The 57671-nt window shown below is 37.2% G+C and carries 59 protein-coding genes and 2 riboswitches (2 of these 61 only partly in view); of the genes, 14 read left to right on the top strand and 45 right to left on the bottom strand.

Features of this window, described 5'->3' with window-relative positions:
- The 10 genes from NFR27_RS02475 to dapA form a co-directional block, all read left to right on the top strand.
- Positions 1 to 718, top strand: partial view of a polyprenyl synthetase family protein gene (locus tag NFR27_RS02475; protein ID WP_251440394.1) — the 3' portion only. It extends 161 nt beyond the left edge of the window; the window shows 718 of its 879 coding nt (coding positions 162-879); its start codon lies beyond the left edge, outside the window; the stop codon is at positions 716 to 718.
- Between the two features lie 2 nt (positions 719 to 720).
- Positions 721 to 1188, top strand: coding sequence for a divergent PAP2 family protein (locus NFR27_RS02470; RefSeq protein ID WP_251440396.1), 468 nt, complete (start codon positions 721 to 723; stop codon positions 1186 to 1188).
- A 15-nt stretch (positions 1189 to 1203) separates the two neighbouring features.
- A complete protein-coding gene (locus tag NFR27_RS02465; protein WP_251440398.1) occupies positions 1204 to 2007 on the top strand; it encodes a TlyA family RNA methyltransferase in 804 nt (267 codons plus the stop codon).
- 8 nt (positions 2008 to 2015) lie between these two features.
- Entirely contained in the window at positions 2016 to 2897 is an 882-nt protein-coding gene (locus NFR27_RS02460) for an NAD(+)/NADH kinase (RefSeq protein ID WP_251440401.1), read from the top strand.
- Positions 2894 to 3472: a tRNA 5-(aminomethyl)-2-thiouridylate-methyltransferase MnmM gene (gene mnmM / locus NFR27_RS02455; protein WP_251440404.1), complete on the top strand. Its 579-nt coding sequence runs from the start codon at positions 2894 to 2896 to the stop codon at positions 3470 to 3472. The genes NFR27_RS02460 and mnmM overlap by 4 nt, the downstream gene beginning before the upstream one ends.
- A gap of 3 nt (positions 3473 to 3475) precedes the next feature.
- Positions 3476 to 3931 (top strand): arginine repressor, encoded by a 456-nt coding sequence (gene argR, locus NFR27_RS02450; protein WP_115309655.1) that lies wholly within the window; start codon positions 3476 to 3478, stop codon positions 3929 to 3931.
- A gap of 12 nt (positions 3932 to 3943) precedes the next feature.
- Positions 3944 to 5620, top strand: a complete 1677-nt coding sequence (gene recN / locus NFR27_RS02445; RefSeq protein WP_251440407.1) for a DNA repair protein RecN — start codon at positions 3944 to 3946, stop codon at positions 5618 to 5620.
- 98 nt (positions 5621 to 5718) lie between these two features.
- Positions 5719 to 5885, top strand: a riboswitch (Lysine riboswitch).
- A gap of 112 nt (positions 5886 to 5997) precedes the next feature.
- Positions 5998 to 6795, top strand: a complete 798-nt coding sequence (dapB, locus tag NFR27_RS02440) for a 4-hydroxy-tetrahydrodipicolinate reductase (RefSeq protein ID WP_251440410.1) — start codon at positions 5998 to 6000, stop codon at positions 6793 to 6795.
- A gap of 21 nt (positions 6796 to 6816) precedes the next feature.
- Positions 6817 to 7848: an aspartate-semialdehyde dehydrogenase gene (locus NFR27_RS02435; RefSeq protein ID WP_251440412.1), complete on the top strand. Its 1032-nt coding sequence runs from the start codon at positions 6817 to 6819 to the stop codon at positions 7846 to 7848.
- 24 nt (positions 7849 to 7872) lie between these two features.
- The gene (dapA, locus tag NFR27_RS02430) at positions 7873 to 8754 is read left to right on the top strand and encodes a 4-hydroxy-tetrahydrodipicolinate synthase (RefSeq protein ID WP_251440414.1); all 882 of its coding nucleotides are present in this window, start codon (positions 7873 to 7875) and stop codon (positions 8752 to 8754) included.
- A gap of 198 nt (positions 8755 to 8952) precedes the next feature.
- On the opposite strand, the gene lexA is transcribed toward dapA, so the two are convergent.
- The gene (gene lexA / locus NFR27_RS02425; RefSeq protein ID WP_251440416.1) at positions 8953 to 9636 is read right to left on the bottom strand and encodes a transcriptional repressor LexA; all 684 of its coding nucleotides are present in this window, start codon (positions 9634 to 9636) and stop codon (positions 8953 to 8955) included.
- A gap of 251 nt (positions 9637 to 9887) precedes the next feature.
- Here lexA and NFR27_RS02420 point away from each other — a divergent pair, with 251 nt between their 5' ends.
- On the top strand, positions 9888 to 10202 hold the full coding sequence (locus NFR27_RS02420) for a LysM peptidoglycan-binding domain-containing protein (protein WP_251440418.1): 315 nt from the start codon (positions 9888 to 9890) through the stop codon (positions 10200 to 10202).
- 137 nt (positions 10203 to 10339) lie between these two features.
- Here NFR27_RS02420 and NFR27_RS02415 read toward each other — a convergent pair whose 3' ends face one another.
- Positions 10340 to 11338 carry a site-specific integrase gene (locus tag NFR27_RS02415; protein ID WP_251440420.1) on the bottom strand — a complete coding sequence of 333 codons (999 nt, stop codon included), beginning with the start codon at positions 11336 to 11338 and terminating at the stop codon, positions 10340 to 10342.
- A gap of 254 nt (positions 11339 to 11592) precedes the next feature.
- Positions 11593 to 14412: an FAD-binding and (Fe-S)-binding domain-containing protein gene (locus tag NFR27_RS02410; protein WP_251440424.1), complete on the bottom strand. Its 2820-nt coding sequence runs from the start codon at positions 14410 to 14412 to the stop codon at positions 11593 to 11595.
- A gap of 529 nt (positions 14413 to 14941) precedes the next feature.
- Here NFR27_RS02410 and NFR27_RS02405 point away from each other — a divergent pair.
- A complete protein-coding gene (locus NFR27_RS02405; protein ID WP_251440427.1) occupies positions 14942 to 15460 on the top strand; it encodes an S-adenosylmethionine decarboxylase family protein in 519 nt (172 codons plus the stop codon).
- 68 nt (positions 15461 to 15528) lie between these two features.
- On the opposite strand, the gene NFR27_RS02400 is transcribed toward NFR27_RS02405, so the two are convergent.
- Positions 15529 to 16206 carry an HAD hydrolase-like protein gene (locus tag NFR27_RS02400; protein ID WP_251440432.1) on the bottom strand — a complete coding sequence of 226 codons (678 nt, stop codon included), beginning with the start codon at positions 16204 to 16206 and terminating at the stop codon, positions 15529 to 15531.
- 182 nt (positions 16207 to 16388) lie between these two features.
- Between NFR27_RS02400 and NFR27_RS02395 the strand changes: the two genes are divergently transcribed.
- Positions 16389 to 16640 (top strand): (2Fe-2S)-binding protein, encoded by a 252-nt coding sequence (locus NFR27_RS02395; RefSeq protein ID WP_251440435.1) that lies wholly within the window; start codon positions 16389 to 16391, stop codon positions 16638 to 16640.
- 92 nt (positions 16641 to 16732) lie between these two features.
- Here the strand turns inward: NFR27_RS02395 and sufU are convergent, their stop codons facing one another.
- From sufU to NFR27_RS02215, 36 genes are all read right to left on the bottom strand, one after another.
- On the bottom strand, positions 16733 to 17173 hold the full coding sequence (gene sufU, locus NFR27_RS02390) for a Fe-S cluster assembly sulfur transfer protein SufU (protein ID WP_251440439.1): 441 nt from the start codon (positions 17171 to 17173) through the stop codon (positions 16733 to 16735).
- A gap of 73 nt (positions 17174 to 17246) precedes the next feature.
- Positions 17247 to 18476, bottom strand: a complete 1230-nt coding sequence (locus tag NFR27_RS02385; protein WP_251440442.1) for a SufS family cysteine desulfurase — start codon at positions 18474 to 18476, stop codon at positions 17247 to 17249.
- Between the two features lie 39 nt (positions 18477 to 18515).
- Positions 18516 to 19565: a SufD family Fe-S cluster assembly protein gene (locus NFR27_RS02380; protein ID WP_251440445.1), complete on the bottom strand. Its 1050-nt coding sequence runs from the start codon at positions 19563 to 19565 to the stop codon at positions 18516 to 18518.
- 9 nt (positions 19566 to 19574) lie between these two features.
- Complete coding sequence (sufB, locus tag NFR27_RS02375) at positions 19575 to 20984, bottom strand: Fe-S cluster assembly protein SufB (RefSeq protein ID WP_251440448.1); 1410 nt, start codon at positions 20982 to 20984, stop codon at positions 19575 to 19577.
- A 9-nt stretch (positions 20985 to 20993) separates the two neighbouring features.
- Entirely contained in the window at positions 20994 to 21737 is a 744-nt protein-coding gene (gene sufC, locus NFR27_RS02370; protein ID WP_251440452.1) for a Fe-S cluster assembly ATPase SufC, read from the bottom strand.
- A 365-nt stretch (positions 21738 to 22102) separates the two neighbouring features.
- On the bottom strand, positions 22103 to 23356 hold the full coding sequence (locus NFR27_RS02365) for a diaminopimelate decarboxylase family protein (protein WP_251440454.1): 1254 nt from the start codon (positions 23354 to 23356) through the stop codon (positions 22103 to 22105).
- A gap of 241 nt (positions 23357 to 23597) precedes the next feature.
- Positions 23598 to 25226 (bottom strand): chaperonin GroEL, encoded by a 1629-nt coding sequence (groL, locus tag NFR27_RS02360; protein WP_251453920.1) that lies wholly within the window; start codon positions 25224 to 25226, stop codon positions 23598 to 23600.
- A gap of 75 nt (positions 25227 to 25301) precedes the next feature.
- Positions 25302 to 25583: a co-chaperone GroES gene (gene groES / locus NFR27_RS02355; protein WP_115309637.1), complete on the bottom strand. Its 282-nt coding sequence runs from the start codon at positions 25581 to 25583 to the stop codon at positions 25302 to 25304.
- Between the two features lie 158 nt (positions 25584 to 25741).
- Positions 25742 to 26317 (bottom strand): ANTAR domain-containing response regulator, encoded by a 576-nt coding sequence (locus tag NFR27_RS02350; protein ID WP_251440459.1) that lies wholly within the window; start codon positions 26315 to 26317, stop codon positions 25742 to 25744.
- Positions 26318 to 26378: 61 nt separating this feature from the next.
- A complete protein-coding gene (locus NFR27_RS02345) occupies positions 26379 to 27878 on the bottom strand; it encodes a sensor histidine kinase (protein WP_251440461.1) in 1500 nt (499 codons plus the stop codon).
- A gap of 10 nt (positions 27879 to 27888) precedes the next feature.
- Positions 27889 to 28908, bottom strand: a complete 1020-nt coding sequence (tsaD, locus tag NFR27_RS02340; protein ID WP_251440464.1) for a tRNA (adenosine(37)-N6)-threonylcarbamoyltransferase complex transferase subunit TsaD — start codon at positions 28906 to 28908, stop codon at positions 27889 to 27891.
- The gene (gene rimI, locus NFR27_RS02335; RefSeq protein WP_251440467.1) at positions 28905 to 29360 is read right to left on the bottom strand and encodes a ribosomal protein S18-alanine N-acetyltransferase; all 456 of its coding nucleotides are present in this window, start codon (positions 29358 to 29360) and stop codon (positions 28905 to 28907) included. Before rimI ends, tsaD begins: the two co-directional genes overlap by 4 nt.
- Entirely contained in the window at positions 29353 to 30135 is a 783-nt protein-coding gene (tsaB, locus tag NFR27_RS02330; RefSeq protein WP_251440471.1) for a tRNA (adenosine(37)-N6)-threonylcarbamoyltransferase complex dimerization subunit type 1 TsaB, read from the bottom strand. Before tsaB ends, rimI begins: the two co-directional genes overlap by 8 nt.
- The gene (gene tsaE / locus NFR27_RS02325; RefSeq protein WP_251440474.1) at positions 30119 to 30625 is read right to left on the bottom strand and encodes a tRNA (adenosine(37)-N6)-threonylcarbamoyltransferase complex ATPase subunit type 1 TsaE; all 507 of its coding nucleotides are present in this window, start codon (positions 30623 to 30625) and stop codon (positions 30119 to 30121) included. The genes tsaB and tsaE overlap by 17 nt, the downstream gene beginning before the upstream one ends.
- Before the next feature lie 8 nt (positions 30626 to 30633).
- On the bottom strand, positions 30634 to 31638 hold the full coding sequence (gene thiL, locus NFR27_RS02320; protein WP_251440478.1) for a thiamine-phosphate kinase: 1005 nt from the start codon (positions 31636 to 31638) through the stop codon (positions 30634 to 30636).
- 210 nt (positions 31639 to 31848) lie between these two features.
- Positions 31849 to 32370 (bottom strand): GerMN domain-containing protein, encoded by a 522-nt coding sequence (locus NFR27_RS02315; protein ID WP_251440480.1) that lies wholly within the window; start codon positions 32368 to 32370, stop codon positions 31849 to 31851.
- Positions 32371 to 32420: 50 nt separating this feature from the next.
- On the bottom strand, positions 32421 to 33629 hold the full coding sequence (locus NFR27_RS02310; protein WP_479266832.1) for an N-acetylmuramoyl-L-alanine amidase family protein: 1209 nt from the start codon (positions 33627 to 33629) through the stop codon (positions 32421 to 32423).
- A 302-nt stretch (positions 33630 to 33931) separates the two neighbouring features.
- Positions 33932 to 34876 carry a ComEC/Rec2 family competence protein gene (locus NFR27_RS02305; protein WP_251440483.1) on the bottom strand — a complete coding sequence of 315 codons (945 nt, stop codon included), beginning with the start codon at positions 34874 to 34876 and terminating at the stop codon, positions 33932 to 33934.
- Between the two features lie 12 nt (positions 34877 to 34888).
- On the bottom strand, positions 34889 to 36433 hold the full coding sequence (locus NFR27_RS02300) for an NAD(P)H-hydrate dehydratase (RefSeq protein WP_251453917.1): 1545 nt from the start codon (positions 36431 to 36433) through the stop codon (positions 34889 to 34891).
- Between the two features lie 75 nt (positions 36434 to 36508).
- Positions 36509 to 36871, bottom strand: a complete 363-nt coding sequence (acpS, locus tag NFR27_RS02295; RefSeq protein ID WP_251440491.1) for a holo-ACP synthase — start codon at positions 36869 to 36871, stop codon at positions 36509 to 36511.
- A 60-nt stretch (positions 36872 to 36931) separates the two neighbouring features.
- Positions 36932 to 37579 carry a ribulose-phosphate 3-epimerase gene (rpe, locus tag NFR27_RS02290; RefSeq protein WP_251440495.1) on the bottom strand — a complete coding sequence of 216 codons (648 nt, stop codon included), beginning with the start codon at positions 37577 to 37579 and terminating at the stop codon, positions 36932 to 36934.
- A 4-nt stretch (positions 37580 to 37583) separates the two neighbouring features.
- On the bottom strand, positions 37584 to 38444 hold the full coding sequence (gene rsgA, locus NFR27_RS02285) for a ribosome small subunit-dependent GTPase A (protein ID WP_251440497.1): 861 nt from the start codon (positions 38442 to 38444) through the stop codon (positions 37584 to 37586).
- A gap of 7 nt (positions 38445 to 38451) precedes the next feature.
- Entirely contained in the window at positions 38452 to 40380 is a 1929-nt protein-coding gene (gene pknB, locus NFR27_RS02280; protein ID WP_251440499.1) for a Stk1 family PASTA domain-containing Ser/Thr kinase, read from the bottom strand.
- Positions 40381 to 40395: 15 nt separating this feature from the next.
- On the bottom strand, positions 40396 to 41097 hold the full coding sequence (locus NFR27_RS02275; RefSeq protein WP_251440501.1) for a Stp1/IreP family PP2C-type Ser/Thr phosphatase: 702 nt from the start codon (positions 41095 to 41097) through the stop codon (positions 40396 to 40398).
- A gap of 25 nt (positions 41098 to 41122) precedes the next feature.
- A complete protein-coding gene (gene rlmN, locus NFR27_RS02270) occupies positions 41123 to 42163 on the bottom strand; it encodes a dual-specificity RNA methyltransferase RlmN (protein ID WP_251453913.1) in 1041 nt (346 codons plus the stop codon).
- 33 nt (positions 42164 to 42196) lie between these two features.
- Positions 42197 to 43567: a 16S rRNA (cytosine(967)-C(5))-methyltransferase RsmB gene (gene rsmB, locus NFR27_RS02265; protein ID WP_251440505.1), complete on the bottom strand. Its 1371-nt coding sequence runs from the start codon at positions 43565 to 43567 to the stop codon at positions 42197 to 42199.
- Entirely contained in the window at positions 43560 to 44330 is a 771-nt protein-coding gene (locus NFR27_RS02260; RefSeq protein WP_251440507.1) for a DUF116 domain-containing protein, read from the bottom strand. Before NFR27_RS02260 ends, rsmB begins: the two co-directional genes overlap by 8 nt.
- Entirely contained in the window at positions 44323 to 45297 is a 975-nt protein-coding gene (gene fmt / locus NFR27_RS02255) for a methionyl-tRNA formyltransferase (protein WP_251440509.1), read from the bottom strand. Before fmt ends, NFR27_RS02260 begins: the two co-directional genes overlap by 8 nt.
- 9 nt (positions 45298 to 45306) lie before the next feature.
- Entirely contained in the window at positions 45307 to 45825 is a 519-nt protein-coding gene (gene def / locus NFR27_RS02250; protein WP_251440511.1) for a peptide deformylase, read from the bottom strand.
- A gap of 11 nt (positions 45826 to 45836) precedes the next feature.
- Positions 45837 to 48017 carry a replication restart helicase PriA gene (gene priA / locus NFR27_RS02245; protein ID WP_251440513.1) on the bottom strand — a complete coding sequence of 727 codons (2181 nt, stop codon included), beginning with the start codon at positions 48015 to 48017 and terminating at the stop codon, positions 45837 to 45839.
- A 156-nt stretch (positions 48018 to 48173) separates the two neighbouring features.
- Entirely contained in the window at positions 48174 to 49364 is a 1191-nt protein-coding gene (gene metK, locus NFR27_RS02240; protein ID WP_251440515.1) for a methionine adenosyltransferase, read from the bottom strand.
- Between the two features lie 54 nt (positions 49365 to 49418).
- Positions 49419 to 49519: riboswitch (SAM riboswitch) on the bottom strand.
- A gap of 59 nt (positions 49520 to 49578) precedes the next feature.
- Entirely contained in the window at positions 49579 to 50760 is a 1182-nt protein-coding gene (coaBC, locus tag NFR27_RS02235) for a bifunctional phosphopantothenoylcysteine decarboxylase/phosphopantothenate--cysteine ligase CoaBC (RefSeq protein WP_251440518.1), read from the bottom strand.
- A gap of 37 nt (positions 50761 to 50797) precedes the next feature.
- Entirely contained in the window at positions 50798 to 51010 is a 213-nt protein-coding gene (rpoZ, locus tag NFR27_RS02230) for a DNA-directed RNA polymerase subunit omega (protein ID WP_251440522.1), read from the bottom strand.
- A 13-nt stretch (positions 51011 to 51023) separates the two neighbouring features.
- Positions 51024 to 51641, bottom strand: coding sequence for a guanylate kinase (gene gmk, locus NFR27_RS02225; RefSeq protein ID WP_251440524.1), 618 nt, complete (start codon positions 51639 to 51641; stop codon positions 51024 to 51026).
- Positions 51642 to 51649: 8 nt separating this feature from the next.
- Positions 51650 to 51916 (bottom strand): extracellular matrix/biofilm regulator RemA, encoded by a 267-nt coding sequence (remA, locus tag NFR27_RS02220; RefSeq protein ID WP_115309612.1) that lies wholly within the window; start codon positions 51914 to 51916, stop codon positions 51650 to 51652.
- Between the two features lie 26 nt (positions 51917 to 51942).
- Positions 51943 to 52824, bottom strand: coding sequence for a YicC/YloC family endoribonuclease (locus tag NFR27_RS02215; protein WP_251440526.1), 882 nt, complete (start codon positions 52822 to 52824; stop codon positions 51943 to 51945).
- A gap of 166 nt (positions 52825 to 52990) precedes the next feature.
- Between NFR27_RS02215 and NFR27_RS02210 the strand changes: the two genes are divergently transcribed.
- Positions 52991 to 54742, top strand: coding sequence for an Rqc2 family fibronectin-binding protein (locus NFR27_RS02210; protein WP_251440528.1), 1752 nt, complete (start codon positions 52991 to 52993; stop codon positions 54740 to 54742).
- Positions 54743 to 54818: 76 nt separating this feature from the next.
- Here the strand turns inward: NFR27_RS02210 and NFR27_RS02205 are convergent, their stop codons facing one another.
- The 5 genes from NFR27_RS02205 to plsY form a co-directional block, all read right to left on the bottom strand.
- Positions 54819 to 55271, bottom strand: coding sequence for an ATPase (locus NFR27_RS02205; RefSeq protein WP_251440530.1), 453 nt, complete (start codon positions 55269 to 55271; stop codon positions 54819 to 54821).
- 20 nt (positions 55272 to 55291) lie between these two features.
- Positions 55292 to 55780, bottom strand: a complete 489-nt coding sequence (gene coaD / locus NFR27_RS02200) for a pantetheine-phosphate adenylyltransferase (RefSeq protein WP_251440791.1) — start codon at positions 55778 to 55780, stop codon at positions 55292 to 55294.
- Positions 55781 to 55784: 4 nt separating this feature from the next.
- Positions 55785 to 56339, bottom strand: coding sequence for a 16S rRNA (guanine(966)-N(2))-methyltransferase RsmD (gene rsmD / locus NFR27_RS02195; RefSeq protein ID WP_251440532.1), 555 nt, complete (start codon positions 56337 to 56339; stop codon positions 55785 to 55787).
- An 84-nt stretch (positions 56340 to 56423) separates the two neighbouring features.
- Complete coding sequence (locus NFR27_RS02190; RefSeq protein ID WP_251440534.1) at positions 56424 to 57425, bottom strand: NAD(P)H-dependent glycerol-3-phosphate dehydrogenase; 1002 nt, start codon at positions 57423 to 57425, stop codon at positions 56424 to 56426.
- Positions 57425 to 57671: the 3' end of a glycerol-3-phosphate 1-O-acyltransferase PlsY gene (plsY, locus tag NFR27_RS02185; protein WP_371875157.1), read on the bottom strand. Its footprint extends 347 nt past the window's final position; the window shows 247 of its 594 coding nt (coding positions 348-594); its start codon lies off the right edge, out of view; the stop codon is at positions 57425 to 57427. Before plsY ends, NFR27_RS02190 begins: the two co-directional genes overlap by 1 nt.

The following is a 57671-nucleotide window of genomic DNA, read 5'->3' as shown; positions in this document are numbered from 1 at the left end:
TATGGAGTCATTAGGTGTTTCGCCGGAACCTTATAAAGAAATCGTTTGTGCTATTGAATTAATTCATACATATTCGTTGGTACATGATGATTTACCAGCCATGGATAATGACGATTATCGTCGTGGAAGTTTAACGAATCATAAAGTATATGGTGATGGTCTTGCTATCCTAGCCGGTGATGGTTTATTGACGTATGCATTTCAATTAATGTGTCAAAATACGGTTGCCACACCTAGTCAACAATTGTCTTGTGTATTGGCGTTAGCCAAAGCAGCTGGTCCAGAAGGAATGGTTGGTGGGCAAGCGTTTGATTTAGAGTCAGAAGGTCGTCATATACCACTTGAAGAATTACAAGTATTACATCGTGGTAAAACAGGTGCTTTATTTTTAGCTGCCATAGAGATTGGGCTTATTTTAAGTAATGCGACCCCACAAGTGCAGGCTTCGTATCGTACATATGGTGATCACTTAGGTTTATTGTTCCAAATCACTGATGATATTCTTGATGTAACAGGAACTATTGAAGATTTGGGTAAAATGCCTGGAAGTGATGAAAAACAAGATAAATCCACCTATGTATCCGAATTAGGTGAGGCTGGTGCTAGAGCCAAAGTAGCGGAAACAGCAGCTGCGGCTAAAGCGGCCCTCTCAGAAATTGATGGTGATACTACTATATTAGAAGCCTTAGTAGATTATCTAGTGCATAGGACAAATTAATTATGCAATTCTTAAATGAACTCTTTAGTAACTATATAGCTATTAGTGCGTTTTGGGGTTGGTTTTTAGCCCAAGCTTTAAAGTTTGTCATTGTGCTATTACAAATTCGCCGTTTGCAATGGGAACGCCTTATTGGGTCTGGTGGGTTTCCGAGTTCTCATACATCTTTAGTGGTAGCTCTATCAACGGCAACGGCATATCAACATGGACCAACATCTGATTTGTTTGTTATTTGCTTAACCTTTTCTTTGATTGTTATGTACGATGCATCTGGTGTGCGCCGTGAAGCTGGTCGCCAAGCACAAATTCTCAATCAATTGATGGAACATTTCAAGAAACGAAACATTCCTGTTCATATTGAAGGAGGGCAAGTGCTTAAAGAACTATTAGGTCATACTCCATTTGAAGTGTTTGGCGGAGCCATTTTAGGTTATGCAGTAGCATCAATTATTTATTATAATTTTCTTTAATTGTAAGGGAGTTTTATGAGTACTAAAGAACGTTTAGACGTACTGCTAGTTAACCGTGGTTTATTTGAAAGCCGAGAAAAAGCAAAAACTGCAATTATGGCTGGTCAAATTTTCATGGGCACAGTATGCGTTGATAAAGCGGGCACTAAAATTCCCATAGATGCTGATTTATCAGTAAAGGGAAATACGTTGCCTTATGTTAGCCGTGGTGGGTTAAAATTAGAAAAAGCATTGCAACTCTATCCCATTGATTTAACAGACGCTGTCATGGTAGATATTGGCGCATCAACTGGCGGTTTTACAGATTGTGCTTTACAAAATGGAGCCGCTAAAGTGTTTGCTATTGATGTAGGGTATAATCAATTAGCTTGGTCACTGCGTCAAGATCCACGCGTTGTTAATATGGAAAAACAAAATATCCGTACTGTAACAGCTGAACAATTAGGGGAGCTTGTTGACTTTATCTCTATTGATGTGGCCTTTATATCCTTAGATAAAGTACTACCGGTAGCGGTTACCTTGCTTAAAGACAGCGGTTCTTTAGTTGCTTTGATTAAACCACAGTTTGAAGCAGGCCGTGAAAAAGTAGGTAAAGGTGGTATTGTTCGTGAAGCCAGTACTCATAGAGAGGTATTATTACGTATCTTACAAGTGGCTGAAGCTTGTGGCTTATATTTGCATGGTGCTACATATTCCCCTATTAAAGGGACAGAAGGAAATATAGAATTTTTAGGATTTTTTAAGAAGACAAAGGAAGGGGCTTTGCCAATAACTGATGAATTAGTAGAGTCAGTGGTTGCAGCCGCTCATGAAATGTAGGTGATGATATGCGAGTAGGTTTTATCCCTAATATGGGCAAAGAGAATATTATAGCTGTGCTACAAGAAGCAAAACGTATTTGCGATAATTGTGGTATAGAAGTTTGGCTTCCTGAAGATCTTAAAGAATTTGATTTGCCAAAATTGCTTAATGTTTCCGATGATCAAGTATTACCAAGACCTGAAATTTTTAAGCATTTAGATATTGCCTTTAGTTTTGGTGGTGATGGTACGCTCATTCATTTAGCTCGCCAAATTTATATGCATGATGTGCCAATTTGTGGCATTAATCTTGGTGAATTGGGATTTCTTAATCAAATAGAATTGGCAGATATGGAAGATAGGATTACAAAGATTGCTAAGGGTGATTATCGAGTAGAAAATCGAATTCATTTAGCTGCTGAAATTCGGACTGCCGAAGGGGCTAAGAAATTAACCCCTATCATTAATGAAATCGTTATTACTCATGAAAAACCAGGTCGCATGGCTCGCATTAATTTATCAATTAATGAGGGCTATACGCAAATGTATCCCGCTGATGGTTTGATTGTTGCCTGTTCGACTGGTTCAACGGGGTACAATCTATCCGCTGGAGGTCCTATAATGGCACCAGATAATCATTCGATTATTGTAACACCTATAGCACCACATCTACTACAGAGTGTCTCATTAGTGCTTAAAGAAAGTGCCCGCGTTGATTTAACCATGCCAAAGCGTCAAGAAAAATTACATATTTGTATTGATGGTACTTTTGATTATGAATTTACTAATGAAGATACGTTACATATAGAAGCGAGTGCTCTTTATAGCCGTTATGTACGTTTTTACGAGCAAAAATTCTTTGCTACCTTATTCCGTAAGTTATCGGCTCGGCGAGATGAATTATTATGATTAATTTTAATCATGCTGTACAATTTCAACGTACTTTGTGGCTTGATCAATTACGACAAGCACGCACTATTGTAGATGCAACGGTAGGCAATGGTCATGATTTACTTTATTTAGCTACTCATTGTGAGTCCGGAACTTCTTTATATGGTTTAGATAAACAGAAAAAAGCGATTGAAACTGCTACTGTTAGATTAGCAAGAGAATGTGAGCGAAAGGATATTGACTGTTACTTTATCGAAGGTTCTCATGAAATTCTATTAGGTACTACAGATTGGTTAACACAACCAATTGACTTACTTATTTTTAATCTAGGATATTTACCCGGTAGTTCTCATGAATTAATGACACAACCGGATACTACCATTGAAGCTATTTCTAAAGGGCTTACTTGTTTAGCACCAAAGGGGCTCATTACAGTGGTAGCCTACCCAGGTACAGCTATAGGCGAGGCCGAAGCAAAGGCGGTACATACATTTTTATCAACCTTGCCACAGCAAGCTTATGATGTGGCAACATGGATGCCAGTTAATCAAATTAACAAGCCTCCTATTTTATATATTATTAAAGGACGGTGACCTATGAAACGCTACAGATATAACAAGATTAAAGAAATCGTACAATCCCGCTCGATTGAAACGCAAGAAGAGTTAGCGGCTGCTTTAGCAGATGAAGGGATTGAAGTAACACAAGCTACCGTATCTCGTGATATAAAAGAATTGATGCTTATTAAAATTCCTACCGGTGATGGTCACTATCGCTATGCTTTATCACCTGAAGAAAATGTCTTGCTTATTGGCAATCGAATTAGTCGTCTATTCCAAGACTCTATTACTCGTGTAGATTACAGCTTAAATCAAGTGGTATTGCATACATTGCCAGGCTCGGCTCAATCAGTAGCATTTGCTATTGATCATGCTAAATGGGGCGAATTAATTGGAACTTTGGCAGGGGACGATACGATTTTACTTATTGCTCGTTCTGTTGAAGATGTGCAACCAATTTTAAAACGTATTTCGGATTTAATGAAAGACTAAGGCTATTAAACTATGCTTACACATATGGGGATTCGTAATTTTGCTTTAATAGAACAGATGAATTTACAATTTTCTGATGGAATTACTATCTTTACTGGTGAAACTGGGGCTGGTAAATCCATTTTAATGGACGCCTTCAGTATATTGCTAGGTGAACGAGCTAGTAGTGAGTTTATTCGCCATGGTAAAGACGCTTTTGTGATAGAAGGGGTTTTTGACGTAACTGGTGATTCGGCTTTATTAGAGTTATTAGGGAGTAAAAATATTTTAGTTGAAGAGAATCAACTTATTTTATCACGCTCCTTTAATCGTCAAGGTAAATCTACTATTTTAGCAAATGACCAAGCAATCCCCTTAAAAGCATTGCGTGAAATAGGACTTTATTTGGCGGATATTCATGGACAATATAGTAATCAGCTACTTTTGGATCCAGAGGTACATCACCGCTATTTAGACGAATATAGCCAAGAAGGTCAGATTGCTTTTGAAACCTATGTAGCAGCGTATAAAGTCTATAAAACAGCTAAACAGCAGTTGGATGGTATGGAAGCCATGGCTGCTGAACGAGCTCGTGAATTAGATATGTTGCGCTTTCAGATTGATGAAATTGAAGAAGCACAATTAAAAGTTGGTGAAGATGAAGCCTTAACTGCGGAATTGAAACGTCTGGATAGTTTTGAGCATTTAGATAAAGTACTGGGTGCTTGTTATAATGCTTTTTATAGTGATCGTCATGCTATTTTAGAAGCTGTTAATAGTATTAAAGCTGAAGTACAGGACTTAGTTCGCTATGATGACAGTTTAAAAGAATTATCAGAATTGGTAAATTCGGCTTACTTTCAATTAGAAGAAGCAGCGCAAGGTCTTGATCGTTATCGTGACACTATTTCTTATGACGAAGAGCGCTATGCCTATTGCCAAGAACGGGATTCTTTAATCTATGGACTAAAACGGAAATATGGCGATACGATAGAGGCTATTTTAGAATTTGAAACGCAAGCGCAAACGCGTTTAGAAGAATTAGAGGCACAGAGTTTTGCTAAAGAAGATTTAGAAAAAGCGGTTGCTATGGCAGAAGAGAAAGCTAATGCTGCATTAGTTAATTTAACAACTATACGTCAAGCTAATAGTGCTATTATAGCGGCTCAATTAAAAGAACAGTTAACTGATTTAGGGATGCCTAAGGCGGAGTTACAATTTGCCTTAGAACTTAGTGAAGAGTTAACACCGTTAGGTGCTAAGCATATAGAATTACTTTTTAGTGCCAATGCAGGTGAAGGCTTATTACCGCTTCATAAAGTAGCTTCTGGTGGTGAAATTTCTCGTATTGCATTAGCTTTTAAATCTGTATTTAATGTTAAAACCTTTAAAACCCTAGTGTTTGATGAAATCGATGTAGGGATTAGTGGTGATATAGCATTACAAGTGGCGGCAAAAATTCAACAATTAAGTAATAGTACACAAGTATTTTGTATTACACACTTACCGCAAACAGCGAGTATTGCTAAACATCACTATCATTTAGCTAAACATGAAGAAGAAGGGCGTACCGTATCAAGCTTAACTGAACTATCTGAAACAGAGCATGTTGAGCAAATTGCACGTATGATGTCAGGACAAAACTTTTCTCATACAGCCTTAGCAACAGCTAAAGAGATGATTGCTCATTTTAAAAATAAACAGGCCTAAGAAAGATTGTTATTAAGCATTTATAATGTATACATAATAAAATTTGACGATATTAAAAAATAAATGTATACTAATAGTAATCATTTTTTAATTGAATAGATGGAGATAGAGGCGCGAAGGTTAAGAGTATTCATATTGAGTGAGGCACATGTAGACGTATGAAGAAAGGAAGTTTCGCCGAAGCCTGTTTGAGCCAACAAACAGTGCTGGTTGTGCATCGAATAGGTGTATGACTGTCATCGTTAGATGGAGTGCTAGCTCATTGTTCCGACTATCCTAGTCTTGATACTTAGTAATCAAGTAAGATAGCTCGTTCAGGTAATCATACCAAGATCAGTGGCAGCTATGCGCTGGTCTTTTTTTTAGGAGGAATGCATATGATTACGGTAATGGTATGTGGCGCCACCGGTAAAATGGGGCGTGAAGTAGTAAAGGCTGTTCATAATGATCCAGAGCTTACCTTTATTGGTGGTATTGATCCAAAGCAAGCTGGAGAAGATGCTGGCAAGGCTGCTGGCTTAGAAGAATTGGGACTTCCATTATATAAGGATCTTACATCTGCCTTGGCTGATAAAAAAACAGATGTAGTAGTAGATTTTACAAATCCTGCTATTATTTTTGAAAATGCCAAAACTGTGTTAGCAGCAGGTGTTCATATTGTAATTGGTACTACTGGTCTTACGGCAGAGCAACGTGATGAATTAGCTGCTATTGGTAAAGCTAATAAGGCCAATTGTTTAGTGGCTCCTAATTTTTCACTAGGTGCTGTTATGATGATGAAAACAGCTGCCAATTTAGCGCCTTATTTTCCTAATGTAGAAATCATTGAATTACATCATAATCACAAATATGATGCACCCTCCGGTACGGCTGTATTAACAGCTAAATTAATTAATGAAGCCAAACAGGCCGCTGGTGCTCAAGGGGCAGAAGACTTAACTAAAGAAAGTCTACCTGGTGCACGAGGCGCTAAAGTAGATGAAGTAACGATTCACAGTGTTCGTTTACCAGGTTATGTGGCTCATCAAGAGGTTTTATTTGGGGGTTATGATGAAACCTTAACCATTCGCCATGACTCACTTAGTCGCTTATCCTTTATGCCTGGCGTTATCTTAGCTTGTAAAAAGATTATGGATAAACCAGGTCTTACATATGGCTTAGAACATTATTTATAATTTTTAGTGGGAGAGATACACATGAGAAAACCAAATGTTGCAATTTTAGGCGCTACAGGCGCTGTAGGTCAAGAGTTTATTAACCTATTTGAAGAACGTAATTTTCCATTTGCAGACTTAAAATTATTGGCATCCGCTCGTTCAGCTGGTACTGAATTAACTGTATGTGGTAAGTCATATATCGTTGAGGAAGCAACACCTGAATCTTTTGAAGGCATTGATATTGCTTTGTTTGCTGGTGGTTCTATCTCGAAGACTTTAGCACCAGAAGCGGTTAAACGAGGGGCTATTGTTATTGATAATTCCAGTACATTCCGCATGGATCCAGAAGTTCCATTAGTAGTGCCAGAAGTGAATCCAGAAGATATTGATACACATAAAGGTATTATTGCTAATCCAAATTGTTCTACAATTATTATGGCATTAGGTTTGAAACCGCTTCATGATTTATCACCAATTAAGCGAATTGTAGTCAGCACCTATCAAGCTGTTTCCGGTGCCGGTAAAGAGGGTATTGATGAATTAGATAATCAAGTAAAATCACATATGGCTGGCGAAGAAATGGTAGCTAATATTTTACCAAGTGGTTCATTACCAAAACATTATCCTATTGCTTTTAATGTAATTCCACAAATTGATGTATTTATGGATAATGACTACACTAAAGAAGAAATGAAAATGGTACTAGAAACGCAAAAGATTTTGCATGATGATACAATTCAAGTAGTACCAACAACGATTCGTATTCCAGTATATCGTTCGCATTCTGAATCTGTGCTAGTAGAAACAGAAGCACCTGTTAGTGTAGCTGATTTTAAAGCTGCTTGTGATAACTTCCCAGGCTTGATTGTAAAAGATAATCCACAAGAACAAGAGTATCCAATGCCATTATATACGTCTGGCAAAGATGATTGTGAAATAGGCCGTATTCGCAAAGATTTATATAATGACAAAGGTATGAATTTCTGGATTGTAGGGGATCAAATTCGTAAGGGTGCAGCACTTAATGCATTACAAATTGCGGAATACCTTGTAGAAAACCAATCTTTTTAAATGAAATTATTAGAGGAGGTTCTTATGAAAACCTTAGGTCGTGTTTTAACTGCTATGATTACACCATTCCACGCAGATGGTTCAGTAGATTTTGAGGGCGCTGTAGTACTTGCTAAGCATTTATTAGCAAATGGCTCTGATGGCCTTATTGTATGTGGTACTACTGGGGAAAGCCCAACTATCAGCAATGAGGATAAGTTAAAGCTCTTTAAGACTATTGCGCAAGAATGTGGTCATATTGGTGCAATCGTGGCCAATACAGGGTCTAATGATACTGCTAAAACAGTTGCTTTTACAAAGGAAGCTAGTAAAACTGGTGTTCATGCAGTAATGGGAGTCGTACCTTATTATAATAAACCAAATCAACAAGGGGTATTTTTACACTTCAAAGCTATGGCTGAAGCGACTGATTTACCAGTTATAGTTTATAATGTACCAGGGCGTACAGGTGGTAAAATTTTGCCAGCTACCTTAGCAAAACTTCGTGCTACTTGTGAAAATATAGCTGCTGTAAAAGAAGCAAGTGGTGATATTAATGTAGCTTCAGAAATTTATCATTTACTACCAGATGATTTTATGATTTATAGTGGTGATGATGGTTTGACCTTACCTATGTTAGCTGTAGGGGGCTGTGGTGTCATTTCAGTAGCGGGTCATGTGGTTGGTAATGAAATGAATGAAATGATTCAAGCTTATGAAGCTGGCGATGTAGCAAAAGCTAAAGCTATACATCGGGAATTATATCCTGTATTTAGTGCTATGTTTGTTACAACTAACCCAATTCCTGTTAAATATGCAGTCCGTCAAATGGGCTTGCCAGCAGGTCCATATCATTTACCAATGTGTGAACCATCAGCTGAAGAAGTTGCTGTAGTGGACGCCGCTATTAAACCATATATGAAGTAAGTATAGTAAATACAGTAAATATAGTAAGTATAGTAAATATAGTAAATATACTAAGTATAAAACGAACACCTGTTTAGTTGCTTGAAAATAGGGCAGCCAAACAGGTGTTCGTTTTTATGTTTCTTGTTATATAGTTTTATTTAAGCAAAAATAGTTAACATTTACTGGATAAGTTAGTCATATTTTGTAACTATATGGCTAAATATGATCGCGAATAAGTCCGATTACCTTACCTTCAATAACACAATTATCAGTATAAATTGGCTCAAAATCGCTATTTTCTGGTTGTAAACGAATACGATTACTTTCGCGATAGAACCGTTTAACAGTAGCTTCATCATCAATGCGAGCAACTACAATATCACCATTATTAGCAGTCGATTGATTGCGAACAATTAATAAATCCCCTTCGTATATACCAATATCACGCATAGACTCACCACGAACACGAAGTAAGAAACATTCAGAGTTACCAATGAGTGTCATAGGTAATGGAATTTGAGCTTCTTGATTTTGATAAGCTGTTACGGGTAAACCGGCTTGGACAGTCCCAATCAGTGGTACATTTTTCAATTTCATATCCATAAAATCAAAGGCATCAGAAGAGGTAACTTGACCATCTGTAGATGTGTTAACTTCAGGAATAACTTTTGGCTTCATACCAACGACCGTAATAGAACGGTTTTTATTTACATCCCGTTTAATATAGCCAAAACGTTCTAATGTATTTAAGTGGCTTTGAACAGTAGAGGTGGAGCTTAGGCCCATATGATTGCAAATTTCACGTACACTAGGGCAACGATATTCTGTCTGTAGGGATTCAGTAATAAAATCTAGAATCTTTTGTTGTTTGGAGTTAATATCGGTAGCTGGACGTCTCACTGTTAAAACCTCTCATTCTGTAGTAAAAAGTTGCAAATATATAAATAATCTCATCATTATTATAGAACGTAAGGTAAAGTTTTGTCAAATAATTGTTCGATTAAGTATTGACCGAACATTTATTCGTGTGGTATACTAATTTCATAAACGAACATACATACCGTTGAAATGTTCGTAAGTATTGCTCTTATTTTAGATAATAATACATGTATGTTAGGGGCCTGGGATTAGTTTATTAATGAGGTGATAGTATGAAACGTGATTTTTTAATCGTTTTCAGCATGTTTTTAACATTAACAATGGGTTATTTTATTAATACACCGACTATTGAATTAGATACACAAAATGTTCGTACTGTAACTGTTAAAGCTGGCGATACTGTTTGGGGTATTGCGACTGAACACAGCAATAGCAACATCGATGTGCGTGAAATGGTTCATGTCGTAAAATCACTGAATCAGTTGGATGAAAGAGCTAATTTAGAACCTGGTAGCCAAATTAAAGTGCCAACTATTAAAACACCAAATCATAAATTACCTGTTGATTATTTAGCACAGAATGAATAAAGTAATAGATCCACTATGAGTTATTTTACTCTAGGGTTTATATAGACAATTGAATACAATAAAACGGTGATACTTAGGCGGCTAGGTATCACCGTTTTTCTATTGTTACTATATAGTATTGATTCTATAGAAATATGTTAGCGTTTTCTACTACCAAATATAGTACTAATTGGGTTATCGACAAATTTATTGGCTTCATTAATATATCTTCGTACCATATTGACACTATGATGGCGAGTTTGGCGCATAATATTACGTTCTTCTACACCATAAGTAGCTGCTGTTGTAGCAAAACCATGACGTAGGCTATGGGCTCCATACATAGCCGGGTCTAAACCAATAAGGGAAATATATTTTTTTACTATATCAGCAATACTTTTATCACTTAATGCATTCTTACGAATGTCCATTTTTTTCGTAAAACCTCTAAAAATTGGACCACTTTTAATACCAGTATACCGGAGCCATGCCTTAACGGCCCTTACAGCGCAAAATTCAGCGTTTTCTATATAAGGGATAGCTACAACGGCTCCTTGACCTTCTTGGTCGGCTTTTGAAGAGCGTATAAACACTTCTAAGCCTTGTGGAGAGAAGGTAAGGTCCTCTACAGTTAAAGCACTAATTTCACTTCGTCTAAAAGCACCCATAAAGCCGATTAATAGAATAGCTTTATCTCGTAGTAGTTGAATCTCTGGTAAGCCAAGAGAATCCATTTCTTGAAAAATATCTTCTAAATCTTCTAGTAGAATAGGAGTTTTACCTTGTTGATAGGTTCCTTTAGCACGACGAATGCCACGCAAAGCCTGACTGACTAGCGAAGATTTACAAGGATTATCCGATATACCAGAAGCATTAAAGTTTTCAGAAATAGCACTAATGCGGCGAGATATGGTATTAGCTTTGGCATGATCAGCTAAGTCATTAATATAGTTAACAATGGTTTCAGGGGTAGCCGGAAAAAATGAAACGTGCCGAGATTCACACCAATATACAAAATCATCCCAATCTGACTCATACGCATCAACTGTATTTTCAGATTTAGATAAGAGAATGCTTTGTTTAGCTTTTTCAGAGAGTTTGCTGCTAGCCTTGAGGATTTCATTGTCTCGTAAGTAAAAATGCTTGTTAGCGCTCATAATAGGAAACTCCTTATAATACGATAAAATTCCAAGATAGTATAATAGTATATAATAGTTGTAAAATACGAATAAACCTTGATATTGCTTAATTCATTGTAAAATAACCTAAAAATTACTTCCGATAATATATCGTTATCGGAAGTAATTATATCATAAAGCTAAAAAGAGTTCAATAATAAGCTCTAAGCTATTACCTATATAAATAGCCCTCGACATGTATCGAAGGCTATTTTTTATGAATTGTTCAAATTTTATTTTCTTGTAGAACAACGGTCTAATAAGTAAGCAATACTTACAAATGGAATACCGCCATTTTCACCAAGACCAATTTCACAAGTGGAACTGGAACTTACACCTAAAGTGCAACCATATTTTTTAACTTCATCAGCTAAATCTTTAGTGGCACATTTATTAAGTTCTGGTGTAAAGAAACCTTTTTGACCAGCAAAACCATCACAAGCAAATGATTTAATATTGAATACTTTATCTGTACATGCACGAGCTAAATTTTCAATATAATCGCCTTTGTTTAATGTTTTAATTTTACATTGTTTGTGGACAATTACTGATTCATTGCATTTAGTTACATTTAGGTTTGGTAAAATTGTATACAAGAATTCAGAAATATCAAGGATTTTTAAGCCTTTAATGTGTTTAAATGCATGGTTAAAGCAAGCGGAATGGTCAATAACGACTGGATAAACGCCACCTTCACTAGCTTTCATTAAAGAAGCTGTTAAATCTGCTAACGCTTGTTTATCAATTTCTTCATAATTTTCAAAACTTAGGCCACAGCAAAGATTTTCAATATGTGGTGGATAAATTACATTATAACCGGCTTTATCACATAAACTTTCAAATACTTGTTGTAAGCTACGAGTATCATCATAGCCTTGATTTTGGCGGAATGCACGGTTAGCACAAGTACTGAAATATACTACATTCTTCTGGAATAATGGATTCCGTTTATTGCTCAATTTATAAGTATTAGCCTTAGGCATTGTTTTTGGTAAATAAGGTGTTAAGCCAGTTAATTGATGGGCATCTTCTGAAATCTTAGCTAATAAAGTTTTAGTAGCTACTTTTCCTGCTACCCCACCTAAGGTTACCCCTACTCTAGCCGCTTTTAAAGTCGTGCTAAAGTTATTATAAATAGCTTGCGCCAAACTACGTCCTTTAGGATCAATTTTACGCATAGAAATAGCAATCTGAGCTGTATCAATCCCTAATGGGCAAAGTTGTGAACACATAGAGCAAGCAGCACAAGTGTCTACACCATAATATTCATAGCCTTTTTTAAGCTCCGCTGCCATTTCAGTGTTGCCTTCTTTAAGCAAGCGTTGTTCTTCGCGAAGTAAAGAAATGCGTTGACGTGGTGTTAAGGTTAAATTACGACTTGGACAGTTCTTTTCACAGAAGCCACATTCCATACACATATTGTATAGTGGATCAATATCATTCATGGCTTTTAGATTTTTCTTATAAACGTCTGGGTTATCAGTAATAATAACATCTGGGTTTAGTAGACGTAGTGGGTCAAAGATTTCTTTAATGCGACGGTTAACAGCATATGCTTTTTTACCCCACTCTAATTCTACGAATGGTGCTACCATGCGACCTGTACCATGTTCAGCTTTAATAGAGCCTTCTACGCCAGCTACTCGTTCTGCCATTTCTTTAACAAGACCAGCAAAGTTGTCCATTTCTTTTTGTTCATTAAAGTTAGGTGTAATGATAAAGTGAACATTACCACTTAAAGCATGACCGAAGATAATACCACTATCTACAAAATCATATTTGTGGAATAATTCAGTAATCATTTCGATACCGTCAGTAAAGTCTTCAATTTTGAAGCATACGTCTTCTGTAATAACAGTTGTACCAGGACGACGAAGACCAGCTGCAATTGGTAATAAACCTTTACGAATCATCCACCAGGAGTTATATTCAGCTGCATCTTTGGAATATAAACTTGGGATTACAGTTGGAATATCTTTTAAATGTTCTTTGATATATTCTAAGTTTTGATCTAATGTAGCTTCGTCATTGCTTTCAGATTGGAATAAAATACAGCTAGTGCCTTCAGGTACACCGCGTACAAATGATGGCACTTCTGGCAATTGCTGTACACTTTTTAGACTTAAATAGTCCATCATTTCAGCAGCTACTACCTTTTCACGAGACATATTAGCTAAGGCAACTACTGCGCGAGATGCATCATTTAATTTTTCAAAGAATAAGAGACCACAGCCTTTGTATTTAGCGTCTTCTACGCAATTATATGTAACTTCACTAACAAAGCCTAATGTACCTTCACTACCGATAAATAAATGGTTTAAAATGTCTACTATATTTTCAAAATCAACTAATGAGTTAATACCATAGCCAGTTGTATTTTTGATTTTATATTTACGGTTAATTAAATCTACTAATTCTTGATCAGCCATGATTTGACTACGTAGGTTAAGAATATCTTCAATCATCTTACCATGAGTACGCATGAAGTCATTAACGCTTTGCGCATCACCGGTATCAAGAATAGTACCGTCGGCTAGCACGACGCGCATAGAACGAACTGTTTTATAGGAGTTTTGAGCAGTACCGCAACACATACCGCTGGAGTTATTATTAAAAATCCCCCCTACTAAGGCTGTAGTAATTGTAGCTGGATCCGGCCCAATTTTTTTACCATAAGGAAGTAAAGCTTCATTAGCATCAGCCCCAATTACGCCACAGGCTAAGCGAATTGCATTGCCGTTTTCTAATACATGAGCATATTTGAACCCGTCATTAGCTACGATTAATACATCTTCAGATGAGCATTGCCCTGATAAGGAACTACCTGCAGCGCGGAAAGTAACAGGTGTGCCACAGCGATTAGCTAACAAAACTAATTGTACTACTTCTGCTTCCGTATTTGGTTTTACTACTACTTTTGGCAAATAGCTATAACACGATGCATCTATGCCATAAGCATAACGTAATAAATAATCTGTAAAAACACGATCTGGTGAAATCTTTTTGGCTTCTGATACAAAGGTATCAAAATCACGTTTCAAATATAAGCTCATATGTTAGGACCTCCTACCTATTGTTATGCTACTAAGCACGACGCATAGTCTAATATAAACTTAGAATAGCATACTGAAGTTATCATGTAAATCAATGATATACCTATGCTCTAGAGTCATATATAAATAATTACCATTAAATCCCTAATAAACTCATAAAATAAAAAATATGTTCTTATAAATAATTACACGAATTGAATAATTTTTAAAAATATTGTTTCAATAATTCATGAAACTCATCATTTATCTAATTAATAAATCTTCTCACTAACTCATTATAAGTCCCATAAATATAGGAAATTTATAAATTATATTTCAAAAAGTTATTAAGAAAAATTTAAACTATATATTCAAATTATTCGTTTTATAATATGAAAAATATATTTGATATTTTACAATTTTTAAGGTTCACGGTATAATATAATGATATAAAAATACATAAAATGCATATGTTGTATGTTTTTCATAAATCACAAGCTGTTGAATCAGCTTGTCACTATATATTAATGCTTATAAGGAAGGTGTCACAGTGTCAAATTCAATTGGAACTCATTTACTTATTGATTTATATACTTGTTTAGAAGATGCGATTAACTCCCCTCTTATTATTCAGGAAAGTGTTACTAATGCCCTAGAAGCAGCCCAACAGCCGATTGATGAAATTAGCTGCCAAGTGTTAGATGATGAAATTGTTTTATTTGCTGTATCCCCTCATTGCCATATTGCAGTTCATGCGTATCCTGAAATGGGCTATGTAGCCGTTGATATTTACACCTTTAATATTTCTTTGCAGGCCACTTTGATTATGCGTGTTTTAAAACAATCCTTTGGTGCTGATCGAGTAAAAGCGACTAGCATTAATCGTGGTGATTTTGGCTCAGTTAAAGATATGAAACCACGGAAGAAATCGTCTGTTTCTGCCCTAGCCCGCGTGACTAGAACACGGATGCGCTTACAGCAAACAGGTACAAAATTAAAGTCTACAGGAGCTAAAGTATTCAAGGTTATTTCTTCTAAAAAAAATCGCCATGAGCAACCTTTAGATTAAACAATACAAAAGACTATCCCAAAGCAAATTGCTAACGGGATAGTCTTTTTTTATATAAATTCTAATTATTATAATAAGGTATCAACAGCAATATTTAAAATTACATCAGAAGGGGTATGACAAATATAATCAGCCCCAGCTGCTTCTAATTCCTCTTGTGTTCCATAACCATAGGTAACGGCAACTGCACGACAATTTAGCTTTTTAGCAGCTTCCATATCATATTTTCGGTCCCCTACCATGTACCAGCCTGTAATTTCTTTTTTTGTGCGATTTGAAGAAATTTCTTTCATGTCTGCTAAGGCTTCTTTTAGAATATCTTCTTTATGCACTATACCACGGGCATTATCAGCCCCTTTGATAATTTCAAAGTACTTAGTTAAACCAAAATGGTCTAGCACTTCTTTGGCCAACGGTTCTGGTTTGGCAGTAGCTACAGCAACATACGTATTAGTTTGACGTAAAGTTACTAACATGCGTTCTACATCTTCATATACTTTATTTTCAAATTTCCCAACTGTATTATACCGTTCTTTGAAGTATCCATAAGTCTCTTCCGCATCAGCATCGTTCATATGACAATGTTCTCGCAAGGAATCAACAATTGGTGGCCCAATGAATAACGTAAGAATTTCATCAGACGGTACCGGTACACCTTTTTTTTCTAATGCATAAATAACAGATTTTTTAATACCTTCGGCTGAATCTGTTAAAGTGCCATCCAAATCAAATAAAACACAAATCATATTTGAATCCTTTCTTAACTATACATAGAATTAAAAATCTGTGGTACAATAAATTTATATAGTAGCCCTTATTTATATCTTATACATTGGATTTGGTATACCCTATTCCTATTTTTAGATATTATAAGCCTAACTACTATTAAATTAATAGCTATACTAAGTAGTATAGGGAGGTAATACAGATGGAGTTTGAAGAACAAAAAGTACCCGATAGTATTTTAGACAAATATACTAAAGTCTGCACTTGTCGTAGCATTTCACGTAAAACCATTAAAGAAGCCATTAATGATGGTTGTGATACGATCCCTAAAATTAGAGAGCGTACTGGTGCTGGTACCGGATCTTGTGGTGGCAAAAATTGTGGTGTCCGTATTGTTAAACTATTACAGGACATGGGCAAATTGCCAAAACCAGGTGCACCGAAAGAAGACTAATTTATAGGTTTGGTAAAAAAGGAGTTAACTCATAGCAACAGCAGTTGTTATTGGTTAACTCCTTTTATTATACATGATTATATGTTAAGTAACTAGCTATGAGATTCTTCCTTTTTTAACGCTTCTTTTAAGGTATGCCAAGCTAATACAGCACATTTTACACGAGCTGGCATATTAGAAATATTTTGAAGAGCAATAGCATCTTCTAATTCTTCTAATTCAGCTTCATCAGTTACTTCTTTTTTGATCATGCCTAAGAAAATATCGACTAAACGAAAGGCTTCAGTCACAGATTTACCTTTAATAATGTCAATCATCATAGAAGCCGATGCTTGACTAATAGCACAACCAGAACCAGTGTAAGCGGCATCTTTTACTACGCCATCAGCTACATCTAATTGCAAGGTTAAATCATCACCACAACTTGGATTATGACCATGTTCTGATACTGTGAATACGTCTAAAAGACGTTTATTTCGTTTATCTTGATTATGTTCTAAAATTAACTCAGTATATAACTGATCCATTTCCATAAGTAGGAACTCCTTTATACTTGCTTATTTCCCCCTCGTCAATACTTAGGGATATGGTTTACTTTAGTCTTCTTTAGTCTTTAAGACCCATTGTAGGTCGTACTTGTTTTACTGCATCTAAGAAAATATCTAAATCTTCTTTACGGGTATAAATGTACATGCTTAAACGATTAGAAGCAGGTACTTTATAATAGGCACCTAATGGTTGAGCACAATGATGACCGGAACGAATACAAACACCATAGCTATCTAAAATAGTAGCTACATCATGAGGATGTACATCGTCAATCGTAAATGCAATTACACCATGTTTCTCTTTTGGATCTTCAGAGCCGAGCACATGAACATGTGGAATGGCTAATAGTTTTGGCAATACATAAGCTACTAATTCCTTTTCGTAGGCATTAATATTATCCATGCCATATTCTTCTAAATATTCAATAGCAGCCTTCAAAGTTACAGCCCCATGTGCATTTGGTGTGCCTGCTTCAAATTTATAAGGCACTTCATTATAGGTTGTACTTTGTTCTTGTACATACTCAATCATATCACCACCTAATAAGAATGGTGGCATAGATTCTAGTAGATGGCGTTTACCATACATAACACCAATACCTTGAGATGCACACATTTTGTGGCCTGAGAATACAAAGAAATCACAGTCAAGGGCTTGCACATCGATTTTTTTGTGAGGCGCTGACTGAGCACCATCAAGAATAGCAATAGCACCTACAGCGTGAGCTCGTTTAATTAGCTCATCTACAGGAAACTCCATGCCTAGTACATTACTTACATGGGCGAAGGATACGATTTTTGTATGGCTATCAATCTTATCCATCTCACCATCTTTCAAATGGCCCGTTTCATCTAAGTACATATATTCTAAAATAGCCCCAGTTGTTTCCGCTACACGTTGCCAAGTTACTAGATTAGCATGGTGTTCGGCAATGGTAATGACGATTTTATCACCTTTTTTTAGATTATGTAAGCCATAGCTAAAGGCGATTAAGTTTAAGCTTTCTGTCGTATTGCGTGTTAATACAATTTCTTCCCTAGCTTTGGCATTGATGAAACGTTGCACCGCATCGCGTGCTGTTTCATACGCCTCAGATGCTTCCACAGCCAACACATGGGCTCCTCGATGAGGATTACCATTATGATGTTTTAAATGGGTTTCAAGGGCATTAATAACCACTTCTGGTACTTGTGTAGTTGCTCCACTATCTAAATACACTAAACGGTGACCTTTATGCTCTCTTTGTAATATAGGAAAATCTTTATATGCTTCTGCAATCGACTTCATAATACACCTTCTCTATTCTATCTTATTACTACGGCCCAATTAAATCTTAGCTCGTACCGCAGCTAATACTACTTCTTCTAACTCAGCATCTTCGAGTCGATCAATAACTGGACGTAACATAGATTCTACAATGATATGTTTAGCTTCTTCTTCACTGAAACCACGGCTCATTAAGTAGAATAATTTAGTCTTATCCAATTGGCCGGCACTAGCCGCATGATTCCCCACTACATTATCTTCTTTACAAAGAAGTAATGGCAAAGATACAGATTTTACTGTTGGATCAAGTAATACACAAGTATCTTCTTCAGCCCCTTCAGCAGCTACGCTACCACGAATGAAATCTAAAGTACCGCGGAAGGATTTTTTAGAATTATCGGCTAAAGCGCCTAATACGTGAATATCACTTACTGACTTAGGTGCTACATGAGACATCAACATAGAAATGTCAAAGCGCTGTTCATTGTCACCTAAATAGGCTAAATCATGTTCAATATGAGCTTCTTTACCTACTAAATCTTGTGTATAATGCAAGAAGTTTTCGCCCCCACCTAATTCTACATTGAGAAAGGCAACATGGCTGTTGTCAGCTAATTTTGTATAACGGTGTTCAATTTGTTGTACCCCTTCATTCAATAGCTGAACTTTTTTGAATACTACATTTGCATTTTCTGCAGTATTTACTTCTGTTAAAAGGTTTAAACCACCTTCAGTGGCGTTGCCTTTAACTACATATAATACTTCTAAAGAAGCACCCTCAGCTACATCAATAGCTAAGCGAGTTTTATCACCTACACTAGCATTGTCCGCATCAATGGTGATGACTACTTTTTCAGAAGCCCCAGCAGGCACGGTAATAGCTAGACCTTTAGTATAGTCATTAGTAACAGCTGCTAATGAGGTTGTTTCAGCCCCTTCAAAATCAGCTTTTAATAATGCATTATTACTTAACTCCGTTACTACACCCGGATTAGCATCTACTGTTACAATCGCAGGTTTACTACCAGTAGCAACTACCCCTTCCGTATGATTTACCTTTAACCACCGGAAAGTAGGTCTAGGGAGTTCATTAAATAGTACGTTACTCATCAGTACCTCCTAACCGATAGAGCCTTCAAGCTCTAAGGAAATCAAATTATTCATTTCAACAGCGTATTCCAATGGTAATTCTTTAGAAATTGGTTCTACGAAACCACGAACTAACATAGCACGAGCTTCTTCTTCACTAATACCACGAGTCATTAAGTAGAAGATAGCTTCGTCTGAAATACGACCGATTTTTGCTTCGTGACCTAAGTCAACATTATCATTTTCAATAGAAATGGATGGAATTGTATCGGACTGAGAGATTTCATCTAGCATCAAGGATTCACAAGACACTGTAGCTTTCGCATGTTCTGCTTTTTTACCAATATTTAACACGCCGCGATAAATAGCAGCGCCACCACTCTTAGAAATGGATTTAGAATTAATATTGGATGTAGTATGTGGAGCCACATGAACTACTTTAGCACCTGTATCTAAGAACTGTCCTTCACCAGCAAAGGTTACACCAGTAAATTCACAGTGAGCGCCTTCACCTGCTAAGATACTCATTGGATATAAACAAGATACTTTGGAACCAAAGGAACCACTTACCCATTCAATAGTACCATTTTTACCGACAGTTGAACGTTTGGTGTTCAAGTTATACATATTCTTAGACCAGTTTTCAATTGTGGAATAACGAAGGGTTGCATTATCTTTAACAAATAATTCTACACAACCAGCATGTAAGTTAGCTACATTATACTTAGGTGCAGAACAACCTTCGATGAAATGAGCTTTAGCCCCTTCTTCGATAATAATTAAGGTATGTTCAAACTGACCAGCCCCTGGCGCATTTAAGCGGAAATAGGACTGTAATGGAATGTCAACTTGTACACCTTTTGGCACATATACGAAGGACCCACCAGACCAAACCGCACCATGTAAGGCTGCAAATTTGTGGTCCGTTGGCGGAACTAAGGTCATGAAATATTGACGTACAAGATCTTCATGCTCATGAAGGGCTGTTTCAATATCAGTATACACAACACCTTGCTTTACCAAATCTTCTTGAATACTATGATATACTACTTCAGAGTCATACTGCGCACCAACACCAGCTAGTGATGTTTTCTCAGCTTCAGGAATCCCTAAGCGATCAAACGTGCTTTTAATATCTTCTGGTACTTCATTCCAGTCACCTTTCATGTCAACTTTTGGTTTAACATAGGTAACAATATTAGCCATATCAAGACCGCTAATATCAGGAATCCAAGTTGGAATATCTAATTCATTATAAATTTTTAAAGATTTTAAACGGAAGTCAAGCATCCATTCCGGTTCATTTTTATTTGACCAAATTTCGCGGATAATATCTTCCGTAAGGCCTGCATTCGATTTAAAAGAATATTCAAATTCATTCTTTATATCGTAGACGCCACGGTCCATATCCTCCACATAGGTTTTTTTTCTAGTTTCCATGAGTGCCTCCTAAACTAACGCTTTGTAAGCATCGTAGCCTTTGCTTTCAATGTCTGCTACTAAGGATGCGTCCCCAGTTTTTACGATTTTACCATTAATTAAAACATGTACAAAATCTGGTTTTAATTTTTGTAAGATGGAGTTATGATGCGTAATAATAAGTACGGCATTTTCTTTAGTATGGAAGCGATCAACCCCATCTGATACAATACGTACTGCATCAACGTCAAGACCAGAGTCTGTTTCATCAAGCATAGCTAATTTTGGATTCAAGATGGACATTTGTAGAATTTCATTCTTTTTGCGTTCACCGCCACTAAAGCCTTCGTTAACATAACGTTGTGCATAAGATGCATCAAAGGATAATTCATCCATTTTTTCTTTTAATTCTTTTTTGAAGGCTAACGCACGAACATTTTCACCGGTTACAGTAGCTTTAGATGTTCTAATAAAGTTTTCTACAGTAATACCAGGAATAGCAATTGGATTTTGGAAGGACATAAAAATACCAGCCTTAGCACGATCATTTACGGCTTCGTCTGTAATATCTTCACCATCAAATGTAATAGAACCTTCGGTTACTTCATATACAGGATTCCCCATAATAGCATTTGCTAATGTGGATTTACCAGCACCATTAGTACCCATTACAACATGGATTTCACCTTTATTAATAGTTAAATCAATACCTTTTAGGATTTCTTTGCCCTCAACGGACACGTGTAGATTCTCTACGCGAAGTAATTCTGACACAGTACAGTCACTCCTTTTATTCTTAATTATGTCTTTAAGTTATATATTATGTATTCGTTAGATTTTATAAGAAAAGCGGTATCCCACCAAAGTGAAACACCGCTTTTAACAGCAAAAATATTCTACCACTTCGGTAAACAGCAAATCTTACAACATCTATTCCTAATAAACATTATACAATCTAACTGTATCCAGTGCAAGTTAATTTCTACTATTTTACTATGAATTTGTTTATATTATCGAATTTTTTGAATTTTATCAAAAAATATGACTCTCATTAGCTTTATTAAACTAGTGATTTTTGGGCAAACTTTGAAATTACCTTTTAATTATAACATATTATCATTAGAAATGATAGTTTTTCCTTATAAATCAGTAAAATCTAATGTTGCAAATAAATCATCCAAGGTTTCAGCTCGACGAATTTGAGTAATGGACCCATCTTCATTTAATAATAGTTCAGCTGATTTTAGTTTACCATTATAATTAAACCCCATAGAATGTCCATGAGCACCTGCATCATGAATTATAATGCGATCACCTCTATCGATTTTCGGTAATTTACGATCAATGGCAAATTTGTCATTATTTTCACAAAGTGAGCCTGTTACATCATATACATGATTAAGGGGCGCATCTTCCTTACCAACTACGGTAATATGATGATAAGAACCATATAAAGCAGGACGCATTAAATTAGCCATACAAGCATCTAAACCTATATAGTTTTTATAAATATTTTTATGGTGAATGGCTGTTGTAACTAAATAGCCATAAGGACCTGTTACCATACGGCCACATTCAAAGGCCAAGGCAATAGGGCTATGATTATTACCTATAATCATACGGTCATAGGCTTCTTTAATCCCTGCACTCAAGGCTTCATAGTCAACTGGTGTTTCTTCTGGTCGATAGGCTACACCAATACCGCCACCAAAATCAATGAAATCTACTTCTATGCCTGTTTCTTCTTTTACACGAAGAGCTAAATCAAACATTAACTCAGCTGTGCCAATGAGCCCTTTGATATCTAATTCATTAGATACTACCATAGTGTGTAAGCCAAAACGGGATACACCACGAGTTTTGCAATAATTAATAGCTTCAATAATTTGATCTGCCATCATACCATATTTAGCTTCTTCAGGAAGACCAATAATTGTATTACCACCATGCTTTAAAGAGCCTGGATTATAGCGGAAAGCTAAACGGTTAGGTAAACTACCATGTTCTTCTAAATAAGCGACATGAGTAATGTCATCAAGATTAATAATGGCCCCTAATTCCATGGCTTTGGCATACTCTTCATACGGTGTATCATTGGATGAAAAGATGATATTATTCCCCATTATACCAACTTTTTCACACAATACGAGTTCTGCCATAGAAGAACAGTCTGCACCTACGCCTTCGCGTTGTAATAAACGCATAATATATGGATTAGGTGTTGCCTTTACGGCAAAATACTCTTTAAAATCTTTAGCCCAACTAAAGGCTTTAATAAAGCGACGAATATTATTTACAATTCCTTGTGCATCATATAAATGAAATGGTGTCGGATATTCAGCAATAATTTCTTCTAAACGGGCCGCTGTAATGGGTAATTTTTTCTCATTCATCAATCTTTCTCCTCACTCAATGACCTTGCAATTAGTAATAATTGTCAGCCCTTGTTTTATTTTGTAATAATGAATCTTAAGTATATGTAAGATTATACTTAATTTTATTGGCGTTCGTCAATTCTATAGAAAAAAATAAAAATACCCACATCAATTGATGTGGGTATTTTATTAAATGCCATGTAGCAGCATAATTACATATTAGCTGAGCTAACTATTACTAGGTATAAAATAATCTAGATTACATCATACCGCCCATGCCACCCATTGGAGGCATAGCAGGTGCTGCTGGTGCATTTTCTTCTACTTTATCAGCTACAATGCTTTCTGTAGTCAATACTAAGGACGCAATAGAAGCTGCATTTTGAAGAGCAGAACGAGTCACTTTAGCAGGGTCAACGATACCAGCTTTAACCATATCTACATATTCTTCAGTTAATGCATTGAAGCCTACGCCAGAATCTGTATTTTTAACACGTTCAACTACAACAGAACCTTCTAAACCAGCATTATAAGCAATCTGGCGAAGTGGTTCTTCAACAGCGCGTTTTACAAGGTTAATACCAGTTTGTACATCCCCTTCTTCTTTTAAAGTTTCAAGAGCAGGTAAGATGTCAATTAAGGTTGTGCCACCACCAGCTACAATACCTTCTTCAACAGCTGCACGAGTTGCATTTAAAGCATCTTCAATGCGAAGTTTTTTATCTTTCAATTCAACTTCAGTAGCCGCACCAACTTCGATAACAGCTACACCACCAGCTAATTTTGCTAAACGCTCTTGTAATTTTTCTTTATCAAATTCAGATGTTGTTTCATCAATTTGACCTTTAATTTGGCCTACACGCTGTTTAATAGCTGTATTATCGCCAGCACCATCAATAATTACAGTTTCGTCTTTAGTTACACGTACTTGATGAGCTGTACCAAGGTCTTCTAATTCAACGCTATCTAATTTACGGCCCATATCTTCAGTGATTACAGTACCACCAGTTAAAATAGCAATATCTTCAAGCATTGCTTTACGGCGGTCACCAAAACCAGGAGCTTTAACAGCTACTGCTTTGAAAGTACCACGCAATTTATTAACTACTAATGTAGCTAATGCTTCACCATCAAGATCTTCAGCAATAATCAATAATTCTTTACCTTGTTTTACAACTTTTTCAAGTGTTGGTAACATATCAGCAATAGCACTGATTTTACGATCTGTAATCAAGATGTATGGTTCATTCATAACAGCTTCCATTTTATCTGGATCAGTTACCATGTAAGGAGAAATGTAGCCACGATCAAATTGCATACCTTCTACTACAGAAAGATCTGTTTGCAAACCTTTAGATTCTTCAACAGTAATTACGCCGTCATTGCCAACTTTTTCCATAGCTTCTGCAATAAGACCACCGATTTCAGAATCGCCAGCGGATACAGAGGCTACTTGTGCAATATCAGCTTTACCGTTTACTTTAATCGATTTTTTCTTAATTTCTTCTACCAAAGTTTTTACAGCTAATTCAATACCTTTTTTCAAGATCATTGGATTAGCACCAGCTGCTACATTGCGCATACCTTCTTGAATCATAGCTTGTGCTAATACAGTAGCTGTAGTTGTACCATCACCAGCTACGTCATTTGTTTTGGTAGCAACTTCTTTTACAAGTTGTGCGCCCATATTTTCAAATGGATCAGCAAGTTCAATATCACGAGCAATAGTAACACCGTCATTAGTGATAGTAGGTGCACCAAATTTTTTATCTAATACTACATTACGACCTTTTGGTCCTAAGGTTACTTTTACTGCATTTGCTAATGCATCTACGCCGCGGCCTAAAGCACGACGAGCGTCTTCATTAAAAAGAATTTCTTTTGCCATAATCTATTACCTCCTAAGGTTAATTACATAACCTCAATATATAAATTAGTGAATATATAGTAGCTACTTGCTAGATTATAAAATAGCTAAAATATCACGTTCGCTAATTACTAGATGATCTACACCATCAATTTTAACTTCTGTACCGGCATATTTGGAGAACATTACTTTGTCACCAACAGCTACTTCAGGAGCAACACGTTGACCATTGTCATATACTTTACCAGCGCCAACAGCTACTACTTCACCTTCGGAAGGTTTTTCTTTTGCTGTATCTGGTAAAAAGATGCCACTTTTTGTTTTTTCTTCTTTTTCAAGGACACGAATTATAACACGGTCGCCTAAAGGTTTCATCATTGTCAATCTCTCCTTTGAACTAATGGATTGTAAATTTTTATTTTGTTAGCACTCACTAACCTCGAGTGCTAACTACAAGTATTATTATATCCGAATTGAAAATAATTGCAAGTATTATTTTTGATTTTTTGACTTTTTGTCACTAAAAAAAGCAGTGCTTATACACTGCTCTTTTTAGCGGCGGCTATAATTTTTTGACAAGTTTCAACAATTGTTATGTGTTTATCCATACTAAAAGAGCGCAAACGTTTATAGGCGTCGTCTTCACTTATTTTATAAAGATTTTGTAAAATTCCCGTCGCTTTCGCAATTAATTTTCTTTCTTCTAAGGTATTTTCTAAGGCCTCAATGTTGGTTTTTAAGGTTTGCTCTTCGGTATACCGATGATACGCCATTTCTAAAGTAGGAATGAGTTGATCTTCTCGCACAGGCTTAATCAAATAGCCATATACGCCCGACTGGCCAGCTTTTTTGACTAAATCTTGCTGACTATAGGCTGTTAGTAGTACAACCGGTCCCCACTGATTATGGCGAATTTGTCGAGCCGCTTCAATGCCGTCTAATTCTGGCATTTTAACATCCATTACAATCACATCAGGTTTTAAACTTTTTGCTTTAGCAAGGGCTTCGACCCCATTTTTACCTTCCCCAATTACTTCATAGCCTGCCGCTTCTAATTGATCGCGTATATCCATACGAATTAAAGATTCGTCATCTACAATAAGGACTCTCATGACATTCTCCTCAATTTTAACTCACTATTAACTTTTCTATTACCTCACTTTTAAAGCTTCGTTATAATTCAGTCTCTTCTGGAAATTGAATTATAACTACAGTACCTTTAATCTCACCTGGTCCAATTTGAAAAGTACCAGCAAGTTCATTAGTGACTAAATTTTTTATTATTTGTAAGCCTAGTCTACTAGAAGCTATACTGTCAAAATCTGCAGGTAAACCCTGTCCATTATCACTAACCCTTAGGGTAATCAAACCTGACTGTATGCTCCCTTGTATTTCTAAAGTTGGTATATTTTGCGAAGTTAAGTTATTTATATCATCTGTAATTGCGGTAGTTCGTTTAGCTAATAAGGCAGAACGACCAAGAGCAAAGCCGTGTTCAAAGCTATTAGAAATTAGTTCATTTAAAATGAGAGATATGTAGCCCGCTCGATGAGACGACAATAAAATAGGTGGTCCTATATATTCACAGTTAATTACATCATCAGCTTGTAATAAAGCTCGTTTTAAAAGTCGAATGAGCTCTTCGGCAATAGTTCGTAAATCAATATAATCTTCTTCATAATGAGAAATTACTTCATGGACTAAGGCCATGCTTTCAATACGACTTACCCCTTCTTGAAGTGCTTTTTTCACTTGCTCTGAGTCAGAACGACGAGCTTCCATACGTAGTAAGCCGGCCACAGTTTGTAGATTATTTTTTACTCGATGGTGTATTTCTTTTATAACAGAATTTTTTACCAATAATTCTTGTTCCTTACGGCGTAAGGCTGTTTTATCTTTTAAAAATAAAAAACTTCGTTTAGTACGACTACTACCTGTAATAGGTAGTATTGTTTGTTCTACGATAATATCGCCATAAATTTCTTCGGCAATGGACCCACGGTGTTCACGAATCGCTTGTTTAACCCAGCTCATTTTTAAAGCGCCACCATAAATGGAAGTTCCTAATAAACGACGATCAAAGCCTAATAAATCCACTAAATGAGAAGCCGCTTCATTGGCATATAAAATGATTCCAGCCTCGTCAAAGATAATAATGCCATCTTGATACGATAAGGGTTTATATAAATCATCTTGATTCTGTTGTGGTACAATCATGGCCATATACGTCGTCTCTGCCAAGACATCAGAAGCCGCTAATAAAAGTGCATCTGTTTGAGGTTCTAAGCCATTGTGAATGATAGCTAACCCAGCAATACATTTTCCCCCATTATCTACAATAGGAAATGCCAATAATCGAGCTAATTGGCCATAATGACGCTCCATAAAGCCTTTAACCGGTTGTCCCTGTTGTAATAGTTCTTGCCATAAACTCACTTCATAAGGGTTTAACAGTATAGTTTCACCATCAAGCTGCTGTTGCGGCCAGTCTTTCAAGGAACCTAACACTAAAATTTGTTTATCGTTAGTGCCAGTAAATATGCAAACTTCTTGCTGTGGCAAAGAAGCACCAAATGGTAATAATTGAGCCACTTGTAATAATAGGCGCTGTTGTGGTTCTGATAAATCCGTATATTGTTGTAATCGCTCTGCTAGTATGGATTTTTCATTCATAGCTTATACCTTATGCTTGACCTAGCGGTATAGCTGGTTTGGCATTTAAATGTAAATCACTAAATTTGCCAGCCTTAGCCATATAATAGGCACGACAACCAATCATTGCTGCATTATCTGTGGCTAAAATACCACTTGGGCGATAAAAGGTGAAGCCTTCTTGTTCACACATAGTAGCTAAGGCATCTTGTAAATGTTTATTAGCTGATACACCGCCAGCTAAGGTAATTTTCAGTTGTCCCGTGGCATGAGCAGCTTCACAAGTCTTATGAACTAGCACATCAATAATGGCTTGCTGAAAAGAGGCAGCTACATCGGCTTCATTAATAGGTTCCCCTTTTTGTTTAGCACTATTTAAATAATTAAGAACCGCTGATTTTAAACCACTAAAACTAAATTCAAAATTCCCCTTCTCTTGTAAAGCTTTAGGAAATTCAATAGCAAAAGGGTTTCCAGTAGAACCTACTTTTTCAATTTGTGGCCCTCCTGGATACGGATACCCCATAACACGAGCTATTTTATCAAAAGCTTCGCCTGCTGCATCATCACGAGTTTGGCCTAATACTTCAAACGTTTCATAATCTTTAACTACGACTAACATAGTATGGCCACCAGAAACAACTAAACTTAAAAAAGGTGGTTCTAAGTCAGGATGAGCCAAAAAGTTAGCAAAAATATGACCTTCCATATGGTGAACCCCAATAAGTGGAATGCCAGTAGCAAAGGATAAGCCTTTAGCAGCAGCCACGCCAACTAATAAGGAGCCTACTAAGCCCGGGCCATAGGTAACGCCAATATGATCCATATCTTCTAATTTCACATTAGCATCTAATAAGGCTTGATCTACTACAGGAATAACTTGTTCTATATGATGACGGGATGCAATTTCAGGCACAACGCCACCAAATCTTTGATGAATGGGCACTTGACTAGAAATTACATTCGATAAAACCTGACGACCATTTACTAATACGGCCGCCGATGTTTCATCACAACTACTTTCGATGGCTAAGGTATATACATCGTTCACACCAGGGCCTCCTCTCTTATAATAGACATAATATAGGCATCTTCAATAGGTTCGGTATAATAATTCTTCCGAATCCCTTTAACGGTAAGACCTAAACGGCGATACATTGTAAGAGCTGCTACATTAGAAATGCGCACTTCTAAAAATATTTCATTCATGCCCCGTTTAAATAATTCTTTTATGAGTTTACGCGTAAGCATAGCGCCATATCCTTCGCGCCGAAAATCAGGATGAATGGCTATATTTGTAATTTGACCTTCATCTAAGACAAGCCAAGCACCAGCATAGCCAATAATTCGATTATCTTCTTCAGCTACTAAATATAAACGTTGTTCTGTTTCCGTTAGTTCAGTCGTAATTGAGTCTAAGGACCAAGGTACAGAAAAGCAGGCTTTTTCGATTTCAAAAATAGCTTCTATATCGTCTAATGTAGCCAGCCGTAAACTAAGCATGATCCACCTCATCATGCAATGTAGAGGCTGCTTCAGTAACAACTACAGTAGGTTCTTGCCCTTTCATTTGAGCCGCTAATTCAGGATGTTTAGCATCCCAAACAACTTCCGCTTCAGAACGGCGAATATAATAAGGGGCTATAGCATTGGCTTCATCAGGTGCACCTTGTAAAAAGCGTGGTAAAGCTGCAAGCAATAAACTGCTAGCCCTAGGAATGCGCAAAGACAAGGGGCTTAGTAAAAGTTGTGAACCATATTCAGAAATTGCACTAGCTACTTTAGTAATACCATCACCCACAAGAGTTACCATTTCGTTACGCTCAGCCAGTTCTGCTAAGGCTTCTGCACGTACTTTTACAGTTGGTTCTTGAATACACTGTAAATGCCCTTCTTGCCAACGATATAAACCTTCATATACATTCTTTTTCTGTGCATCAATCATAACAGCTAATAAGCCATTAGCTTGCCAAAAGTTATGAGCCAGTACTTCCATAGTCATTACACCTAATAAAGGTACCTGCCAAGCATAGGCTAACGCCTTAGCTGTTCCTAAACCAATTCGTAATCCTGTAAAAGAGCCAGGTCCTATACTTACTGCAATCCCTTGAATGGCATCTTTTGTGACGCTACATTGTTTCATTAATAATTCAATATGAGGTACTAATTGCTCTGAATGTGTTAAACCCGCTTGAATGGTCAACTCGCCGACTAATTTTTCTTCAGTCATGAGTGCTACGCTAGATACAGCGCTGCTTGTTTCAATGCCCAGATACATATTGTCCTCCTATTGTTATAAGTTCATCTTGTGTAAGTTCTGATGTCTGCCAAATGCTCTCTCTACTGCCATCTGGTTGCGCCATTAAGGTAATCCATAATACTTCTAAGGGCAATGCATCAGGGAATTTATCAGCCCATTCTACCAAACTTAAGGTATCTTCAGTAAATTCACCAAAACCAATATTTTCTAATTCATACACATCATCTAAACGGTACACATCAAAATGATATAAAGTGCCGGCTTCTGTTTCATATGTATTCATTAATGCAAAGGTTGGGCTTGTTACTTCATCAGTTACACCAAAACCACGAGCTACGCCTTGTGAAAAATGAGTTTTGCCCGTACCTAAATCACCAACTAAAGCAATACAAAGGGGCTTATTATATGTTTTTAAAAAAGTACCTAATTGATACCCTAATTGTTCCGTATCGCTAACAGTATTAGTATTACAATGTAGGACTTGAGTATCTTTAGTCGTATTTATCATATATTTCATTACTCCTTTGATTGATGTTGTTTAAAATGATCATATCCTTTAGCGTATAAAGAGATTGTTGTATTAGAGCCAGTACGTAATATAACATGATTTGCGTTATTGCTACTATTAGAGGTAACTAGTCCAATACAATGCAGTGACTCCTGAGCGTCTATTAAAGGACGTAATTTAGCTGGTACAGTAGCAACTAATTGAAAATCTTCGCCTCCATATAAGGCCCAATTTAGAGGATCAACACTTAATTGCTCTGCCAAAGTTATAACTTCTTTATGAAGCGGAATTGATTCTGCTTCAATCTCAATTGATACGTTTGAAGCCTTAGCGATTTCATGAAGTTCACTGCTAAGGCCATCGCTAATATCATTTAGTGCTGTAACTCCTTGTTGGCGTAACCATTGACCCCAATATATTTGTGGCTCTGGTTGTTGATGTGCTTTCTTACAGAAATTAAAACCTTCACATTTCTCTAATAGAGCAGCTAAGCCGGCCGCACTACTACCTATTTCATTTGTAACTACCACAATATCGCCTACCTGAGCACCACTTCGTAATACAGCTTGTCCGCTTGGTACTTCACCAATTACAGTAACATTCAAAGCTAACGAACCTTTCGTTGTTACAGTATCGCCACCAATAAGATTTACCTTATATTTACTGCAGATAGCTTTTAGGCCTGTAAAAATAGACTCCATATAAGCTAGTTCCGTAGCCTGAGGAATGGCTACTGCAATGACGGCTTGTTTAGGTACACCCCCCATAGCTGCAATATCGCTAATATTAGCAGCCCCTAAGCGATAACCTACATCAAAGGGATTCGTTGTTTCAGCAGAAAAGTGTATGCCTTCAACCATCATATCCGTTGTAATGAGTTGCTCATAGTCTGGCGTGGCTCGATAAACAGCACAATCATCACCGATGCCTTGTATAACCGACGATGTATCATAGAGGGTATTTGTACTAATGGCATCAATAAAACCAAATTCACCTGTTTCTGAAACCTTCATAACGCCCTCCTAACTATAAAAGTATTTATAAGTATATTTCTATTTCATAGAATCGTTATTATTATAGCATACTTTAAAAAATGGTTCAGCGTACAACAGATAAAAAGGACACATCATTGGTTATTCAAAAGTTATAAAAACTTTTAAACCATAACCAACGATATGTCCATAATTATGTGAGGATTAAAATATACGAGTTGTATGATACTCTTATTTTACAATTTGTTGTTCCATACGACTCATAGGTTCACTTACATCATAGCCACCATAGGTTTCAATTCGTTCACCATCTACGAGAAGTAGAACTTTTTTGACAGAGTCAAAACTAGTAGCCGTATTTACGATTGAGGCTAAGCGAAGTTGTGCAGATAAGCCATCTACTTTGCCCCCTTCTAAGAATTCTTTAGACAAGTTAATACGAGCTACATCATCTTTAATTGCCACATCTTTAACTGTTACCTTCTTTGGAAACACAGGATATTTTTGACGACTATCTTCATCAAACAAGAAAGAAATCGCATATTTTAAAGTTTTCTTCTCTGTATCTACCGTAATAGTCTGTGGGCGAACACCCTTACCATCATCTCGAGGCACATAAACTACCATTTTTGACATGGAATCTTTAACATCCTTGTCATTTGTAGTTTGGCTACTTGATGTAGTCACAGCTTGTTTAGAACCCTCGGCTGATTCAGTGGCAATTGAACTACAGCCAGCTATTACAAATAGCATAACTGCCAGGAGGGTAGTATATACGAGTTTTATATTATGAAACATAATTATTACCCCCTAAAATAGTTTTCAATGCCATCGGCAATTTCATCAGCAAATTCTTGTTGTACTTTATCGGATTTCAATAAAGCTTCTTCCTTAGGATTAGAGATAAAACCTAATTCAACTAAAGCAGCTGGCATTAAAGAGCGACGTAACACATATAAGTTACCTGGTTGGATACCACGATCGCCACCAAAGCCTGTTTCATCAGCAATTTGAGCTTGAATACGAGATGCTAAACGCGTATCATACTGAGTTTTATCATAATAATAAGTTGAAATGCCACCTACATTTGGATTACTGAAAGAATTAATATGTACACTAATAAATAAATCAGATTTATTAGCTGTACCTACATCAACGCGTGCCTGTAATTCATCAGGACCAGATGCATTAGGGCCGTATACATCGACATCAGTAGTACGAGTCATGTTAACTTTTGCCCCTTTAGCTTCTAAGGCTTTTTTCAATTTCATAGAAATTGGTAAGGTAACATTCTTTTCCATTAAACCAGTTGGACCAATTGCACCTGGGTCACTACCACCATGACCAGGGTCAATAGTAATCACTTTACCTGCAATGCCACCACTTGTTTTGTAATCAATCGTTATTGCCTTAGGTTGACTGGCCGTAGCAACAACAGTTGGCGCTTTAGCTGGTTGCGTAGTGCTTGCAGTTTGGTTAGATTTTTTATTTGATTTCTTATCTGTATTGACTGTTGTGGTTGTTGTTTTAGGTGTAGTTACTTTTGGTGTACTACCATAGTATACACTTCTTGGTGCAACCCCTTTTTGTTGAATATCAATAACCATACGATCTGGTTTATTATTCACCTTATCCTTTTTAAGGGAAAAGACTTTAATATCTCCCACATCAATAGCAGTTGGTGTGTTGAGAACAACATTAACATGTTTACTCTTTTGGCTTAATTGAGCTTTGGATACAATTTTTGGATCCATTGATAATGATGTTTCTTTTGTTTTTAACTTTACATTTTTTAATTGCACTGTTGTTGTTGTCCCTGCTTTATCAATGGAAGCTGAAGCTTCTACTGGCGCAGTTAAACTTAAAACCACCCGTACAAAAGGAATTGGTGCATCATTTCGTGTCACCCAATTAACATCTGTTACATCCGCTGCGCGTACAGACATAGCCCATAAGGGAAATGCTATTACTGTAAACAACAGGGCTAACCATAGTTTTCGCAACAATCTCACTCCTATCACTGGCCTTATAGTAAAAAAGACCCCTTATTTGATTTCTAAGTAATTTACATACACAACACATATATTCTTACAGTCCCTATTGTTCAACACAAAGTCTGAAAACCATATGGACATGTTTAGTTTATTATAACATAGGTTTTCCAAGATTCTTGAAAAGCCCATGATTTTCATAGACTGTTCACAAAGCAAACATACGCTCCTATAGCGTGTAAAGCCCGATTCAAAAGGGTTTTACCATTCCTATAGGAGCGTATGTTTTAAATAATAGTCTTTTAGTTTTTACTTGACAAGATTTATCGTTCCGTTGTTACATTCCAAGTATTGCCATCTGTATGAATGCGAATTGTCCCTTGCGTATCTGTACGGTATACTAAAATATTCTCAGAATTGAGACGTTTTAAGGCCTGTGATGTAGGATGTCCATAATCATTATGTAAGCCTACCGAGATCACAGCCAGTTCTGGTCGAACAGAGCGTAAAAAGTCTTTTTGTGATGAACTAGCACTACCGTGGTGGCCTACTTTAATAACTCGGCTTGATAGTTTAGTATTTTCCTCTTTTGTTAAACGGTTTTCTTCCGCTCGAGAGGCATCACCAGTAAAGAGCATAGAAAATTTGCCAAACACTAATTTACCTACAATGCTATTATCATTAGGATCAGATCGACCTTTATTATCCAGTATATAATCTCCTTTTGTAGGCGCATATACAGTGAAGGTTGCCCCATTGCCTAAATCAACTGTATCCCCTTTATATAGAGCTGTAAGAGGAATTTTTTTATTAGTAATATTCTTTACATATGTTTTATATACGGATGTAGTAGCGTCCATGCCATTATCATATACGTGACTAATAGGAATCCCCGCTTTAATTAAGGCATAAAAACCACCCATATGATCCGCATGAGGATGAGTAATAATTACATTTTTTAAGGATTTTACATTGTACTGTTTTAATAAGGCAATTAAACGCTCTCGATGATCAACCTCACCAGTATCAATTAAGGTATACTCATCACCTACTTTAATTAAATGCGCATCCCCTTGCCCTATATCTAATGTATATACATCGAGTGTACCTGATATGTCAGCACTTTGACTTGATGCGGTGCTATGACCACTTTGACCTAAATTAGGAATATTAGCTTGTAAATTACAGCCACTAACTGTTAAAGAGCCAACAACTAAAGCAATTACGAGTGTAATATACGTAAGCCAACGTTTAATATAATATTGCATACTTCACCTGACTTATTCTTCTTCCATTAAAGCTGTCATTACATACGGTACCTGACGACTTACTTCAGACGGGGTAAATCCTTGATGACGCTCTTCATATAATACATCAGCCGCAGCTCCATGAAGATATACACCGGCCATAGCGGCTTCTACTTCTTCTAAGCCTTGACCTAATAAACTTGCAATAATACCGGTTAACGCATCACCCATACCACCAGTGCCCATACCTTCATTGCCACTGTTGTTAACAGCTACTAAACCATCTGGTGAAGCTATAACTGTAGGAGCTCCTTTTAGAACTAATACGACTTGGTATTTTATAGCAAATTGACGTGCTGCTTCAATACGGTTAGCTTCTATCGTTTCAATGGTGAGTCCTGTAAGGCGAGCAAATTCACCAGGATGAGGGGTCATAATCACAGGGCGCTCTCGCTTACTAAATTCAGCCCCTATAATATCCATATGACCTAAAGCCCAAAGAGCATCTGCATCAATTATGAGAGGAACCGCTGTGGTTGTCATAAAATTCTTAGCCAATGTAGTCGTTTCTTCATTGCGGCCTAAGCCAGGGCCAATAACAACCGCTTCTTTATCCATACTATGCATGCGTAAATGAAGTAAATTGCCAAAAGAACCGGTCATAACTTCAGGCATTACTTTAGTCTGTAGCATAGTCAAACAATTAGAAGGAACCACTGTAGTTACTTTACCAGCGCCCGTATAAATGGCAGCTTCTGCCGCTAGTAATGGGGCCCCTATCATACCATCTGAACCACCAATAATCAAAGTATGACCATTAGTCCCTTTATGAGCTGTTGGCTCGCGTTCTGGCAATAAAGCAGCTACTAAATCAGCTGTAATCAATTCTGTAGGAAAATATTCATTACTCTCATCTAAGAGCGCAGTTTCCCACGCAAAGCCCAAACCTTTGATAATAATTTCACCACAATAGGATTTTCCAGGATACAGGCACATTCCCTGTTTAGGAGCCCCAAAGGTAACTGTCATATCCACGCCTAACGTTCCTGTAGCGACAGCACCAGTATTGGCATCAAGCCCTGATGGCACATCAATCGCTACTAAGAGAGTATCTGGATATGTATCAACATGAGCTTCCATGCGATCCAATAATTCTAAAATAGGCTCTTGTAATTCCCCACTTAAGCCTGTGCCAACTAATCCATCAACAATAACATGAGCAGCTTCAAAAACATCGCCGTCCTCTAGGGTGAGCACAGGAATTTCTAAAGCTTCAATGGTAGCCAGTTGTGCCTGAAATAAGGGGGAACCTGCTTTATTATCATTAGGAACAACGATGCGAACTTCGTGCCCCCATTCTTCTAATTGGCGAGCCGCTACTAAACCATCAGCACCATTATTACCTTTACCAGCTACAATAACGACTTCTAAAGGTCCTTCTACTTCTTCAAAAGCAGTTACAATTGCTTCGGCCACACCACGTCCAGCATTTTCCATGAGCACAGCTAACGGTAAATGACCTTTTGTGGGAGCCCATTGATCAATAAATTGAGCCTCTTCTTTGGCTAAAATACGCATAAAAACTCCTTTCTAACCCTGTAGCAATCTTTTATATACTATATTTGTTTAAGCATACATCCCTTGGATAAGCAATTATACCAACAGTACTGTAGCCACTGCGTAGGTATGACAATGACTAATCGTGACTTCGATTTGAGTAAATCCCCTAGCCTCAAATATATCTTTGAATTTACCTTGCAAGATAAAATGTGGAGCGCCTAGTTTATCTCGGCGTATTTCCAAATCTTGCCAAGAACCTTCTCTAAAACCTGTTCCTAAGGCCTTAACAAATGCTTCTTTTGCCGCATACATCCCAGCCAACGACGCAGCTTCTTGCTTACCACGACTATTTGCATACTTTAATTCTTCTACTGTATACACACGATTTGCAAAATTATCTTTAGTTACAGCCTTAGCAATTCTTGCAATTTCAATTATATCTGTGCCAATTTTCATGGAATTACCTTTCCCATTGCGTCTAAAATAAAAGCCCCTGAAAATCAGGAGCTTTTCTCACTAACCGCGTAAAGAACGAATCATATCTGCTCTATCAGTTGCCCCAAAGACAGCTGAACCAGCCACTAAAATATCTGCACCAGCTTCACGAACTAAAGGAGCCGTTTCTAAATTAACACCGCCATCCACTTCAACAACGGCATTTGTGTTTTCAAAATACTCAAATAAAGCTTTTGCTTTTTTTATTTTGCGAACTGCATGAGGAATAAATGATTGTCCCCCAAAACCAGGATTGACGCTCATAATTAAAATCATATCTAAATCACCAGCAATGTCTTCCAATACAGCTACTGGTGTGGATGGATTTAAAGATACCCCTGCTTTCATACCATAGGATTTAATTTCCTGTACTAAGCGGTGCATATGAGGTGTGGCCTCAGCATGAAATGTAAAATATTCAGTCCCAATATCAGCAAAGGCTTTAACATAATCAGCAGGATTAGTTACCATTAAATGCACATCAAAAGGCAATGCTGTATGTTTGCGTAATGCCTTAATTACGGGAGCACCAAATGTGAGATTTGGCACAAAATGTCCATCCATGATATCAATATGTAATAAATCAGCTCCACTCAATTCAATGCTTTTTATTTCTTCTTGTAGACGCGCAAAATCAGCGGATAACATAGAAGGTGCAATTTTTACCATATTCTCACCATTTCCTTTGACTGCGAATTTCTTCGCGAATGACTAAATACGATTCATATCGGCCAGCACTAATTTGACCATTTTCTAACGCTTCTTTTACGCCACACACAGGCTCATGTTCATGGTAGCAAGGGCTAAATTTACAGGATTCTTCCGCAGCTAAGAATTCAGGATATAAAGACGGTAAACGTTCTTCAGATATATCGCTAAAGTCAATAGCACTAAAACCAGGCGTATCCATGATAAAAGAGTCGCCGTCTAAACTATATAAAGAGGCATGACGGGTTGTGTGACGTCCTCTTTTTATTTTATCACTCACTTCCCCAGTTTGAAAAGCAAAAGACGGTTCAATACCATTAAGTAAACTACTTTTACCTACACCGGAAGGACCTGCAAAAGCACTTACTTTATGATGTAATTGCACTTTTAAATCTTCAAGGCCTTCGCCTGTTCGCGTTGAAGTAAGAATTACAGTATAACCAATTTTACGATATACCGCCGCTAAAGCAGCGGTACTCTCATCTTTTAAGTCACATTTATTAATACAAAGTACTAACGGAATATCGGCATGCTCAATCATTACAATTAGCTTATTAAGTAATAATTCATTAATATCAGGCTCATGAGCTGCTACTACTAAAATTACTTGATCTAAATTAGCTACATGAGGTCGTTTCAACTCATTATGACGTGGGAGTATTTTTTCAATTGTTCCAGCAGGGTCAAATGTTACTCGATCACCTACTAATAAAGAGTAACGTCCTTGTTTTAAACGACCACGTACTTTACATTCATGAACATTCCCCACTTCATCCTGTACATAGAAATAACCGTTCATATTTTTAATGACAATGCCTGTATTCATAGTCCTCCTATAATGTTTGATCTTGTACTAAAGCGCCATTTAAATATACTTGAATTTGAACTTTTCCAGTACCCGACACATCTTTTACAATTCGTTCGCCCGGTTGAGCTGTTCCATCAAAGACTGTATTCGAGCCAGCATCATCGGTTACAACAATACGAACGGATTGATTAGCTTTTCCAGATGGAACTGTAATATCTACTGTGCCCTTAGTTACGGAACTATCACTTGGTTTTGGGTCAGCCTTTTTCTTCACTTCTCCAGTTAAGGATACGGCTGTATTAGCATCTAAGGAACTACCCGATTCTGGATTTTGTTGTGTTACAACTGCTGTATCTTCACTACTTCCACTAATTGGACCTACTGTAAGGCCTAAAGCAGTCAATGCTTCTTTAGCCTCTTTAATAGTCATTCCTACTAAATTAGGTAATTCTATTTTTTGAACTTTAACTCGATTAACAGTAACATCGACAGTGGTTCCTTTAGTCACCTTTGAATCACTCGGTGGTGATTGCATTAAAATGACCCCATCTTCCTTGCCATCTTCAGAAGCTGTTGTTATCTTACCTACAACTAAGCCTAGCCCTTTTAAACGACTCTTAGCTTGTTCTAAGGTCATCCCTGTAATATCTGGCATAGTAATATCGCCTACACCTTTACTTACTACTAAATGAACTGTCCGCTGTTCTTTAACTTGTTCGCCAGCTTCAGGGCTTTGTGAAATAACTTGTCCTGCTGGAACATCAGGATTAGACACTTCACTTGTAGAAACACGTAGGTGATTATCCTCTAAAATATGTTTAGCTACCGATACTTGTTTCCCCACTACATTTGGTACATCGACAGTAGCATTGCTCCAGAAATTACCAAAACTTAAAAAGGCCCAAGCAAACGCTAATAAAAAGACGAAAAAAGCCCCTAACAAAATATATTTTTGTGGTAAGCGAGATAATTTAGTAAGCCAACTTTCTTTAACTGGCTCGTTTCCATAATAAACATCATCCTCTTCTAATTCACCATATGGTGATTCACTAACAGGCACCATAACTTGAGTACCAAAGTCATGCGGTACGCGTCGACCACTATTACTACTTACAAAGCCTTGTGACATGCGCAGTGCTGAAATCATTTCAGATATATTATTAAAACGATCCTCTGGTCGTTTCGCTAATGATTTAATAACCGCTGACTCTAATAAAGTAGGAATACTCGGATTATAACGAGTTGGGGATATTAATTTTTCTCTTACATGTTTTAAAGCAACGCTAATCGGCGTTTCACCTTCATAAGGAACTCGGCCTGTTAGCATTTCATAAAGCACAGCCCCTAAGGAATAGATATCAGTGCTTCCATTAACTGGCTTGCCACTAGCTTGCTCGGGTGATAAATAATGAGCAGATCCCATAATGGAATTTGTATACATCATAGTTGTGCCAGCATTCATAGCACGGGCAATACCAAAATCAGTAACCTTAATGCGACCTTGTTTAGTTATTAATACATTATGGGGTTTTATATCACAATGAACAATTCCCATTGCATGGGCATGTTCTAACCCTTCAGCAATAGCGATTGTAAATTTAACTGCATTATCAATAGGCAATCGTTCATGTCGAGTAATATATTCTTTTAAGGTTTCCCCTTCAATGTATTCCATGACAATATAGTGATATCCTTGATCAAATCCTACATCGTACATGCTCACAATATTAGGATGGCTTAGTTTACCAGCTGCTTGAGCCTCTCGTTTGAAGCGGGCTACGAAATCATCATCACCAGCAAAGTTTTGGTGCAATACTTTAATAGCTACAGGACGGCCTAATAATAAGTCTTCCCCTTTAAATACATCAGCCATGCCACCAACGCCAATTTTAGAAATTATTTTATAGCGATTATCAAGAACTAAGTCTTGTAATTTTGTTGCTGTTTCTTTCATGTTCTCACCTCACTCCTAGTCAACAGTACCTATCACTATTGTCACATTATCTCGAGCCCCATGATCGTAAACTAAGGTCATTAAGTCCTCAATAAGACGTTCATCTTTTGCTTCCTTACGGAAGGCTTCTTCAATTATACTTTGCTCGATGTAACCAGTGAGGCCATCAGAACACAACAAAATTCTATCCCCTGGAGCTAACTTATATTCACCGCCATCTATATCGACGACTGCCCCTACGCCAACCGCACGAGTTAATACATTGCGTTGCGGATGTTGTAACATATCGTCAGCAGCTAATTCACCAGCATCATACAAAACTTGTACCATCGAATGGTCAATACTTATTTGTGTAAGTTCTCCCTCATGAAAAACATAAAGCCGACTATCGCCTACATTAGCCCAATATAAAGTAGTCCCCACTACATAGGCTACAACAGCCGTTGTTCCCATTCCTTCTAATTCTGGTGTAGCTTGTACTCGATCAAAAACAGCTATATTCGCTTTAGCCACTGCTTGACGTAACGTGTCTACAGAAATAGTGTCTGCTGCCTGTAATTCTGCCGATATAGTATCGACTACCATGGTACTTGCGATTTCACCACCTTTATAGCCACCCATTCCATCAGTGACTATACAAAAGGAATCGCCAATATAAAATCGGTCTTCATTGCGCTGACGCACTAAACCAATTTTACTCATGCCTATACTTTTCATAGGTCCTCCTTCACACATGTTTCAATCATTCAGACTGTTTCTGAGCGTGTTGCACTTTTAATTGTCCACAGGCAGCTTGAATAGCATCGCCCATTTCTTTACGCACAGTTACAGCTACACCATAAGAAGCTACAATATTTTTAAAAGCTTCCATTTGGCGTCGTGACGGTTTAAACAGTTGAATATGTTCATTCCCATTAACAGGAATTAAATTAACATTACAATTTGGAAAATCTTTTACCAATTCACCTAATTCATGTGCATTTTCAATAGATGAATTAATACCATCAATTAATATATATTCAAATGTAACTCGACGATCAGTTTTTTCATAATAAGTTTTTACTGATGCCAATACATCTTCTAAATTATAGTGAGCACCAATTGGCATAATTTCACGTCGAATAGTATCATTTGGGGCATGTAAACTAAGTGCTAAGGTAATAGGAATACCTTCATCAGCTAGCAAATAGATATTCTCTACAACACCACAAGTAGATAAGGTCATACGACGATAGCCAATATCAAAGGCTTCTTTTTCATGAAGCAGACGAAGTGCATTAATAGTGTTGGTATAATTTTGTAGTGGTTCGCCGGCTCCCATGACTACGATGGAGTGAATCCGCTCTTTTAGTAAAGCACCAAAAAGTAGTACTTGTGCCACAATTTCATGAGTTTCTAAATTCCGGTATAAGCCACCTGTGGTAGAAGCGCAAAACACACAACCCATAGCACAGCCTACTTGTGAAGATACACAAACTGAATTACCATAATGCTGTTTCATTAACACTGTTTCCACTTGATTACCATCTGAAAGTTTTAACAGTAATTTTTTGGTTAGACCATCGGGCGCAGTCTTTTCAGTCACCACTTCTGGAATAGAAATTACGCACTCCTTTACTAACCAGTCACGCATATTGCTTGGTAATTGTTGCATCGCTTCGAAATCAAAAACATAACGTTTATATATGTAATCCATAATTTGCTTGGCACGAAACTTTGGAAATCCTGCTTCCACAATTATGGTTTGTAATTCTGTGAGGTTCTTACCTAATAATTCTATCATAATTATATCCTTAAGTAATCAATTTTGTAAGTATTAACCCTGTTTACGTAGGCGTGCTATAAAAAAGCCATCCATTTCATCTCGTTGCGGCCATAACGTAATCATTGGACCTGTTACAGGAAATGGTAAAAACGGAGCACTATCTTCTAAGACAAATTCACTATGAGTAGCTAAAAATTTATTAACTACCTCTTCGTTTTCGGCTTCATTAATAGTACAAGTTGAATATACAAGTACACCGCCGTTCTTTACTGTTTTAGCAGCTTGTTCTAAAATATCAAACTGTAAAAGCGGTAATGATTGTAAAGACTCGGCTGTTTTATGCCAACGCATATCTAGCTTCCGCTGTAAAATACCTAGACCTGAGCAAGGCGCATCTACTAATACTTTATCAAATGTTTCTTGCCACTCAGAAGGTAGCTTTGTGGCGTCTTGCAATTTAAACTCAGCGTTAGTAACACCTAATCGTTTCGCATTTGTAGCCATGAGCCCTAATTTATGCTCATGAATATCATCAGCTATAATACGACCCTCATTATTCATGCGAGCTGCCATATGCATTGTTTTCCCCCCTGGAGCGGCACAGCAATCAAGAATATGCTCACCCGGCTTAGGATCCACTACATAGGCTACGGCCATAGAAGCTTCATCAGAAAAGGTTAAAATACCATCTTTTACTAATGAAGAGTTTTCTAAAGACCCATGATGGCGCGTAATATGTACTGCTTCTGGCAGTTTACCCGTTGGCTCTACTTCCCAGCCAGCCTCTTCTATCGCCTTCAGTGCTTCAGGAATGGAAAGCTTTAAAGTATTGATGCGGGCGGTCAGTTTAGGTCGTTCGTTAAACCAAGCACATAGACCAAGGGTTTTTTCTTCACCATAAATAGTTAGCCAATGTTCTAATAGCCAAAGAGGCTGGTTATAAATAAATGCTAAACGCTCCACTTCACTTGTAGCTAATTCATCAATGCTAAAGCTATCACGATTACGAATAAAATTGCGCAATACACCATTTACAAAACCATCAAGGCCTCTAGCCATTTTTTTAGCCAGCTTAACACTTTCATTGACAGCAGCACTATCAGGTACTTTATCCATATAAATAAGCTGATAAAGCCCTAATCGTAAAATTTCAACTACAATCGAAGATAATTTGCGTAAAGGTCTTTTGGCTAAGCCTTCAATAATAGCATCTAAATAGTTTTTTCGACGAACTACACCATACACAAGTTCTGTAAAAAAACGGCGATCCACATCTCCTAAGTGTTGTTCGGCCAATATTTGTTGCAACACAATATTGGCATACGCTCCGTCACGATTAATCGTTAATAAAGCTTGTACGGCTAAGCGGCGAATATTTACTTGTCCTTGCGAGGTTTGCCTCGATGTTTGCATGTTAGCCATTAATTAACTTCTCCACTACATCTTTAATTCGGTCTGTATCTACCCGTGTATTACAACAAGGTCCGCAAGGACGCTCATTAAGTACACCTATAACAGGAATTGGAAATACATCATTCATACCACTCACTAAATCTCGTTCACAAGCAATGGCCACAATGGCTTTAGGTCTAATATTTTTAATCATAAGCCTTGCCAAAGTGCCGCCAGTAACTACTACAAATTTACACCCATATGTATCTGCAATATCAAGTAAAGTTCCTACCTGACAGCGTCCACAGCGTTTACAATTATGAACATCCGTTGTTACTTTATGCACACAATCACTTTGTTGTAAACAATGAGGCGTTAATAGTAGCACTCGATCAGCTGGTACTTTATACAAATTTAACTCAACTAAATGGTTAATTAAATCAATTAGTGCTTGACTAGCCTTATCTTTAGTGATACCTACAATTTTACCGATTAATAAAACAAACGGAAAAAATGCATAGAGCCAACGATTACTAATACGAAGCCAAATGGGATGAATTCGTAAATGACTCGTTGCTGCTAAGGCCATACTTCCCCACATAATCCAACAGAGTAAAGGAAATAGAGCTAAAAGAATTTCTGCTGTAATCGCTATAGGTTCACCCCAGCGATGTAGCCCAGGCCATAATAAATAGCCTAAAACTGCCCATAATAAAGTGAGAATAACAAATACAGCAAAGGTTAATTTAAAATACAAAGGATATTGTCCTAAGCTTTCTTGTTGATTACGCATTCAGTGTTAATCCTGCCTTTACTTGATGTCCACGACAAAAGTCGCCAGCGTTCATGCGTTTCTTATTATCTGGCTGTACTTCTACTATTTCTAATACACCACTGCCAGTAGTTACAAAGAAACTTTTCTCTGTTACAGCTACAATTGTACCTGGCATAGTTGTAGCTACATTAGGTAATAAATTGGATAGTAAGGTGGTATCTTTAACTACATGTGCTTGCCATACTTTAATACGTTTACCATCGTCAAAAAAAGTGAAACAGCCTGGCGCTGGACTAAGACCTCTAATTTGATTAGCCAATTCCTCAGCGCTGCAATTCCAATCTAAGGCTCCCATGTCTTTGGTTATCTTATTAGCATAAGTAGCCAATGTATTGTCCTGCTTAACCGGTTGTAGAGTGCCAGCTATAGCTTTTGCTAACACTTCGTTAATGACTTCGCCCCCCATAGGTGCTATACGGTCAAATAATTCACCCGTTGTTTCATCTGGTTTTATCCCTAACGGAATGATTTCAAGCATATCACCTGTATCTAGGCCATCATTCATTTGCATAATTGTCACGCCTGTTTCCGTATCGCCATTTAAAATAGCCCAATGGATCGGTGCGGCACCACGATATTTTGGTAATAAGGATGCATGTACATTAATGCATCCATATTTAGGTAAACGAATAAGCCATGGCGGTAAAATTTTACCATAAGCGACTACTACTACCACATCAGGTGCTAGCGAACGCAATAAGGTTTCAGACTCTTCATCACGTAACGTAACTGGTTGATATACAGGTGCATCAGCTGCTAAAGCACACTCTTTAACTGGTGGCATTTGCACTTTTTTGCCACGTCCTTTTTGTTTATCTGGCTGGCAAAAAACGCCGACTACTTTATGCGGGCCATCAATTAAAGCCTGTAAAGTAGGTACAGCAAAATCAGGGGTTCCCATAAAAATAACCCGTAATGACTCCATGTATACCTCCTATGCTTGTGCTGATTCTTTTACAATATCTGCTTCCGCTTCTGCCATAGCCACTGCATTTTCATCTTTTAATTTATAAGCAGCTTCTACTTTTTCTATGAATAAAATACCATTTAAATGATCAATTTCATGTTGAATAATTCGAGCTAAAAAGCCTTCCGCTTTTAATTTTTTCTTTTTATTATGACGATCAATATAGTGAACTTCGATATCTTGATAACGTTTAACATCACCAAAATACCCTGGTACACTTAAACAACCTTCCACACCGATTTGCTCACCATCGGCTTTAACAATTTCTGGGTTAATAAATTCTTGTAAGCCAGTACCGTCGTCCACTACAATGATTCGTTGTGAAACATTAACTTGCGGTGCTGCTAAACCACAACCATCAGCAACACGCATAGTTTCCGCCATATCATCTAATAATTGACGTAATTTTTTATTCACAAAGTCAACTGGCTCTGCCACTTTTTTTAATACGGGATGTCCCGCTTTTACAATATCTAAAACTGCCATACTTCCTCCTATTAAACAGGATCTACATCAATATGTAATCCTTCTTGTGTAAAAATCCATGAATTGTATATAAAGTCTTTTATGGACTCTAAATTATTGCCTCGCACCATAATAGCCACACGATATAAATCACGTACTTTCTTGATACCTTCTTCATAAGGCCCCATAATATCAAGCTCACCTGGCACTGCAAAAGGCTCCAACGCAGTAACAATCTTTTCTGCAATGGCCATCGCTTTAGATGACTCTTTATGCTGGATTCGAAAATGCATCATCGCGCCTAGCGGTGGATACCCGAGCATTTCACGGGCCTGTATTTCTTCATTATAAAAGCCAATATAATCATGAGCCTTACTCTTTATTATAGCATAATGTAGCGGATTATAGGTTTGAATTACTACTTGCCCTTTCCCCGTACTTCGTCCAGCACGGCCTGCTACCTGTGTTAATAAGTCAAAGGTTCGCTCTGAAGCACTATATAAAGGAATATTTAATACCGAGTCCGCTGTCAATACGCCAACGGCAGTAACACCTTTAAAATCATGACCTTTCGCCACCATTTGAGTACCTAGTAAAATATCGTATGCCCCAGCACCAAAATCAGCCAGAATTTGTTCACCATTGCCCTTTTTAGCGGTGACATCTTGATCTAAACGGGCAATACGAGCCTTTGGAAAATTACGCTGTAATTCTTCTTCTACTTTTTGTGTGCCAGAACCAAAGAATTTAATCTTCTGGCTACCACAATGAGGACATACTTTTGGTACAGGCTCATGATATTCACAATAATGACATCGTAACGCATCACCACTTTGGTGATATACCATAGCAACATCACAATGAGGACACTTAATCGGTTCACCACATTCACGACACATAACAAAGGTACTATACCCACGACGATTCAATAAAACAATCATCTGTTCTTTATTCGCTAGCGTTTGACGAATTAAATGACTCATGGCTCCTGAAAATACAGAATAATTGCCATACATCATTTCTTCTTTCATATCAATAATCTGTACTTTAGGTAATGGCTGGTGAAAAATTCGATGCTTTAATTCTAAAAGCTTATACATTCCCTCTTTAGCCAAATAATACGACTCAATAGATGGCGTAGCCGAACCTAAAATTAAAGGGCAATGATTGGCCTTAGAACGCCACTGAGCCACTTCACGAGCATGATAACGGACCATATCTTCTTGTTTATATGATGTATCATGCTCCTCATCTACTATAATAAGCCCAATATCTTCAGTAGGCGCAAACACAGCTGACCGAGCACCAATTATAATGTGACTATCTTTACGTCGTAATCGTTCCCAATTATTATACCGCTCACTAATCGTTAACTTACTATGGAATACCACTACTTCATCACCAAATGCCTCTACAAACCGAGTAACAATTTGATTAGTTAACATAATTTCCGGTACCAGTACAATGGCAATACGATCCATAGCAATGCAATCGCTGGCTGCTTTCATATAAATTTGTGTTTTGCCACTACCAGTAACACCATGTAATAAAAAAGTATCAGCTACACAATTTGTAACCGCTGTTTTAATCGGTTCATAACATTGGCGCTGCTCATCAGTTAAGGATAACTCTTTCATTGGACAAGAATTAAACTTTGTCTTTGTTTGAGTATATCGCTCCTCTACCGTAATGCCTTCATACATCATGACTTGTTTAATAACCGGTAAGGTAAAACCGTCTTTTTGAAGGCTATGAACCGATGCAGTGCCTAACTCTTGTAAATAGAAACCTAATTCTCGCTGCTTTTTCCGTTTTAGTGGAATATGCGCTGGTTGAAACCAGGGCTGCACTACTAGCCATTGTTCTTTAGGCCGTTCATAACTTTTCAATTGTTTCTTATCAATAGTAAATAAACTTAACGCTTCCGATAAAGCGCATAAATAATATTTACTTAATTTTTCTGCTGTTGCTAGCATTTCCTGGGTAAACCACGGTTCTTTATCCAATACTGCTTGAATAGGCTTGATTTCATAAGAAGGAATCTCATCTAACTCACGATAGCCAATAAGTATACCTTCTTCTTTTGTTCGCCCTAAAGGGACAGCTACCCGTGTACCAATGGCAATTTCGCCTAATTGTGGCGGCACAGCATAGCTGAATGGACTATTCATTTTCTTTGCTGGGCGATTAATAATAACCTCCGCTACACGCATACTATCCCTCCTTTGCAGTATTTTTTATTATACCATTTTTTTCGATATTTTTAAATAAAAGACAGTCTTAGAATACAATAAAAAAATCGTCATACAAATTACGAAACGACAATATTCTTAAGAATGTCGAATGCCTATTTGTATGACGATTTTTAATTATAAGCCTGCTTCTTTACGAAGAATATCTGCTTTATCAGTATGTTCCCAAGGAAGATCAACATCAGTACGACCAAAGTGACCGTATGCTGCTGTTTGATGATAAATTGGACGAAGCAAGTCAAGCATTTCAATAATACCTGCTGGACGAAGGTCAAAATGTTTCTTAACAAGTTCCGCGATTTTTTCTTCCGCAACTTTAGCAGTGCCAAAAGTTTCCACCATAATGGATACTGGTTTTGCTACGCCAATAGCGTAAGCAATCTGAATTTCACATTTATCAGCAAGGCCAGCTGCTACAATGTTTTTAGCTACATAGCGAGCTGCATACGCTGCACTACGGTCAACTTTTGTAGGATCTTTACCAGAGAAAGCACCGCCCCCATGACGAGCCATACCACCGTAAGTATCTACAATAATTTTACGACCAGTTAAACCAGCATCCCCTTGAGGACCACCAATAACAAAACGGCCTGTTGGATTAATAAAGAATTTAGTATTTTCATCAACAAAACCTTCAGGTAATACTGGTTTAATTACTAATTCTTTTAAATCAGCTTCAATTTGTTCACGCGTTACTTCTGGACCATGTTGTGTAGAAATAACGATAGTTTCAATACGCTTAGGCACACCATCTACATATTCAACAGTTACCTGAGTTTTCCCATCGGGACGAAGATATGGTAAAGTACCATCTTTACGAACTTTAGTTAACTGACGGGATAAACGATGAGCCAACGCGATTGGCATAGGCATAAATTCTTCTGTTTCATTGGTAGCGTAACCAAACATCATACCTTGGTCACCAGCACCAATCTTATCAAATTTATCACTTCCGCCTTCACGAGTTTCAAGTGCATCATCAACACCCATAGCAATATCTACGGACTGTTCATCAATCGCTACATTAACACCACAAGTATCGCAATCAAAACCATATTTAGCACGAGTATATCCAATTTCACGAATAGTTTCACGCACTATATGATTAATATCAACATAACATTTAGTAGAAATTTCCCCTACTACATGAACCTGACCTGTTGTTACGAGCGTTTCGCAAGCAACATGAGCCGTTGGATCTTGTGCAAGAATTGCATCAAGCACAGCATCCGAAATTTGGTCAGCAATTTTATCAGGATGACCTTCTGTTACGGATTCTGATGTGAAAAAAACATGTTTTTCAGCCATTTACCCAATACCTCCATAAAAAAATTCCTCATCAGCCAAACGATGAGGAATCAAACCCCATCTTTCGGCATAGTACCGTCGGACTTAGCACCTTTTCATTATGAATGGTTGCTGTAGCTTCACAGGGCCTTTCCCTCCACTACTCTTGATGAGACAAAAGTTATTATTAAACTGATTGTGATACTTCATATCACTGATTCATTATACAATAGAATTACAATTCTGCCAAGGCTGAAATAATTCGCTTAGCTACATCAATTTTTGTCATAAGTGGCAATGGACGAACTTGACCACCTGGATAAATCAAGGTAACTTCATTAGTGTCAACATTAAAGCCTGCATTTTGCTTACTTACATCATTGGCCACTAACATATCAAGATTTTTGTTAAGTACCTTAGATTTGCCGTATTCAATAACATTTTGAGTTTCCGCAGCAAAACCAATTAACTTTTGATGAGTTTTATTCGCACCTAGCCCTTTAAGAATGTCTGGATTTTTGACTAATTTAAGTTCTAATGTATCCATCTTCTTAATTTTTGTGTCAGCCATATTCTCGACTCTAAAATCAGCTACAGCAGCGGCCATAATAACAGCATCACAATCTTCATAGCGACTATTTACAGCTTCTTCCATAGCTCTAGCAGAATCAACAGAAACTAATTCTACACCAAAAGGCACAGGCAAATTTGTTGGCGCGGAAATTAAAATTGTACGAGCACCAGCTAAGGCCGCTTGTTCAGCTATAGCATAGCCCATTTTTCCGCTTGAACGATTGCCAATATATCGCACTGGATCGATAGCTTCTTGTGTACCACCAGCTGTTACGATTACTGTCTTATTAGACAATAGATTAGTTTTCATCATGTGAAAAGATAACCACTCTACAATGCGAGCTGGTTCTGGTAAACGACCTTTCCCCGTTACACCACAAGCTAAATGACCACTATCAGCTTCTAAAATATGCATGCCTAATTCTCGTAAAGTATTCATATTTCGTTGCGTAATAGGGTTTTCATACATATTAGTATTCATAGCAGGGCATAAAAAGATAGGCGCTTTTGTTGCCATAAGCTGTGTAGTGAGCATATCATCAGCAATGCCAGATGCTAATTTACCAATTACATTAGCAGTAGCAGGTGCAACTACATAGGCATCAGCCCAAGTAGCCAATGCAATGTGCTCTACATTCCAATCATGAACATCTTCAAACATCTTTACAGCGACTGGATGTCCACTAATTTCACCAAATGTCATAGGGGATACAAATTTAGTTGCATTTTCAGTCATAACAACTTTTACTTCTGCCCCTAATTTACGAAGACGACTTACTACTTCTACTGCTTTATAAGCAGCAATACCACCAGATACACCTACGATTATGTGTTTATTTTTCATCCTCAACACCTATTATAGTTCACGTTTAGCGTACGCTTTATTTAATACCATCTTTAGTACGAGCAAAGCCAATTTTATCATCTGCAATTTCATGAAGCGCTACTGATACTGGTTTATCTGTATCAAGACCGGTAACCATAGCTTCATCGCCATCGGTTAATTCACGAGCTCGCTTCGCTGCTAATGTAACCAATGTATATTTACTATCTACATGTTTTTCTAAATCCTTTAATAAAGGTTTTACCATCATAACGCATTACTCCTTACTTCGCATATTGCTTATAAATATATTGTATTTTTTCTTTATTTCGCTTAATTTTACAAGCTTCAGCACGTAAAATGGACGCCACTTTTTCTACTGCATCTGGTAATATATCATTCACCACAATGTAGTCGTAGCGATGTGCTAAGGCTAATTCAGAGCTTGCTTTGGAAAGGCGCTTATCAATAACCTCAGCAGCATCTGTACCACGATCCCGTAGACGGTTTGATAATATATCTAATGATGGCGGTACAATATAAATAAACACGGCTTCACTAAAGCGCTCTTTTACCTGCATAGCCCCTTGAATATCAATCTCTAAAATGACGCTCTTGCCTTCGCTTAATAAATCCATTACATGCTGCTTAGGCGTGCCATAATAATTATCATATACTTGAGCATATTCTAAGAAGGCATCTTCTTCGATAAGCTGTTGAAACGTTTCCTTATTGCGAAAAAAATAACTAACCCCTTCTTCTTCACCAACGCGTGGTGCTCGTGTAGTCATAGATACTGAATACACAAGATTGGGCATTTGTTTACGTAGTTCGGCACAAATAGTCCCTTTACCAGCCCCTGAAGGACCAGATAACACAATCAAAATCCCTCTATCCGACATAATAGCACCTACGCTTCCGTAGACTCAGCTGGTGTAGCTTGAACAATACGATGCGCTACTGTTTCTGGTTGAATCGCTGATAACACAATCTGACCACTATCCATCACTAAGACAGCTCGTGTTTTACGACCATATGTAGCATCTACTAATACACTCTTTTCACGCGCATCTTGAATCATTCGTTTAATTGGCGCGGACTCTGGACTGATGATAGCAATTAGGCGATTTGCCGAAACCATGTTACCAAATCCAATGTTTAAAAGCTTTGTACTCATACTTAGTGACTCCTTACTCTTGCAACCTACTCTATATTTTGAATTTGCTCTCTAATTTTCTCTAACTCACATTTCAATACTACAACACGGTCTGTTATGGCTAAATCGGATCCTTTAGATCCCATTGTATTTACTTCTCGATTCATTTCTTGTAATAAGAAATCTAACTTACGCCCAATCGGTTGATTCTCTTTTAGTGTGTTTCTTAATTGTACCACATGAGAGCCAAAACGTACAATTTCTTCTGTAATATCTGTTTTATCACTCATAGTGGCTACTTCTTGCAGAAAACGATCCATGTTAACCGTTACATCGGTTTTATCTAGCACGTTTTGAATCCGCTGTAATAAGCGCTCTTCGTATTTTTTTACAGCTATATCTTTGTTAGCCGTCACTTCTTGCAATACTGACTCTAATGTATTTACTCGTTTTTCAATTTCAACTTGTAAATTATTACCTTCAAGAGCACGCATTTCACAAAGACCCTTTAACGCTAAATTTAAAGCGCTAACAGCAGCGCCTTCTAATTTAGACTCTTCAAAGGGTACATCTTCTAAAACTAACCAATCTTGTGAAATACTCATCATATCCCGTAAGGCTACTCGTTCTTTAGTTGGTGAAAAACCCTGGACAACTAAAAAATCTCGAATTTGATTAGCCAACGTTGTATTTACAGTAAAAACTTTCTCCCGATCACTTGTATTTTTAAGCGATACATTAATTTCTACTTTACCTCTTTGAAGGGTTTCTTTGATATGACGTCGTAATGTATTCTCTAAAAAATATAAGGTTGATGGCATATTGAGATAAAGATCTAAAAATCGTGAATTTACACTTTTTATTTCAATTGTAATCTGTAAACTCTCATCAACCCCAATGCCACGACCAAAACCGGTCATACTATTCATAATACCAGTTATCCTTTCTACATAATATTGTTTCACATATATGTCTTAATCTTCATATTCTATTTCATTTTATCACGTTACTTACACAGGGTAAAGGAATCTACTCCCTTCTATAGTTTATAAATGTGATATACTTATTATATTGAATATTACAAAGGAGTTAACTATGAATTTAGATGGTTTAACCTTAGCCGTTTTAACCAAAGAATTAGCCAAGCATCTTGTTACTGGCCAAATTCAGCGGCTATTGCAAATAGATAAAACAACTTTAGTACTTAAAGTAAATACAAGTAAAGGTAATCAAGATTTAGTAATCACGGCTGGTAATATGCCTGCCTGTTATTTAAGTCATGGCATAACAGATTTGCCAAAAGAACCGACTGCTTTATGCATGTTCTTGCGCAAACATTTAGAAGGCGCTCGTATCACTGCGATTGAACAGCTTAATGGCGATCGTATATTACGTGTTAGTGCTGATAAATTAGCCCTTGATGGCTCACTTATTTCTAATCGAATTTACATTGAATTAATGGGCAAATATTCAAATTGTATCTTTGTGCAAGATGGACTTATTTTGGAAGCCTTAATCCATGTAACGCCATTAATGAATCGGGAACGTTCCATTGCCCCTAAACTACCTTATGAATTGCCCCCTAATAGTGAACGTGGTAGTTTATTCGAGTTTAAAGATAACGAAATATTAGAGTTATTGCACAATTTTGGTCAAGGTACAGTAGCTGAAACTGTACGTCGCATTTTTAATGGCTTTGGTCCAGCCTTATTAAAAGAAGTTTGTTATAAAGCTAATCTTAGTGAAAAAACAGAGTTAACCACTTTAACTAGTGAAGCCATTAATGAATTAGGCCAGGCTTTAATTGCACTAAAAAACGATCTGTCTATAGCAACCCAATTATTAGAATATGAAAATGAAAAGCATAAGAAGTTTTATAGCCCTATTCCCCTCACTTACTTAGTGGCGCTAGGTGGCCAATTAAAAACTACCTATGATTCTATATCAGAACCTTTAGAATTAGCCGTTGTCAAACAAGGAGGTATTAACACAACCACTCACGAGTTAGAGCGAACTTTGCAACAGGCCATAAAAAAAGAAGAGTTACGCCATTCAAAGATTCAAGCGGAATTAGATGCTAGTGATAAAGCCGAAGAATATAAATCATATGGTGATTTATTAATGATTAATGCCTATTTAGATACTCAATATAAGCCCACAATTACTTTGGATAATATTTTAGTAGAACCTGTAGAGCCCATTACGATTCCCTTACAACCAGAATTAACAATTGTTGAAAATGCACAGCATTATTATAAACAATATACAAAATTAAAAAATCGTATGCAAAGTGGCTTATATCAATTAAATCAAAGTGCACAGCGCATAGATTACCTTCAATCTGTCTTATATAGCTTATCCATTGCCGATAGTAAAGAGTTAGTACAAGAAATTTATAACGAATGCGAACAAGCAGGTTTACTAAAAAAATCTAAGAAGCCTGTTAGCTACAAAGCACCTAAACATAATTTTATGCGCTTTCCTATCAATGGCGGTGAAATATTTATAGGTCGTAATAATCAACAAAATGAATATTTAACCCATCGTTTTGCCAAGCCTACCGATATTTGGTTCCACACCTTACAAGTTCAAGGCAGTCATGTTATTTTACGGCCTATTGAAGGAACTATGGCAACTGATGAAATGCTTACCTTAGCAGCTCAATATGCAGCTTATTTTAGTAAAGCTCGTGAGTCTTCAAAAGTGGCCGTTGATTATGCGCCTATAAAATTTATTAAAAAGCCCCCTGCTTCGCCACTGGGTTTTGTTATCTATACAAATCAAAAAACAGCGGTCATTGATCCAAAAGAACCACAGCTCAACGAAGGGACAAATTTATACGAATAATTCTATAAGAAACCAAAAAGGCTCTCAGGAAACACCTTATATACTAAGGTTACTTCCTGAGAGCCTCTTTATTTACTTATTCTCGATTGGATTGTTTTAAGCTTTCACGATTTTGACGTAAGCTTTCTAATGTTTTTTCTAAATTATTTTCTACATAGCGCATTACATCACTAGCGTATTGAATTGAGCTATCTTTCAATTCCTGTGAGGATTGATTAGCTAACATAATAATCTGGTTTGCTTGTGTTTGCGCTTGCTTTACTAATTCACTTTCTTCTGTCAATTTAGCAATGTAATCTTTAGCTTGTGCAATCAAAGTATCTGCCTGACGTTGTGCATCAGCCAAAATTTTGTCTTTTTCGTTCATAATGCGACGAGACTCTTCAAGCTCTAATGGCAAGGACTCATTAATAGCGTCTAGTACGCGCATAATTTCTTCTTCTTCAATAACACGTTTGGTGGTCATAGGAATGCGACCACTGGTTTCGATTAAATTTTCCAAATCTTCTAAAAGTTTTTCTGTTTTCATTCTCGCCACTCCTATTAGTACTATTTACTACGATTTGCAAACTTTGCTTTCAAAGCCTCTTTTACTGTTTCAGGAACTAAACCGTCCAAAGAGCCATTAAATTTCGCTAACTCACGAATTCCTGTTGAACTAACAAAAGAGTACTTATTATTTGTCATAATAAACACAGTTTCAATATCATCATCTAAATATTTTGAAAATAAAGCTCGCTGAAACTCATATTCAAAATCACTGAGCGCTCGCAAGCCCCGAATAATCATATAACTATTCTTTGACTTGGCATAATCAATTAATAATCCCGATGCACAATCAACCTCAACATTTGGTATATGGGCTACAGAGGCTTTAATTAATTCCACACGCTCTTGTTGCGTGAATAAACTATGTTTATTAGGATTATCTAAAACCGCTACAATCAATGTATCTACAAGCTTACTCGCTCGTTCGAAAATATCGACATGCCCATTTGTGACAGGGTCAAAACTCCCTGGACAAATGCCAATACGCACTATACTAGCTCCTTTCAAGCTCATAGGGTACACAATACGTAACCTTTGTATAACCAAATTGCTGCTCTTTCAGTATATGCCAGCCTTCTGGTAACACAAGTGGTTCCTTTTCATGATGCTCCACAATAAGCATTCCATTTTCTTTTAGTAATTGTTGATTCACTACTACAGCTAACGTAGCACCTACAAAACCTTGCTCATAGGGTGGATCTGAGAAGATATAGTCAAATTGCCGACCTGCTAATTGTTTACCTGCTACTTCAATAGTAACTGGTAAAATTTCCACGTCTTGTTCAAAATGGCAATGAACTACATTTTCTTTAATAATACGCGCTGTCCGTTTATCAACGCAAACGGCTAGTGAGGCACCACGACTTACTGCTTCTAATCCAAAAGCACCTGTGCCAGAGAATAAATCAAGGACTGTCGTATCGACTAAACCATAATTACTTAACACATTAAAAATACTTTCACGAACCCGATCTTGGGTCGGACGTGTATTCATCCCTTTAGGTGCTTTTAAACTATGGCCTTTGGCACGACCTGCAATAATTCTCATACTTCCCTCTTTATGCCTACACTTGTCTCTTAATTATAGTATATTATATAACAAAATAAAAGTACATGTACGGTGAAAAATTAATTATAGGAACATTTCATCTTTTAAATTTCGTCCCATTAAATCCATTAAGGCCTCTTGTGGTGCTTTTTGATGATATAACACCTCATATAAAACACTTGTAATTGGCAAATCTAATTGCTTCGCTTGGGCTACTTCATACACCGTTTTTACTGCAAAAAAACCTTCTACAACCATATTGGAATGATTCATAATGTAATCCATAGTTTCGCCATTAGCTAATTTTTGGCCGGCAGCGCGATTGCGACTATGTTGACTCATACAAGTAGCAATTAAATCACCCATCCCTGCTAAGCCCGCATAAGTTTCGCGCCTTGCCCCTAAAGCAACACCAAATTTTGTCATTTCGTGAAGCCCTCGTGTAAGTAAGGCCGATTTACAATTGTCACCCAATGCCATACCATCAGCAATCCCAGCAGCTAGCGCAATAATGTTTTTAGTGGTACCTGCTAATTCTACACCGGTCATATCTTCGTTAACATACACTCTAAAATTATGGGTGCTAAGAGCTTTTTGCACAAACTCCGCAGTCTCTTTACTAGTACCAGCCACCACGGTGGTAGCTGGCAAATCACGGCCAATTTCTTCTGCATGATTAGGCCCCGATAAAATAGCTAGTCGATCTGTAATACTACTTAGTACCTCTTTAGCTACTTCTGATAATCGTTTACCAGTTTCTCGTTCAATGCCTTTTGAACAAATAACCACAGTAGTAGACTTGTTCACAAAAGAGTGTAATTGTTCTAATGTGTGCCGTACATAAATAGAAGGCGTTACAATCAGTAAAATATCACTATCTTTTGCAATCGTTGCTAAATCAGAACTTATCTGCAAAGAGTCAGGTAACATAACACCTTTCAAATAGGTCACGTTTTCACGAGTCGCTCGCAGTGCTTGAACTTGTTCTTCACGACGACAATAGAGCCAGGCTTCATTGCCTGCTTGAGCAGCTTTACACGCTAATGCTGTCCCCCAACTCCCAGAACCTATAATACCAATTTTCATTAGGAATCATCACGCTCCGTTCGTTCTACTTTTAGTTCTTGACCACGCAAGAGCCGTAAAATATTTTCACGATGTCGTAAAATTACAAATAAAGCGGCTACGCCACCAAAAATGATATACCAAAATGGTTCGCCAAAAACAATCATAAGTATAGGCACCAAGGCAGCCCCTACAATAGATCCTAGTGAAACATACTTAGTAAAGTAGACAATCACGGCCCAGGTAGCAAAACAAATAGCAGAAATA

This window comes from Veillonella intestinalis (genome assembly GCF_943192895.1).
Lineage (GTDB): Bacteria > Bacillota > Negativicutes > Veillonellales > Veillonellaceae > Veillonella_A > Veillonella_A intestinalis.
The sequence above is the reverse complement of the archived record's forward strand: the minus strand, read 5'-3'. Positions and strand labels throughout refer to the sequence as shown.

What these genes read in the sequence shown, in the direction of transcription:
- NFR27_RS02275 (WP_251440501.1), bottom strand. Translation starts at nt 41,097, where the DNA reads ATGAAAAGTATAGGCATGAGTAAAATTGGTTTAGTGCGTCAGCGCAAT.
- recN (WP_251440407.1), top strand. Translation starts at nt 3,944, where the DNA reads ATGCTTACACATATGGGGATTCGTAATTTTGCTTTAATAGAACAGATG.
- sufU (WP_251440439.1), bottom strand. Translation starts at nt 17,173, where the DNA reads ATGGAAATGGATCAGTTATATACTGAGTTAATTTTAGAACATAATCAA.
- dapB (WP_251440410.1), top strand. Translation starts at nt 5,998, where the DNA reads ATGATTACGGTAATGGTATGTGGCGCCACCGGTAAAATGGGGCGTGAA.
- dapA (WP_251440414.1), top strand. Translation starts at nt 7,873, where the DNA reads ATGAAAACCTTAGGTCGTGTTTTAACTGCTATGATTACACCATTCCAC.
- rsmB (WP_251440505.1), bottom strand. Translation starts at nt 43,567, where the DNA reads ATGGCTAACATGCAAACATCGAGGCAAACCTCGCAAGGACAAGTAAAT.
- NFR27_RS02210 (WP_251440528.1), top strand. Translation starts at nt 52,991, where the DNA reads ATGAATTTAGATGGTTTAACCTTAGCCGTTTTAACCAAAGAATTAGCC.
- rlmN (WP_251453913.1), bottom strand. Translation starts at nt 42,163, where the DNA reads ATGATAGAATTATTAGGTAAGAACCTCACAGAATTACAAACCATAATT.
- argR (WP_115309655.1), top strand. Translation starts at nt 3,476, where the DNA reads ATGAAACGCTACAGATATAACAAGATTAAAGAAATCGTACAATCCCGC.
- NFR27_RS02470 (WP_251440396.1), top strand. Translation starts at nt 721, where the DNA reads ATGCAATTCTTAAATGAACTCTTTAGTAACTATATAGCTATTAGTGCG.
- rsmD (WP_251440532.1), bottom strand. Translation starts at nt 56,339, where the DNA reads ATGAGAATTATTGCAGGTCGTGCCAAAGGCCATAGTTTAAAAGCACCT.
- NFR27_RS02190 (WP_251440534.1), bottom strand. Translation starts at nt 57,425, where the DNA reads ATGAAAATTGGTATTATAGGTTCTGGGAGTTGGGGGACAGCATTAGCG.
- fmt (WP_251440509.1), bottom strand. Translation starts at nt 45,297, where the DNA reads ATGGAGTCATTACGGGTTATTTTTATGGGAACCCCTGATTTTGCTGTA.
- NFR27_RS02380 (WP_251440445.1), bottom strand. Translation starts at nt 19,565, where the DNA reads ATGAGTAACGTACTATTTAATGAACTCCCTAGACCTACTTTCCGGTGG.
- metK (WP_251440515.1), bottom strand. Translation starts at nt 49,364, where the DNA reads ATGGCTGAAAAACATGTTTTTTTCACATCAGAATCCGTAACAGAAGGT.
- rpe (WP_251440495.1), bottom strand. Translation starts at nt 37,579, where the DNA reads ATGGTAAAAATTGCACCTTCTATGTTATCCGCTGATTTTGCGCGTCTA.
- NFR27_RS02345 (WP_251440461.1), bottom strand. Translation starts at nt 27,878, where the DNA reads ATGAATGAAAAATCCATACTAGCAGAGCGATTACAACAATATACGGAT.
- def (WP_251440511.1), bottom strand. Translation starts at nt 45,825, where the DNA reads ATGGCAGTTTTAGATATTGTAAAAGCGGGACATCCCGTATTAAAAAAA.
- NFR27_RS02315 (WP_251440480.1), bottom strand. Translation starts at nt 32,370, where the DNA reads ATGCTATTTGTAATAGCTGGCTGTAGTTCAATTGCCACTGAATCAGCC.
- priA (WP_251440513.1), bottom strand. Translation starts at nt 48,017, where the DNA reads ATGCGTGTAGCGGAGGTTATTATTAATCGCCCAGCAAAGAAAATGAAT.
- NFR27_RS02465 (WP_251440398.1), top strand. Translation starts at nt 1,204, where the DNA reads ATGAGTACTAAAGAACGTTTAGACGTACTGCTAGTTAACCGTGGTTTA.
- NFR27_RS02300 (WP_251453917.1), bottom strand. Translation starts at nt 36,433, where the DNA reads ATGCGTATTTTAGCCAAAGAAGAGGCTCAATTTATTGATCAATGGGCT.
- NFR27_RS02305 (WP_251440483.1), bottom strand. Translation starts at nt 34,876, where the DNA reads ATGCAATATTATATTAAACGTTGGCTTACGTATATTACACTCGTAATT.
- acpS (WP_251440491.1), bottom strand. Translation starts at nt 36,871, where the DNA reads ATGAAAATTGGCACAGATATAATTGAAATTGCAAGAATTGCTAAGGCT.
- NFR27_RS02460 (WP_251440401.1), top strand. Translation starts at nt 2,016, where the DNA reads ATGCGAGTAGGTTTTATCCCTAATATGGGCAAAGAGAATATTATAGCT.
- NFR27_RS02205 (WP_251440530.1), bottom strand. Translation starts at nt 55,271, where the DNA reads ATGAAAACAGAAAAACTTTTAGAAGATTTGGAAAATTTAATCGAAACC.
- tsaB (WP_251440471.1), bottom strand. Translation starts at nt 30,135, where the DNA reads ATGTATCTGGGCATTGAAACAAGCAGCGCTGTATCTAGCGTAGCACTC.
- thiL (WP_251440478.1), bottom strand. Translation starts at nt 31,638, where the DNA reads ATGAAGGTTTCAGAAACAGGTGAATTTGGTTTTATTGATGCCATTAGT.
- NFR27_RS02400 (WP_251440432.1), bottom strand. Translation starts at nt 16,206, where the DNA reads ATGATTTGTGTTTTATTTGATTTGGATGGCACTTTAACAGATTCAGCC.
- NFR27_RS02365 (WP_251440454.1), bottom strand. Translation starts at nt 23,356, where the DNA reads ATGAATGAGAAAAAATTACCCATTACAGCGGCCCGTTTAGAAGAAATT.
- NFR27_RS02415 (WP_251440420.1), bottom strand. Translation starts at nt 11,338, where the DNA reads ATGAGCGCTAACAAGCATTTTTACTTACGAGACAATGAAATCCTCAAG.
- mnmM (WP_251440404.1), top strand. Translation starts at nt 2,894, where the DNA reads ATGATTAATTTTAATCATGCTGTACAATTTCAACGTACTTTGTGGCTT.
- groES (WP_115309637.1), bottom strand. Translation starts at nt 25,583, where the DNA reads ATGATGAAACCTTTAGGCGACCGTGTTATAATTCGTGTCCTTGAAAAA.
- tsaE (WP_251440474.1), bottom strand. Translation starts at nt 30,625, where the DNA reads ATGATAAATACGACTAAAGATACTCAAGTCCTACATTGTAATACTAAT.
- NFR27_RS02435 (WP_251440412.1), top strand. Translation starts at nt 6,817, where the DNA reads ATGAGAAAACCAAATGTTGCAATTTTAGGCGCTACAGGCGCTGTAGGT.
- pknB (WP_251440499.1), bottom strand. Translation starts at nt 40,380, where the DNA reads ATGAAAGAAACAGCAACAAAATTACAAGACTTAGTTCTTGATAATCGC.
- rimI (WP_251440467.1), bottom strand. Translation starts at nt 29,360, where the DNA reads ATGCTTAGTTTACGGCTGGCTACATTAGACGATATAGAAGCTATTTTT.
- NFR27_RS02215 (WP_251440526.1), bottom strand. Translation starts at nt 52,824, where the DNA reads ATGAATAGTATGACCGGTTTTGGTCGTGGCATTGGGGTTGATGAGAGT.
- NFR27_RS02410 (WP_251440424.1), bottom strand. Translation starts at nt 14,412, where the DNA reads ATGAGCTTATATTTGAAACGTGATTTTGATACCTTTGTATCAGAAGCC.
- NFR27_RS02420 (WP_251440418.1), top strand. Translation starts at nt 9,888, where the DNA reads ATGAAACGTGATTTTTTAATCGTTTTCAGCATGTTTTTAACATTAACA.
- NFR27_RS02350 (WP_251440459.1), bottom strand. Translation starts at nt 26,317, where the DNA reads ATGAGAGTCCTTATTGTAGATGACGAATCTTTAATTCGTATGGATATA.
- NFR27_RS02385 (WP_251440442.1), bottom strand. Translation starts at nt 18,476, where the DNA reads ATGAAGTCGATTGCAGAAGCATATAAAGATTTTCCTATATTACAAAGA.
- gmk (WP_251440524.1), bottom strand. Translation starts at nt 51,641, where the DNA reads ATGTCGGATAGAGGGATTTTGATTGTGTTATCTGGTCCTTCAGGGGCT.
- NFR27_RS02260 (WP_251440507.1), bottom strand. Translation starts at nt 44,330, where the DNA reads ATGCGTAATCAACAAGAAAGCTTAGGACAATATCCTTTGTATTTTAAA.
- NFR27_RS02395 (WP_251440435.1), top strand. Translation starts at nt 16,389, where the DNA reads ATGGAGTTTGAAGAACAAAAAGTACCCGATAGTATTTTAGACAAATAT.
- rpoZ (WP_251440522.1), bottom strand. Translation starts at nt 51,010, where the DNA reads ATGATGGTAAAACCTTTATTAAAGGATTTAGAAAAACATGTAGATAGT.
- sufB (WP_251440448.1), bottom strand. Translation starts at nt 20,984, where the DNA reads ATGGAAACTAGAAAAAAAACCTATGTGGAGGATATGGACCGTGGCGTC.
- rsgA (WP_251440497.1), bottom strand. Translation starts at nt 38,444, where the DNA reads ATGAATACAGGCATTGTCATTAAAAATATGAACGGTTATTTCTATGTA.
- coaBC (WP_251440518.1), bottom strand. Translation starts at nt 50,760, where the DNA reads ATGAAAAATAAACACATAATCGTAGGTGTATCTGGTGGTATTGCTGCT.
- remA (WP_115309612.1), bottom strand. Translation starts at nt 51,916, where the DNA reads ATGAGTACAAAGCTTTTAAACATTGGATTTGGTAACATGGTTTCGGCA.
- groL (WP_251453920.1), bottom strand. Translation starts at nt 25,226, where the DNA reads ATGGCAAAAGAAATTCTTTTTAATGAAGACGCTCGTCGTGCTTTAGGC.